This window comes from Hydrogenophaga sp. T2 (genome assembly GCF_049843535.1).
Taxonomy (GTDB): domain Bacteria; phylum Pseudomonadota; class Gammaproteobacteria; order Burkholderiales; family Burkholderiaceae_C; genus Hydrogenophaga; species Hydrogenophaga crocea.
Genome location: NZ_JBBHZJ010000001.1, coordinates 501710 through 556201, shown reverse-complemented (window position 1 = coordinate 556201; position 54492 = coordinate 501710). Strand labels below are relative to the sequence as shown.

The window sequence follows — 54492 nt, the reverse complement described above, 5'->3', positions numbered from 1 at the left end:
GGTTGCGCGTCAGGGATTGCACTGCCCGCAATGCGCCGGCTCCGCGGTGAGGCGGTCGGTGCGCGGGTGTTCGGTGCGGTGGCCGCAAGCCGGGCAGGCGCGCACCTCGCTGCGGTAGCTGCTGGTGGGGCTGCCGCAGTCGGCGCAGGGCAGGCCGGGTTCGCGGTGGCTCACGCCGAAGCCCGGCGCGCCGCAGGCCGGACAGACCGAACGCAGGCGCTGCAGCAGGTCTTGCGCGGCCTGGCCGATGCGCGCCATGCGCTCGGGGTGCGCGAAGGCGCGCAGGTCGTGCTCCACGAACACGCGGCCCTGCCGCGATTGCGCCAGCGCCTCGTCGAAGCCGCGGCGCAGCAGCGCCCAGTCGGCCACGCCCTTGTGCAGCGGCGGGCCGTCTTCGTCGTCGGGGCGGATCACGAGCTGCTGCCGCGGAAAACCCTCGCGCTGCGCGAAGGCCTCGATGTCGGCCCAGGCGTTGCTGTGCACATGCCCGTTGCGCGCCGGGCCCTGGGCCACGCCCACCACCTCCAGGCCCTGCTCGTCGTCGATCCACACCAGCACCTCCACGTTCCAGGGAAACATGCCGGTGAACGGGTCGGGGCCGAAGCCGCCTTCGCTCGCCAGGCCCAGGGGCAGGCCCGACAGCGCCATGCCCTGGCGCGCCTTGCGCCGCGCGGCCTCCACCTGCGTGCCCTCGCGCGGGATCTCGCGCGTGAAGGTGCCGAGCAGGTCGGTGTCGAAGCCGCTCACGAGCTGCACGGTGCAACCCAGGCCGGGGTCGAGCACGGGCGCGATCACGCGTTCCTTGCCGTGCTGGGTGAGCAGGGCCACGCGGCGGCCCGCGTACGGTCCGGGCCGACTCATGCGCGCACGGCCCCGGCATTCGCCACCGCCAGCCAGCCGCCGTGCGCACGGCGCTCGAATCCCGAGTCCGCGAAGCGCCACAGGTGCAGCCAGCCGTTGTCGATCAGTTGCCGCACCACCGCGTGCTGGCCGATCACCTTGTCGATCGCTGCCTGCGGGGCGTCGATCACCACCGTGAGGCGCAGCGGCTCGTGCACCCAGCGCTCGCCGTCGTGCAGCGACTGCCTGGACAAGCCGACGCGCAGGTCGCCGCCGTTGCCCTCGAACACGCCCAGGTGACCGCCCACCACGTTGTGCAGCACCTTGTTGCCGCTGCCCAGGTGCCGCGGGTCGCAGGTGGACGCGTGGTACTGCCAGTTGATCCAGTGCGTGACCAGCATGGGTGCGGTCATCAGCAGTTCGAGCACGCTGCCGTCGCGGTCGTGCGCGGCGTCGTAGTCGTGCAGGAAGCTGCGGCCCTGGAGCACGCTGCCCAGGCTGCGCCAGCGCGGCGCGATCACGAACGCGGCGTTGCCCGCCAGGCCCCATTCGGGGCGGGTCTGCGCGCCGTCGTTGGCGCGGCGGCGCAGCTGGTCGAGCAGCTCGGTGTGCGGCGCGCGCGGGTCGAGCCCGAGCGAGGGCGCTCGCTCGCGGCGCACGCGGTCGCAGGCGTGGTCGAGCACGCGCTGCAGGCGCTCCCAGCGCGCGAGCGCGGCCGGTGGCAGCAGGTCGAGGTCAAAGCCCTCGATCTCGTCGGTGGTGGTGTTGTGCAGCGCGGCCATGAACACCGTGTCCTCGGGCAAGGCCACCCCTTGCGCGCGCAGGCCTTCGCGCACCGCGGCCTCGTTGAGCAGTTGCGCCAGGCTGCGCGCGTTCACCTCGCCGGTCTGGCCGCAGCAGGCGCCGCAGTCGAGCGCGGCCGCGTGGGCGTTGTTGGCGGACTGGCTGCCGTGGCCCACCAGCAGCACCAGCGGCGCCACCTGCGAGCCCGCCGCGCCCAGGCCCATGGCGTGCAGCACGCGCGCGGCCAGCGCCACCTTGGCCGCGGTGTCCAGGCCCATCAGGGCCGGACGGCACACGGGGCGGTAGCGCGCGGGCAGGCCTTCGAGGTCGTCGCGCGCGCGCGCCCGCCGGCCCGGCACCAGCCAGCCGCCGAGCTTGCCGAGGTAGCCCAGGCCCGCGGCCTCGACGAAAGAAAACGCCGCGCCGGGCCAGCGGCTGGCGGCCTGCCACTGGTCCTTGAGCGCCAGACGCGTCTGGCGCGAGCGCTCGGCCGCGGCCTGCAGCAGCGCGTCGGTGGCGCGGTGCGCGGCGTCGGCGCTCACCACGCGGTCGGTCACTTCCATGGCGGGCGCGAGCAGGCCCGGCAGCTGCGGCCGGCGCGCGGCCGTGGCCAGCGGCGTGTAGGCCACGGGCAAGCCGAAGAAGCCGGCGAAGCCCAGCGTCTGCACGGCCGGCCACTCGGCCTCGATCGCGCGGCGCAGCGGCTCGCTGCGCACGTCGATGCAGAAGGCGGCCTGCACCTCGGTCACGGGCGGCACCAGCGGCGGCGCGGCCGTGGCGAGCAGGCGTTGCGCGAGCTGGCGCTGGTAGCCGACCTCCAGCGCGAGCTGCCACACCTCGTCCACGAGCAGCGCCCGCTCTGCTTTTTGCAGCACCTGGGGCGCGTCGGCCCAGGCCTGCTGCAGCTCGGCGAAGGCCCGTTCGGCGTCGTCGTCGTGTTTGCCTTCGAGCAGCAGCACCCCCCAGGCGAGGCGGATCGCGAGCAGCTCGCGCAGGTGCGCGTCGTGCCCGCCCTGCTGCGCGGCCTGCCAGCCCAGGTAGGCGCACCACGAGGCCCAGCCGTTCACCGACAGCAGCACCGATTCGAGGTAGTCGGCCCACACCGCGGGCGGCAGGCCCAGGCGCGCGATCACCCAGCGCTCGGCGTCCTGGGCGGTGGCGGGCAGTGCGCCGATCGCCTGGCCCAGGTCGGGCAGGCCCATCAGCAGGCCGATGCCGTGGTCGTGCGTGAGGGTGTCGCGCCAGAAGGCGTACAGGCCCTCGCGGTGCTCGGGCTGCCAGTCGGCCTGGTGGGCGTCGAAGTAGGCCGCGCAGGTCTGGCTCACCTGGTGCGTGACGGCCTGGCGCCAGCCCAGCCGGTTGCCGCGCCGCGGGTCGGTGTCGAGCACGTCGATCAGCAGCGGCAGCTGGGCGCTGGGCGCGGGTTCGTGGAGCGCCTGCACGCAGCACTCGGCGCTCAGGCCCGCGCTCTGGGCCGCCGGCAGTTGCTGCAGCGCCTGCGCCAGATCGGCCGGGCGGATGCGGCCCTGTTGCCAGGCCTCGCGCTGGCGCTCGCGCGGCGGGAACACCTGCACGTTGCCCAGCGCTGCCATGCGCGCGGCCACGCGGCGCAGCGGCAGGCCGATGCGCTGCCAGTGCGGGTTCACCGCGATCGCGCGGTCCAGCGGCCAGCTGGGTGCGATGGCGCGGCAGGCCTGCGCGCAGGCCTCGTCGATCGCGCGGTGCAGCGCGTCGTCCACGGTCGGCGCGGCCTGGGCCGCGGCGGGGCTCGAATCGTTGAGCGAGTACATGGCGGGTTCTCCGGAAGTCGGTCGGGCGGTCAGGCGCGGGGCGTGGCGGTCTCGGGCGTCCAGCGTGTGGGCCACAGGCGCAGCGCCAGGCGGGTGTAGGCCTCGTCCACGTAGAAGCCGGCGTAGCTCCAGCGCCGCCAGCCCGAGAGCAGGCCGGGCCGGCGCTGCAGCAGCGCCAGGCCCGCGTACAGCGCGCCCATGCCCGCGAGCGTGATCAGGCCCAGGGCGTGTTGCGGCGCGTCGTTGAGACCGAAGGGCAGGGCGTGGGCGAACAGCGCGGCCAGCGTGAGCCCGGCCACCATCAGCGCGCCGCACACCGTCTGCCGCGCGCGCAGGCCCGCCGGCGCCGGGGCCGAGGGCAGCCACAGCAGCGGCGCCCAGGCCAGCGCGAGCACGGCGCTCCACCACCAGGGCCAGGGGGCCACATCGGGCGCGGCGCTGAGACCCAGCACCACCGCCACGCTCAGGACCGGCGCGAACAGCAGGCTCGCGCCCGTGGCCGGGGAGGGCGCCGACAGCGCCTGCAGCCGCGTGCTGCGCACCGCCTCGGAGGCCGACAGGAAGGCGTGCGCCTTGTAGAGCGAGTGGCCCAGCAGGTGCAGCGCGGCCAGCGTGTACAGGCCCAGCGCGCACTCCACCAGCATGAAGCCCATCTGCGCCACGGTGGACCAGGCCAGCCGCACCTTGATGCTGATGCGCGTGAGCATGACCATGCCCGCCAGCACCGCGGTGGCCAGGCCGAAGGCCAGCAGCAGCGCGCGCGCGGGCATGGCTTGCTCCAGCAGCGGTGCGAAGCGGATCAGCACGAAGCCGCCCAGGTTGACCACGCCCGCGTGCAGCAGCGCCGACACCGGCGTGGGCGCTTCCATCACCTGGATCAGCCAGCCGTGCACCGGCAGCAGCGCGGTGCGCAGCACCACCGCGAGCACCAGCGCCACCGCGCTCAGGTGCAGCGCGGGATTCAGGCCGTGCTGGGCCACGTGGTCCCACAGGGCCGGCAGCGAACCGCTGCCCACCGTGCCCCAGGCCAGCGCGGCGGCCAGCAGCAGCAGCGCGTCGGCCACGCGGTCGGCCAGGCGCTTCTTGTGCGCGGCCAGGCGGGCGAAGGCGCGCTCGGGGTAGAAGCACAGCAGCCGCTGCAGCGCCACGCCCACCAGGGCCCAGGCGCCGATCAGCACCAGCCAGTGCTGGGCCAGCAGTAGCCCGTGCACCGCGGCCAGCACCACCGCCAGCATGGCCACGTAACGCGGCTGGCCGCGCTCGCCCTGCAGGTAGCGCGCCGAGAAGGCGCCGATGACCGTGCCCAGCAGCTGCACCAGCAGCGCCAGCACACCGGCGAAGGGGGACGGCGCCAGCCAGGCGCCCAGGCCGTTGGCGGGCGCAGCGTCGGGCCGGGCCAGGAAGGGCAGCGCCAGCGCCAGCGCCGCCGCCGCCAGCGCCGCCAGCGACAAGCCCTGGAAGCCTCGCCACAGCGTGGGCGGCGGCACGGTGGGGCCCGGGGTGGGCGTGCGCCCGGCCAGCGCGGCATGGGCCGCGGCCAGGGCCATCAGCACCGCGGGCGTGAGCGCGCTGATCGTCGGCACAAGGTCGGTGAGGGGCATGGCGGGGGCCTCGGTATTGCGTTGCCCGCGATCTTCCCGGCTTGCGACCGTTCAGTAAAATACATTGATCAGAACAAAAACATTCTGAAAAACGAACGATGCGCCTCGATCAGCTCAATTTCCACCACCTGTTCTACTTCTGGCGGGTGGCGCGGCTCGGCCACCTCACCCGGGCCGCCGAAGAGCTCAACACCTCGCAATCGGCGGTGTCGGCGCAGATCCGCCAGCTCGAAGACCGCCTGGGCGAGCCGCTGTTCGCGCGCGAAGGGCGGCGGCTGCAACTGACCGACACCGGCCAACTCGTGCTGGCCTATGCCGAGAACATCTTCGGCCTGGGCCAGGAAATGCTGGGCCGTCTGCAGGGCCGCATGGCCGGCGTCACGCGGCTGCGCGTGGGCAGCGTGGCCACGCTCTCGCGCAACTACCAGGAGAACTGGATCCGCCCGCTGCTCAGCGATGCGAGCGTGGTGCTCACGCTCGAGTCCGGCCTGCTGCAAGGCCTGATCGAGCGGCTGGTGCAGCACCAGCTCGACGTGGTGCTGGCCAACGAAACCGTGCCCGCCGACCCCGACCGCCCGCTGCACTGCCGCTTCCTCGGCAGCCAGGCGGTGTCGCTCGTGGGCCCCGCGGGCCGCTGGGCCGCGCAGGCCCTGCGCGTGCCCGAAGACCTCGACGGACTGGACGTGGTGCTGCCCGGCCCGCGGCATGCGCTGCGCGCGCAGTTCGACGCGCTCTGCCTCTCGGCCAACGTGACGCCGCGCCTGCGCGCCGAGGTCGACGACATGGCCATGCTGCGCCTGATCGCGCGCGACAGCGGCTGGCTCACCGTGCTGCCCGAGGTGGTGGTGCAGGACGAACTGCGCACCGGGGCGCTGGTGGCGGTGGGGCGGTTCACCGATCTGCAGGAGCGCTTCTATGCGATCACCACGCCGCACCGGCACCGCATCGAGGTGCTGGAGACCCTGATCGCGGGCACGGGCTGAGCCGCGCTATGAGCCGCGCTACAGCACCCGCCGCACCCCGGGCAGCGCGCGCAGGCCCCGAGCCAGCGCGAACGACAGCACCACGCTGGCCGCGCCCACCAGCGCGAACTTGAGCAACGCCGGCGCCCCCCAGCCCGCGAGCGCCACCGACACGCCCACCAGCACCGGCGCGTGCAGCACGAACGCGCCATAGGCCTGCTCGCTCCAGCGCTGCCACCGCGGGCTGGGGGTGTTGAAGCGGCGCTGGAACAGCACCAGCAGCGAGGCGATCAGGCCCCAGGCCACGAAGGGCTCCCAGAAGGCGTACACCACCGCCGCCAGCCCGAGCCCGCCGTTGACATTCACCGGCCGGCCCGCGAGCGCGCCCGACAGCGCTGCCACCACGAACAACAGCGGCAGGGTCAGCCACGTCACGCGCCGCCAGCGCCGGGCCTGCGCGGGCGGCACGCGTTCGAGCCAGCCGTGGCGCGCCGCCGCGCAACCCAGCGCAAACAAAAAAGCGTACGACGCGAAGTAGCCGAGCTGCAGGCCCCACACGCTCTGCCCCACCGGCACCCACTGCCGCAGCGCCAGCGCCACCGCGCCCACCGCCAGCGCCGACACCAGCCACCACGGCGAACCCGGCACCGGCCGATCGGGCGCGGGCGCGGGCGCGGGCTCGGGCCGCCACCACCGCCAGAGCATGAACGCCGCGGTGAACAGCAGCAGCGCCCACGCGAACCACAGCGGCCCGATCACGAAGCGCGCCTGCTGCACTTGCGCCCACCACGCCGACGCCCAGGGCCGCCCCGCCGGCACGCCCGCCAGCGCCACGGCCAGCGGCCCCAGCACAAAGCCGAACACCAGCAGCGGCAGCCCCAGGCGCAGCAGGCGCTCTTGCGCGAACGCGCGCGCGCCCTTGCGTGCCAGCGAGCCCGGCGTGAAGCGACCGGCGATCAGAAAGAAAAAGCCCATGAAGAAGGCCTGGTTCACGGCGCAGAACACGCTGAGCAACAGGCTCGACGGCGCACCGCCGTCGCGCACCTCGCGGTAGAACCAGTCGCCGCTGCCGCCATAGGTGATGGCCGTGTGGTGCAGCACCACCAGCGCGGTGAGCACCACGCGCAGCCGGTCCAGGAAGACCGTGCGCGGCGGTGTCACACCGAGCCTTCCTTTTCCACCACCAGAATGCGCGCCTCGCCGATCGGGTGCGCCACGTTGGCGATGTCGAGTGCACCCCAGGCGCGCTCGGCGCGGAAGGTCTTGCTGCGGACGATCTTCATGCGGGCTCTCCCATGCTGCGGGCACAAACGTGGGTGCGATCATTGCACCCCGCCACCCGCCCCGCCAACACGCCCCGCCCATGCCCGCCCCCCACCGCTCCCCGCAGGTTGCCGCGCGCATCGGCGCGTTCGTGGTGCAGGCGGCCGCCGCGCGCGGGGTGGACGCCGGACGGCTCATGGCCGAGGCCGGCCTGGCCGCCGCGGCGCTGGCCGATCCCGAGGCCCGCATGCCGCTGGCGGTGGAAGAGCGCTTGTGGACCCTGGCCGCCGAACGCTGCGGCGACCCGCTGTTCGGCCTGCGCGCGGCGCAGGCCATCCGCCCCGGCACCTTCGACGTGCTCGATTACGCCGTGCGCACCGCGCCCGACCTGCGCAGCGCCCTGCAGCGGCTGGCCCGCTACAACCGCCTGGTGCACGACCTCGCGAGCTTCGTGCTCGTGCCGGTCGAGGGCGGGCTGCGCGTCGAGCACCGCTTCGATGCCGCGGGCGCCATGCCTTGCCGCCAGGCGGCCGAGTTCACGCTGGCCTCGCTGTTGGTGGTGGCCACGCAGATCGGCGGCGCGCCCGTGCGTGCGCAGGCCGTGGCGTTCGCCCACAGCGCCGGGGGCGATGCCGCGGCCTACCAGGCGGTGTTCGGCGTGGCCCCGCACTTCGACGCGCCGGTGTCGTGCCTGGTGCTGGCCGACGCGGTGCTGGACCGCGGCGTGCCCGCGGCCGACCCGGGCCTCTCGCGCATCGTCACCGCGCACGCCGAGCAACTGCTGGCCGCGCACGCGCCGCTGCACGAACCCACGGCCGCCCAGGTGCGCCGCCTGCTGGCCGAGGCCATGCCCAACGGCCCGCCCACGCTGCGGCAGGTGGCCGCGCGGTTGCACCTGAGCGAGCGCAGCCTGCAGCGCCGGCTGGACGAAGAGGGCACGCGCTTCGCGGCGCTGGTGGACGGCGTGCGCCGCGAGCTCGCGCTGCGCTACGTGGCCGACCCGCGCCTGGCCCTGGGCGAGGTGGCCTACCTGCTCGGCTTTGCCGAACCCAGCCCCTTCCACCGCGCCTTCAAGCGCTGGACCGGCACCACGCCCACGGCCGCGCGCCGCGCCGCGCGCTGACCCCGGGATCGCGCGCCTCACCGCAGGCTCGCGATGAAGGCGAGCACCGCGGGCGCGACCTGCTCGGGCGCTTCCAGGTGCGGGTAGTGGCCCGCGCCCGGCACGATCAGCGGCTCGGTGCGCAGGGCCTGGCCCAGCCAGTGCGCTTCGGCCGTGGCGTCGGGAAAGTCGGGGTCGCGCGAGCCCATCACCACCAGCGCGGGCACGCGGCTGCGCGCCACCAGGGCCTCGGTGTCGGCCTTGCTCAGCGACACCATGTGGCGCAGCGCCGCCATGCGCCCCGCCTCGCGCAGGTTGGCCGCCAGCGCGGCCCGGGCCTGCGCGTGGTCGGCCGGCTTGCGCAGGGGGAACAGGCTGTTCCAGTAGGCCATCCAGAACGCCACGCGCCAGGGCCCGGCAAAGCCCAGGGCGAGCGCGGCCTTGGCGTACCAGGGGGCGGGCACGTCGCGCACGATGGGACCGAGCAGCACCACGCCGCGCACCTGGGCGGGCGCTTCGTGCGCCGCCCACAGCGCCGAGCCCGCCGCGAACGAATTGCCCAGCACCACCGCCGGGCCGGCGCCCAGGTGCTCGATCAGTGTCAGCGCGTCGCGCCCCACGTCGCGCGCCGAGTAGCCCGGCCACTGCGCCGAGCTTTCGCCGTGCCCGCGCACGTCCAGCGTGACCACGCGGTGGCCGGCCTGCTGCAGCAGCGGGCGCAGCGCGCGGTATTCGCTGCGCAGATCGCCCATGCCGGGCATGCAGACCAGCAGCGGGCCCGTGCCGCCGGTGTCGTCGTAGGCGAGCCGGGACTGGCCCAGGGTGAGTTGGCGGGTGGGAAGGTTCATGGCCGTGCGGGGATGCGGTGCGGATGGCGGCACTGTGCCGCAGCGCGCCCCCGCCGGCCATGACGGCGCACGCCAGTTGCTTGACCGGCGCCGCCACCGAGGCCACGCCTCAGGCGTGAAACCGGGTCTGCATCTCGGGTGCTGAACGCAGCGTGTGCGCCACCACGCAGCAGCGCTGCGCCGCCACGCGCAATTGCTCGATCACCTCGGCGGGCGTGCCTTCGCGCGCCTGCAGGTGGATGTCGGTGCTGAACGACTGGAAGCCCACCGGCAGGTCGCGCCCCATGCCCATGGCCCCGCGCATGTCGACCTTGGCCTGCACGTGCACCTCGAGCGCCGTGAGTTCGATGCCCATGGCCTGCGCCACCATGCGCACCGACGCGTCGTAGCAGGCCGCGAGCGCGGCGCACAGCAGGTCGCCGGGGCAGGGTGCGTCGTAGGGGCCGCCGACCGAGCCGTGCACGCCCACCGGCACCGCCGCCTCGTCGCGCAGCGCTGGCACCACCTGCAGGTGGAAGGGGTCGGCGGGGTTGTCGCTGCGGGTGCGCGCCTGCGCGGTGACGAGCGCGAGTTCGGGCGCTTGCTTGTAGCGCGCGCGCAGGGCGGACTGGGTTTCGAAGAGGCGGCTGTTCATCACGAGGCTCCACAAGGGTTGAAGGACGGGCACCGGGCTGCACCCGGCCATCGCAGCGCAGCATTGCAAGGGGGCCGTGGAGCCCTGTACAACGCGGCGTGTCCGGACCTTATCGAGCGCGCGCCGCGCCGGCCTTTAACGCGCTCAAGCCCGGGCTAAACGTTCCTAAACATGCCGCCCCGGAGAAGGTGCATGCCCGACCGCTACCAGTTCGACCGCTTCGAAGTGCGCCCCGCCGAACGCGCCTTGCTCGTCGACGGCGTGCCCGCCAGCGTGGGCGCGCGCGCCTTCGACCTGCTGCTGTGCCTGCTGGCGCGCCACGACCGCGTGGTGGGCAAGGACGAGATCCTCGACGCCGTGTGGCCCGGCCTGGTGGTGGAGGACAACAACCTCTCGGTGCAGGTGGCCGCGCTGCGCAAGCTGCTGGGACCGGACAGCATCGCCACCGTGGCGGGCCGCGGCTACCAGTGGGCCCTGCCGCTGCGCGCCGCGGCCGCAGCGCCGGCCGCGGGCCTGGCCAGCGGGCCCACCATCGCGGTGCTGCCGTTCAACGTGCTGTGCGACGAGCCGCAGATCCGCTACCTCGCCGACGGCCTGGCCGAAGACACGATTGCGCTGCTGGCGCGCGTGCCGGGCTTTCGGCTGGTGTCGCGCGCCTCGTCGTTCGCGTTCCGCGGGCAGGGCACGACGGTACCCGAGATCGCGCGCGAGCTCGGCGTGCGTTTCGTGGTCGAGGGCAGCGTGCGCCCCGCGGGCGAGGGCGTGCGCGTGGGCACGCAACTGATCGACGCGAGCAGCGGTCACGTGCTGTGGAGCGGCCGCTTCGAGCGCCGCCGCGACGCGGCCGTGGACCTGCAGGAAGACATCGCGCGCGGGATCATGTCGGAGCTCGAGCCCGAGCTCACGCGCGCCGAAATCGCCCACATCCGCCGCCAGCGGCCCGAGCACCAGGGCGTTTGGGCCCACTACCACCAGGCCATCGGCGCCATCGCCCTGCAGGGCTGGGGCCCCGACGCGATCGCCGAAGCGCGTGCGCTGCTGCTCAAGAGCACCGCGCTGGACCCGGCCTTCGGGCTGGGCCACGCGCACTACGCGCTGCTGACGGCCCTCTCCACCAACCTCACGCAGCTGCCCGACGCGCCCCGCCTCGCGGCCGATGCCTTGCGCACGGCCGATCGCGCGATCGCGCTCGACGACGGCAGCTCCGAGGTGCTGGGTTACGCGGGCTGCGCGCTGTGCGACCTGGGGCAGCACCAGCGCGGCGTGGAGGTGCTGCAGCGCGCGCTCGCCATCGACCCGAGCAATGCGCAGGCGCACGTGGCGCTGGGCGCCTCGCTGGCGCTCACGGGCCGGCTCGAAGCCGGCATCGAGCAGATGCGCCACGGCATGGCCATCAGCCCGCGCGACCGCCGCCAGGGCTTCTGGCGCTGGGCGCTGGGCACCTTCCTGCTGCGCGTGGGGCGCGAGGCCGAGGCCCTGGCCGAGGCGCGCGAAGCGGCCCGGCGCGACCCGCGCTTTCACCTCGCGCGCGTGCTCGAAGCCGCCTTGCTGGACCGCCAGGGCCAGCCGGCCGAAGCGGCCGCGGCCCTGGCCGAGGCGCGCCGCCTGTGCGCGGGCATGGCCCTGGCCGACATCGCGCTCACCCACGGCCGGCGCGTGGGCGAGCGGCTGGCGCTGCTGTGGCCGCAGAGCCCGCCGGCGCCCGCCTGAAGGCGGCGAGGCTCAGCTGCGGTACGAAGGATCGATGCGGTCGAGCAGCCGGATGAGCGCGAGCCAGTCGCGCCCCTGGATGTACGACGGCGAGTCCGCGAACTGCGCGATGGCGCGCGACTGCACCTCGGCCGAGGGAAACACCAGCTTCTGCGGCCCCGAGGTGGCCGCGATCTGGATCTGGCAGGCGCGCTCCAGGTAGAACATGAGCTCGAAGGCCTCGGGCACGGTGCGGCCCGCGGTGAGCAGGCCGTGGTTGCGCAGGATCAGGATGTTGTTGGACCCCATGTCGGCCACCAGGCGCTGCTGCTCGGCGTTGTCCAGCGCAATGCCCTCGAAGTCGTGGTAGCCGATCTGGCCGTACACGCGCATGGCGTGCTGCGAAATCGGCAGCAGGCCATCGGCCTGCGCGGCCACCGCCACGCCCGCGGCGGTGTGCGTGTGCAGAACGCAGCCCACGTCGGGCCGCGCGGTGTGGATCGCGCCGTGGATCACGAAGGCCGCGGGGTTCACCTCCAGCGGCACGTCTTCCGCCAGCCGGCCGTGCACGTCCACCTTCACCAGGTTCGACGCCGACACCTCTTCGTACAGCAGGCCGAAGGGGTTGATGAGGTAGTGCTCGTGCGAGCCCGGCACGCGCGACGAAATGTGGTTGTAGATCCAGTCCGTCATGCGGAAGTGCGCGATGAGCCGGTAGCAGGCCGCGAGCTCGACGCGCGCGGCCCATTCCTCGGGCGACACCTGGGTGCGCAGTTGCTGGCGCTGCTGCAGCACGCGCTGGAGTTCTTCGTTGGTGAGCATGGGTTGTGTCTTGGGGGGTGGAGGGGGCGACGCAGTCTAGGCACGGCCTGCCGCGCGCGGGCATGACGAATCGGCCCCAAGGCATACCGATGCGGTGCGGCCCGCGCGCGCCCGCCCGTAAGATGCCGCCGAACTTTTCGGGCCCACCATGCTGCTGAACCTGCGCGAGATCCACGCCTTTCAGACCATCGTCGACTGCGGTTCGCTGGGCAAGGCGGCCGAGGTGCTGCACGTGACGCAGCCGGCCCTGAGCCGCATCGTGAAGCGGCTGGAAGAGCAGTTGGGCGTGCCCTTGTTCGAGCGCCACCAGCGCGGCGCCACGCTCACCGAATACGGCGCGCAACTCGCGCCCCATGCGCGGCTGCTGCTGAACGAATCGGCGCGCGCGGTGCAGGCCATCGAGGCGCTGCGCGGCATGGGCCGCGGCCGCGTGCGCGTGGGCGCGGTGGCCAGCGCGCTGGAGAGCTTTGTGCCCGCCACGGTGGAGCGCCTGCTGCAGAAGTGGCCCGGGCTGCAGGCCAGCGTGGAAGAGGGTCTCACCGAAGACCTGCTGGCGCAGCTCGCGCGCGGCGAGATCGACCTGGCCCTGACCTTCGACGTGCCCACCGCGCCCGGGCTGAAGCGCATCACCGAAGGCGCGTGGCAGGAAGGCTGCTACGTGGTGCTGGGCGAAACCCACCCGCTGTGCGGCCGCACCGACATGCGCCTGGCCGACCTGGCCGAGCAGCGCTGGGCCCTGGTGCCGCGCGGCCTGCAGCCGCGCGAAGACTGGCAGCAACTGTTTGCCGAGCGCCAACTGCCGGTGCCCGCCGCGAGCGTGGAATCGAAGTCCATCAACCTGCTGCGCCGGCTGGTGGCGGGCGGCGGCTACCTGGGCTGGATGCCGCGCGCCCTGTTCGAACCACCGGCCCCCAACCCGGGCCAAGCCATCCGCATCCTGCCGCTGCGCGACGTGCAGACCACGCGGCGGTATGCGCTGTACCGGCGGCAGGAGAGCCATTTGTCGCCGGCGACGGGGGCGTTGGTGGAGGAGTTGTTGGTGGGGATTCGGGGGGTGATTGGCTGATGGGGGTCGAGGGCGGCTTCTGATTGGGTGCGGACCCTCGTGGTCGGGTCATCCCTGGACATCCCCCCGGGTAAACAGCTTTTGACGTGTATGACATCCAGCGCGAAGCTATATACCCGCCGCTTGCAGCGCCCCGCTTAAGCGTTCTGTCATACGCACGCTCAATCTATTAATCGTCTCCTCTGACATTGCCTCATATCTTGCGCAGCCACGATAAATCTCAAGCATTTCTATGCAATTGAAGCTTTGCATTTCCGTGCAAATCGTACGAATCTGGCGCCAATCAGCAAGCTCGGCAACTTTTCTTAACCCTTTGCGTCCCTTGATGTTTGACTTAAATCGTTTGAACTCAGAGTCACCAAAGGTTTGAGTTCCCCAGCGAGAATGAACAAGCGAATTTCTGTACTCCTCATATTTCGACATCTGTAATATTATTCTTTTGAAAATTTCGCATTGCTTGGGCTGTTCACGGTATCTCTTGAGGTAAAGAGCTGAAAGCAGATCAAGCTTTTGTCCAAAGCTAAGCGCTGCAGTCATAATTGCGATGTTTTCGAAATGTTCTTCTTGGTTTTTTCGTTTCAGGAAGACTCCAAGGAATTCACCAAGGTCGTACTCTAGCCTGTTGAACTGGATAACAAGAAGACCAATAGAGGTTGCGGTCCGTACCCTTTGGACATGCAGTGCCTTGGAGCTCTCGATGAATTCTTCGGGAAGTTTGAATTCGCTCATGTGCTTGGTCTAGCTTTGATTTGTGGAGGCAGCCTTGACGGACTTCGGGACCTGTCCCCCTAACTGTAGACTGTCATCTAGCCGAAGCAGGTACAGTTGCAGGCTATCGAAAATCTAGGCGCGGGAAGTATGGCAATTAAAAGGGCATAAGATTCGGCATATTTGTACGCTAGCATAAATAGTTTGCGGTCGTCCGCTTTGGCGGACTATAGGCACGGGCTGCTGCCGGCCGATAGCCGCCATCGGAATCAGATAGTCGAACGCAGACAACCGCTGCAACTGAGACACCCAGCCGCACGGCAGCCCCCGCCCCGCCGGCCCAACCTACTTGCTCAGCAGCCCTTCAACCGACAAATCCAGCGCCGCCGCAAGCCGCGCCAGCGTTTGCAGCGATGGGTTGCGCGCCTGGCGTTCGATGTGCGCGATCACGGGCCTGCTGATACCGGATCGCTGAGCCAGGGCTTCCTGGGTCATCTGCCGTTCTTTCCTCGCCGATTGGAGGTTCGATGCCAGAACCTGCTCGATCGAGGTCGCGCTGGCTTGCCGGGCCGCAGGCCGTTTCCCCAGCAGTGAACCCGTGGTGACGCCAAGGGCCCGCGCCAGCTTGTCCACCGTGCCCAATGAGACGTTGACCTTGCCCATCTCCAGCAGTTGAAGCATGCGCCGGCTCACATGCGCCTGATCCGCCAGTGCGCTGGACGTCCAGTTGCTCTCCGCTCGAAGCGCGCGGAGGTTGGCCGCCAACCGGGCGAGGCAAGGCAGAAGTTCGGGGGCTGGTTCAGACACCAAAAAAGGTTGGCACCGAACACGGCGGGATTGCTACTTAGAGGCACATTTTTGTGTTCGAATTTTTGGAGCCCAACTGTGTTCATCACCGCCCCCGGCCTCGTGCAGTACCTCCACCCTTCGCAGGTCGCCCCGCGCCAGACGCACTGGCCCGCCGTCACGCTCGCGCTGGAGCGGCCCTGGTACCTGCTGGTGCACGACGTGTGCTGCCACGGCCGGCGGCGGTCGCAGACCACCCTGGTGGGTTGGGACGCGAGCCTGCTGGATCTGCTGGCCCAGATTCCCGTGGCGGACTTGAGCGGCATTGCGCGGCTGGCACCGCGGCGCGGCGCGGGCCCGCGCCGGGCCCTGGACTGGATGGGCGCGCTGTGGGCGCCCGCGCCGGGCGAGTCGCCCGCCGTGGGCCCGCTGCTGTTTCGGCTGAGCGGCGACCTGCAGTTGCGCACCACCAATGGTTCGCCCGTGGGCGATGCCCCGGGCCGGCGCCTGCTGTTTGAGGCGCCCGAGGCCTGAGGTGTCTGGCGCCTACGCCGACGGTCCAGGCCGGCGGCCGCGTCAGCCCTGGGCGACCGGGTGCTGGGCCATGAGCTCCAGCGCCTGCACCAGCGCCGAGTGGTCCAGATCGGCCAGGCCGTTGGCGGCGCAGGCCTGCATCAACTGCGCCGCGCCCGCCGTCTGCGGCAGCGCCACGCCCAGCTCACGCGCGCCCTGCAGCGCCAGCCCCAGGTCCTTCTGGTGCAGCTTGATGCGAAAACCCGGGTTGAAGCTGCGCTTGATCATGCGCTCGCCGTGCACTTCCAGGATGCGGCTGGACGCGAAGCCGCCCATGAGGGCCTGGCGCACCTTGGCCGGGTCGGCGCCGGCCTTGCTCGCGAACACCAGGGCCTCGCTCACGGCCGCGATGTTCAGCGCCACGATGATCTGGTTGGCCACCTTGGTGGTCTGGCCGTCGCCGTTGCCGCCCACGAGCGTGATGTTCTTGCCCATCAGCTCCAGCAGGGGCTTCACGCGGTGGAACACGGCTTCGTCGCCGCCGCACATGATGGTGAGCGACGCGGCCTTGGCGCCCACTTCGCCGCCCGACACGGGCGCGTCGATGTAGTCGGCGCCGAGCGCGTTGATGCGCTGCGCGAAGGCCTTGGTGGCCATGGGCGAGATGGAGCTCATGTCCACCACCACCTTGCGCGCGCCGCCCGCGCCCTGCAGGCCTTCGGCCACGCCGCCGGGGCCGAACAGCACGGCCTCCACGTCGGGCGTGTCGGGCACCATGGTGAAGATCACCTCGGCCTCGCGCGCCACGGCGGCCGCGTTCTCGGCGCGCACGCCGCCCGCGGCGGTGATGGCCTCGGGCACGCTGCGGCGCGTGTGCACAAACAGTGGGTGGCCCGCGTTGGCGAGGTGCAGCGCCATGGGCGTGCCCATGATGCCGAGGCCGATGAATCCAAGTTTCATGCTGCTAAGGGGAGTGGAGGGTTGGGTGGTCATTTGCGTGCGCCGGCGCGCATGGTGTTCACCACCTGCTGCGCGCCCGCGGCCATCAGGCGCGCGTCGGAGCTGATGGTGACGAACTGGAAGCCCATGGCGATGCGCTTGAGCGCGGCCTCGGGTGTGCCGTTGTGGCAGCCGGCCACCACGCCGTGCGCCTTGGCGCGGTTGAGGATGTGTTGCACCGCCTCGGCGGCCTTGGGGTCGAGGTCGTCGAAGGCGGGCTTGCAGCCGAGCGCGAGCGAGAGGTCCGAGGGGCCGATGTAGATCGCGTCGAGGCCGGGCGTGGCCAGGATGTCGTCGAGGTTCTCGAGCGCCTGCGCGGTCTCGATCATGGCGAAGGCCACGATGGTGTCGTTGGCGTGCTGCGGGTAGTCGGCGCCGCCGTAGAGCAGGGCGCGCACCGGGCCGAAGCTGCGTGTGCCTTGGGGCGCGTAGTGGGTGTAGGCCACGAGCTTCTCGGCGTCGGCCCGCGTGTTCACCATGGGGCAGATCACGCCGTAGGCGCCCGCGTCGAGCGTTTTCATGATGATGCCGGGCTCGAGCCAGGGCACGCGCACCACGGGCACGGTGTTCGTGGTGGAGATGGCCTGCAGCATGGGCACCATGCCCGCGTAGTCCACCACGCCGTGCTGCAGGTCGATGGTGAGCGAGTCCCAGCCCTGGTGGGCCATGGTTTCGGCGGAGAAGCTGTTGGCAATGGCCAGCCAGCCGTTGATCACGGCGCCGCCTTGGGCCCAGATTTCGCGCAGTCGGTTCGGTCGCATGGGTTCGTGTGGGGTGAAGGGATCGGGTTCAGCGGACCATGCAGGGGCGCTTCGGGTCAAAGCGCCAGTTGGGGATCAGGCACTGCATGGCGATCGCGTCGTCGCGCGCGCCCAGGCCGTGTTGCTGGTACAGGCGGTTGGCCTTTTCCACCTCGGCCATGTCGAGCGTCACGCCCAGTCCGGGCTTGCGGGGCACTTGCACATGGCCGTTCACGATCTGCAGCGGTTCCTGGGTCAGGCGCTGCCCATCCTGCCATATCCAGTGGGTGTCGATGGCGGTGACCTTGCCCGGGGCCGCCGCGCCCACGTGGGTGAACATGGCCAGCGACACGTCGAAGTGGTTGTTGGAGTGCGAGCCCCAGGTCAGGCCCCAGTCGCGGCAGGTCTGGGCCACGCGCACGCTGCCGGCCATGGTCCAGAAGTGCGGGTCGGCCAGGGGAATGTCCACGCTTTGCAGCGCGAGCGCGTGGCTCAGTTGGCGCCAGTCGGTGGCGACCATGTTGGTGGCCGTGGGCAGGCCGGTGGCGCGGCGGAACTCGGCCATCACCTCGCGACCCGAAAAGCCGTCTTCGGCGCCGCAGGGGTCTTCGGCATAGGCCACCACGCCGCGCATGCGCTGGCCCAGGCGAATCGCGTCTTTCAGCAGCCAGCCGCCGTTGGGGTCGAGCGTCACGCGCGCGTCGGGAAAGCGCTCGTGCAGCGCGATCACGGCGTCGACCTCCTCGTCGCCGCGCAGCACGCCGCCCTTGAGCTTGAAGTCGTTGAAGCCGTAGCGCTCGCGCGCGGCTTCGGCCAGGCGCACGATGGCCTCGGGCGTCATGGCTTTCTCGTGGCGCAGGCGGCACCAGGCGTCGGGGTGGTCGGGCTCGCTCGCATAGGGCAGGTCGGTCAGCGTGCGGTCGCCCACGAAGAACAGGTAGCCCAGCATCTCCACCGATTCGCGCTGCTGGCCTTCGCCGAGCAGCGCGGCCACCGGCACGTTCAGGTGCTGGCCCAGCAGATCGAGCAGCGCCGATTCCACGGCCGTCACGGCGTGGATGGTGGTGCGCAGGTCGAAGGTCTGCAGGCCGCGGCCGCCGCGGTCGCGGTCAGCGAAGCGGGCCTGCATGTCGCGCAGCACGCGCTGGTGGTCGCCGATGGCGCGGCCCACCACCAGCTCGCGCGCGTCTTCCAGGGTCTGGCGGATCTTCTCGCCCCCGGGCACCTCGCCCACGCCGGTGCGGCCGGCGCTGTCGCGCAGGATCAGCAGGTTGCGGGTGAAGAAGGGCGCGTGCGCCCCGCTTAGGTTGAGCAGCATGCCGTCGCGGCCCGCGACGGGAATGGCGATGAGCTCGGTGATGCGGGGCGTGGCGCCGACGGGGACGGGGTTCAGCATGAAAGGCTCGGTCGGAAAAGCTCAGTCGGCTTTGATGTTGCGGCTCTCGATCAGCTTCTTCCAGCGCGCGAATTCCGCGGCCTGGAAGGCAGTGAACTGCTCGGGCGTGTTGGCCACGATCTCGAAGCCGAGGTCGAGCAGCTTGGGCTTGATGGCCGGGTCGTTGAGCGCGTCCTTGATGGCGGCCTGCAGCTTGGCCTTCACGTCGGCCGGAATGCCCTTGGGCGCGGCCACGGCCTGCCACGAGTAGACGTTGGCGTCCTTGATGCCGAGTTCTTCGAGCGTGGGCACGTTGGGCAGCAGCGGCGAGCGCGTGGCGCTGGTGATGGAGAGCGCGCGCAGCTTGCCGGCCTGGATCTGCGGCATGGCGGTGTTGATGTTCATGAACGAGGAGTCGACCTGGTTGCCCAGCAGGTCGGTCATCACGGGGCCGCCGCCCTTGTAGGGCACGTGCACGCCGCTGGTGCCGGTCTGCTGCCAGTAGAGCTCGGCGGTGAGGTGGTCGCTGCTGCCGTTGCCCGAGGAGGCGAAGGTCATCTTGCCGGGGTTGGCCTTTTGCCAGGCGATCACGTCGGCCATGGTCTTGTGCGGCGAGGCGGCGGGCACCACGAGCACGTTGGGGGCCTGTACGGCCACGGTGATGTAGTCGAAATCCTTGGTGGCGTCGTAGGTGACCTTGGTGAGGTGCGGCGCGATCACGTAGGGGCCGAGCGAGGCCACGAGCAGGGTGTGGCCGTCGGGGGCCGAGCGCACCACCTGGGCCGCGCCGATGGTGCCGGTGGCGCCGGGCTTGTTGTCCACCACGAAGGTGCCGCCGAATTTCTCGGCCAGCTTGGGCTGCAGCGTGCGCGCAATCAGGTCGGTGGAGCCGCCGGGCGGGAAGGGCACCACGAGGGTGACGGTCTTGGTGGGCCAGGCCATGGCCGAGGTCAGGGTCATGGCGGTGCCCAGCGCGAGCAGCAGCTTCTTCATGGTTTGTCTCCGTGTAGGGGTCTGAAGGGGCTTGAAATGGTACCGGTACCAAATCAAAACGTCGGGCATGGTACCGGTACCAAAGCGGGGCGTCAACCGGGCATGCCCCGAGGCCGGGGCCTCAGGTGGTTTCGCGTTCGACGATGGAAAAGCCCATGTCGCGCACCGGCTGCGCCACGGGCCGGCCTTCGGCGCGGTCGATCAGCCAGCGCGCGGCCAGGCGGCCGATCTCGGCGCCGTTGATGCGCACCGTGCTCAGGCCGGGCGCCATGTCGGCGGCGAAGGGCACGTCGCCGAAGCCCATGAGCGCGATGCGGCCGGGCACGTCGAGGCCGCGCACGCGCGCCTCGGTGGCCACGCCGAGCGCGAGCAGGTCGGAGCTGCAGAACACGGCGTCGGTGTCGGGCGCGGTGTCGAGCAGGCGGCCCAGGGCCTCGCGGCCGCTGCGCAGCGAGCGCGAGGCGCCCACGTTCACCACCGCCACCGGGCCGTGGCCGGCGCGCTCCACCGCGTCGATGAAGGCGGCGGCGCGGCGCTCGGCGCGCTCGTCGTCGGCGCGGATCAGCGCCAGCCGCCGCCGCCCCTTGGCCAGCAGGAAGCGCGCGACCTCGCGGCCGATGTCGGCGTGCGAGAAGCCCACCAGCATGTCCACCGGTGTGGGCGTGAGGTCCCAGGTTTCCACCACCGGAATGCCCGAGGCCAGCAGCCGCGTGCGGCCTGGGCTGGGGCCGAGGATGCCGGTGAGCAGGATGCCGTCGGGCCGGCGGCCCACGATGGCTTCGAGCAGCGCCTCTTCGCGCTCGGGCGAGTAGTCGGACTGGCCCAGCATGAGCTGGTAGCCGGCGCCGAACAGGGTGTCGTTGAGGGCCTCGATGGTGGGCATGAACACCGACATCACGGTGCTCGGCACCACCGCGGCGATCAGCCGGCTGCGCGACGAGGCCAGGCCGCCCGCGAGGCGGTTGGGCACGTAGCCGGTCTTCTGCACCACCTCGAGCACCTTCTGGCGCACGTCGGGCGAGACCTGGGCGGGCGTGTTGAGCACGCGCGAGACCGTGATGGGCGCGACGCCCGCGAGCCGGGCCACGTCGCGCACGGTGATGGCGCCGCTGCCGCGGCGGGCACGCCGGTTGTTGTCGGAGTCTTTCATTTGCGGCGTAGAATGGTACCGGTACCAAGCGCCTTGCGGAAGCCCCCGGCCAGGGGGCCGGACCGCCGAAGGCGCGCCGCATCATAGGAGACGCCGAATGGCCGAAACCCTTGCGCCGGGGGCCGCCCGCGCGCCGTTGACCATCCGCATGCACCCCGAGGACAACGTGGCCATCGTGGCCAACGAGGGCGGCCTGCCCGCGGGCACGGCGCTGCCCGGCGGGCCGGTGCTGGTGGAGAAGGTGCCGCAGGGCCACAAGGTGGCGCTGGTGGCGCTGCCACGCGGCGCGGCGGTGCTGCGCTACGGCGTGCCCATCGGCTTCGCGCTGGAGGACATCGCCGCGGGCGCCTGGGTGCACGAGCGCCGGCTGCAGATGCCCGAGGCACGCGGCCTCGACGACCTGCCCATGGCCACGCGGCGGCGCGAGCCGCTGCCGCCGCTGGAAGGCTTCACCTTCGAGGGCTACCGCAACCCCGACGGCTCGGTGGGCACGCGCAACATCCTGGCCATCACGCAGACGGTGCAGTGCGTGGCCGGCGTCACCGACTTCGCGGTGCAGCGCATCAAGGCCGAGCTGCTGCCCAAGTACCCGAACGTGGACGACGTGGTCGCCCTCGAACACGGCTATGGCTGCGGCGTGGCGATCGATGCGCCCGACGCGGTGATCCCCATCCGCACGCTGCGCCACATCAGCCAGAACCCCAACTTCGGTGGCGAGGTGATGGTGGTGAGCCTGGGCTGCGAGAAGCTGCAGCCCGAGCGGCTGCTGCCGCCGGGCAGCATCCCCATTGCCGACCTGCGCGATGAAGCCGACGGACTGGACGTCGTCTGTTTGCAGGACGATGCGCACGTCGGTTTCATGTCCATGGTGGACTCGATCGTGCGTCAGGCGGAGGTGCATTTGAAGCGCCTGAACGCGCGCCGCCGCGAGACCGTGCCCGCGAGCGAGCTCGTGGTGGGCGTGCAGTGCGGCGGCAGCGACGCCTTCAGCGGCGTCACCGCGAACCCGGCCGTGGGCTTCTGCACCGACCTGCTGGTGCGCGCGGGCGCGAGCGTGATGTTCTCGGAAACCACCGAGGTGCGTGACGGCATCGCCCAGCTCACCGCGCGCGCCGCCACGCCCGAGGTGGCGAAGGCCATGGTGCGCGAGATGGCCTGGTACGACGACTACCTGAAACGCGGCAGCGTGGACCGCAGCGCCAACACCACGCCGGGCAACAAGAAGGGCGGGCTCTCCAACATCGTCGAGAAGGCCATGGGCTCGATCGTGAAATCGGGCAGCGCGCCGATCGCCCACGTGCTCTCACCGGGCGAGAAGCTCAGGGCCCGCGGCCTGACCTACGCGGCCACGCCCGCGAGCGATTTCATCTGCGGCACGCTGCAACTGGCCGCGGGCATGAACCTGCACGTGTTCACCACCGGCCGCGGCACGCCTTATGGCCTGGCCGCGGTGCCGGTGATCAAGGTGGCCACGCGCACCGAGCTCGCGCGCCGCTGGCACGACCTCATGGACATCAACGCCGGCACCATCGCCGACGGCGAGGCCACGATCGAAGACGTGGGTTGGCAGCTGTTCCGCTACATGCTCGACGTGGCCAGCGGCCGCCAGAAAACCTGGGCCGAGCGCTGGAAGCTGCACAACCAGCTGGTGCTGTTCAACCCCGCGCCGGTCACCTGAGGGCGCGCAGGCGGAACATGCTCACCGCCTCGGCCAGGCGCGCCGACTGCTCGCGCAGGCTGCCCGCGGCCGCGGCCGATTCTTCCACCAGCGCGGCGTTCTGCTGCGTCATGGTTTCGAGCTGCACCACGGCGTCGTTGACGTGGCCGATGCCCGTGCTCTGCTCGGCCGACGCGGCGGAGATCTCGCCGATGATGTCGGTGACGCCGCGCACGCTGCCCACGATGTCCTGCATGGTGGTGCCCGCATGGCCCACGAGCTGGCTGCCGGTTTCGACGCGGCTCACGCTGTTGCCGATCAGCACCTTGATCTCCTTGGCCGCCTCGGCGCTGCGCTGCGCGAGGTTGCGCACCTCGCCGGCCACCACGGCGAAACCCCGGCCCTGTTCACCGGCGCGCGCGGCTTCCACCGCCGCGTTGAGCGCGAGGATGTTGGTCTGGAAGGCGATGCCGTCGATGGTGCCGATGATGTCGCCGATCTTGCGGCTGGCGGCGTGGATGTCTTCCATGGTGGTCACCACCTGCTGCACCACCTCGCCGCCGCGGCGCGCCACCTCGGAGGCCGAGCGCGCCATCTCGTCGGCCTTGGTCGCCGCGCTGCTCGACTGGCGCACCGCGCCGGTGAGCTGGTCCATGGCGCTGGCGGTTTCCTGTAGGTTGCCCACGGTCTGCTCGGTGCGCTGGCTCAGGTCGATGCTGCCCTGGGCGATCTCGCTCGACGCGTTGGCGATCGAATCGGTGCTGGCGCGCACCGTGGCGATGGCGTCTTCGATGCGGCCCAGCACCTCGAGCATGCGGGCGGCGGCCGGCGCGGGGCGTTCGAGCTGCGCGGCGCCGAAGTCGATCGCGCCGTCGGGCGTGACCAGGCGGGTGGCGATGTCGGAGAGCTGTTCATTGGCCGCGAAGTCGGCGCGCGAGCGCGCGGCCAGCATCATGAGGATGGCGGCTTCGCCCACCACGTAGGCGGCGTGCTCGACCACGATCAGCAGGCTGGGCTCGGTGAAGCAGATCGGTCCCCAGCCCCATTGCTGCAGGTAGTTGAAGCTCAGGTGGTGCACCGCGATGGTGGCCGCGCCGGCCAGCACCGGCAGCCAGTGGCGGTAGACGGTGGTCACGGCCAGGAAGGCGAAGACCGCGAAGTGCGCCTCGGTGTGGCCGCGGGCCACGTGGATGGCCAGCGCCACCATGGCCATGCCGATCGCGGGCAGGCCGATGCGGCTGCCCAGGCCGCCCTGCGAGACCAGGGCCACGCCGGTGGCCGCGCCGAGCAGCAGCGCGCCCACCCCGAGCGCCAGACCCAGCCCGTCGTAGACGATGCCGTAGGCGGCCGCGGCTGCGGCCACCACGCCGATGGCGATCAGGATCAGGGTGTCGTTCGGGTCGAGGCGGGAGGGCATGGTGGGGCGCAATCGGTGAGGGGCGGTGGCCGCCCAGGGGGTTCGCGGCCCTTCGAGGCCGTGGTTCGATTTCGGCCTTCTGCACCGGCGACTTGAGGCCGTCGGGCGGCTGCCCGACGGCGCCTTGATCTGGATCAAACGCGCGGCGCGAGCCCCCCCGCGGGCGCCGCGCTGTCCTCAGCGGGTCATGGGCTCTTCGAGGGTTTCGAGCGAGCGCAGCTGGCCGCCGCCGCTCACCGAGCCCGACACCTCGCCTTCGCCGCGCACCATGCGTTCGCAGATGGCGCGTTGCTCGGTGTCCTTGTGCACGGTGCAGCGCTGCAGCGCGTTCTGCTGCAGTTGTTCGGCCGAGGGCGCGGGCGCGCGGCCCTGGCGCTGCGCCTGCTGGCGCGCCGCGCCCAGGTCGCGCAGGCAGCTCGTGCGTGCGTCGGCGTCGGTCATGGCGGCGCAGGCCGCGCGTTCCTGGCGGTAGGTGGGGTCGGTGCCGGTGCGGGCGCCGGTGCCCGCGGCCCAGGCGGGCAGCGTGAGGGCGATGGCCGCGGCCGCGATCAGCGGGCGGGCGGCAGAGGTCTTGCGAAGCGTCATGGCGTGTCCTTTGCGGGGGCGGCGCACCGGGGCGGCGCCGCATGCGGCCATGCTAGGAGGACCCGCAAACGGCCGCTGTAGGACCGCTCCGATCGGCCTGTCCGACAGCAGCGCCGCGGGGTCAGGGGGTCAACGGCCGCGCGCAGCGAACGGGGAGCAAGGTGATCTTGTTGACCGTGAACGCCGTGCCGCTCACGGTGTCCTGGGCGAAGGCCGCTGACGGCGACAGCTGCGTGGACGACCAGTAGATGCCCGCGAGTCCGCCGATGCCGCTGTTCACCAGGCTCTGCACGTTGTTCGAGGCCACCGGGCAAATGCCGCCCGCGCCCTGCAACTCGCAAATCGCCGGCAGGTACCAGTCGCTGTACCCCTGTGCGCTCGATCCGGCACAGAGGCCGGCCGCGTGGAAGGCCACGCCGGCCGGCACGGCTGCGACGATGGCGCTGGTGTTGGCGCTGCCGTCCGTGAGGCTGCCCGCGCCCACGACGTCGACCGCCAGGGCCACGCCGCCGGCATCGGCGCTCCAGGGGGCGGTCGCGCTGACATCGCCGAGCCCGGCCACCTTGCCGCCGATGCTGCCGGTGTTGGGCGTGCTGTCGTCGATGGCGAACACATAGCCGCCCTGGTGAACGCTGCCCTGGCCGATCACCTGCACATCGACGCTCAGGTTGTTGGTGTTGCTGCCGGCAATGGCCAGGCGCGCGGGCGTGGGGTTCAGATCACCCGGTGCGGCCGAGGGCACGGCGCCGGGCGTGACCGTGATGGTGCAGCTGGCCCCCGGGGCCAGCGTGCCGCAGGTGCTCACGACCGTGGTGCCGACCGGCAGGGCCTGGCTCACGGTGGCCGCGACATTCAGCGCGGACTGGGTGCCGGTGTTGGTCACGGTGAGCAACCTCGGCGTGCCGGTCATCGCCAGCGCCAGCGCGCCGGCGCTCACGGACAGGGTGGTCGGCGCGGTGGGCGCGGGCGCCCCTGGGCTGGCGGGGTCGCCGCCGCAGGCGATCAGCACCGCCGCCGGAGGCACCAGGGTCAACCAGCGAAAGGGCGTTTGGCGTGGGCTCATGGGGGTCGGGGCGGGTGGGGGAGGGTTCACCTTATCACGCGAGCCGCTGCGTGAGCGTCGCGCTCAGCCCGCGCCGCGTTCAGCCGCCGCTGCGCTCCATGGCGCGCGCCATGGACTTGCCCAGCTCCACGCCCCACTGGTCGAAGGCGTTGATGCGCCAGATCGCGGCCTGCGTGAACACCTTGTGTTCGTAGAGCGCGATCAGCGCGCCCAGGCGCTCGGGGTCGAGCCGGTCGAGCCAGAGGATGTGGCTGGGCACGTTGCCCGGGAATTCGCGGTGCGGCGCCAGGGCGCGCGCGGTGGCGGCGTCGGCGCCGTCTTTCAACAGCTGCGCCTCGGTCTCGGCGCGCGTGCGGCCGAGCGCGAAGGCCTGGGCCTGCGCGCGCAGGTTCACGTTCACCACGCCGTGGTGCGTGGCGGCCTGCGGCAGCGGCGTGTCTTCGCTCTGCACGCCGATGAAATCCACCGGCACCTGGTGGCGGCCCTGGTGCAGCAGCTGGAAGTAGGCGTGCTGGCCGTCGATGCCCAGGCCGCCCCAGACGATGGGGCCGGTGTCCACCGTGGCCTCGCTGCCGTCGAGGTGCACGCGCTTGCCGTTGGACTCCATGTCCATCTGCTGCACGAAGGGAACGAAGCGCACCAGCCGCGAGGCGTAGCTCACGATGAGCTGGGTGGGCCGCTGCAGGAAGTTGCGGTTCCAGATGCCGTGCAGCGCGAGCCGCACCGGCAGGTTCTGCGCCAGCGGCGCGTGGCGGAAGTGATCGTCCATGGCGCGGCCGCCCGCGAGCAAGCGCTTGAAGGCCGCACCGCCGATGCCCAGCGCCAGCGGCAGGCCCAGCGCCGACCACAGCGAGTAACGCCCGCCCACCCAGTCCCAGAACAGGAAGGTGTGGTCAGCGGGGTAGCCGAGTTCGGCGGCCTTGGCCGGCGAGGCGGTGATGGCCACGAGGTGCCGGGCGATCGCGTCGGCGGGCACGCCCTGGTCGGTGAGCCACTGGCGCGCGCTCGCGGCGTTGGTGAGCGTTTCCTGCGTGGTGAAGGTCTTGCTCGACACGATCAGCAGCGTGCGTTTCGCATCGAGCCCGCGCAGCACGCTGTAGAGCGCCCAGGCGTCGGGGTTGGACACGTAGTGCACACGCAGCGTGGGGCTGGCCAGGTGGGCCAGCGCGTCGGCGGCCATGCGCGGGCCGAGGTCGGAGCCGCCGATGCCGATGTTGACCACGTCGGTGAAGGCCTGGCCCGAGGCGCTGCGCACGATGCCTTCGCGCACCTCGTCGGCGAAGCGGCAGACGCGGTCGAGCTCGCGCTGCACCAGGGCCTGCACCTCGAGGCCCCAGGGGCCGCCCGCGGCGTCGCCGCGCAGGGCCACGTGCAGCACGGGGCGCTGTTCGGTGGTGTTGATGGGGTCGCCGCGGAACATGGCCTCGCGCTGGCCCGCGAGGTCGCTCTGCGCCGCGAGCTGCAGCAGCGCCTGCTCGATCTCGCTGCCGATGGCCTGGCGGCTGGCATCGAGCGTGATGCCCGCGGCCGACCAGGTGAGGCGTTCGGCGCGGTCGGGCTCGGTGAGGCGCTCGCGCAGCGGTACCTGCTGCTCGCTCGCGAGCGCGGCCAGGTGCTGCCAGGCGGGCAGGGTGACGGGCAGGGGCCAGGGGGTGGGCGGGGTCTGCGGCATGGGGCTCATTGTCCGCGAGCGATGGCGGCCGCCTCGCGCGCCAGCGCCGTGATGCGCGGCCAGTCGCCGGCCTGCAGCGCGTCGGCCGGCGTGAGCCACGAGCCGCCGGCCATGGCCACGTTGGGCAGGGCCAGCACCTCGCGCAGGTTGTCGGGGCCCACGCCGCCCGTGGGGCAGAAGCGCACGTCGGGCAGCGGCGCGCCCAGCGCCTTGAGCATGGCGATGCCGCCGGCCTGCTGCGCGGGAAAGAGCTTCATGAGCGTGAAGCCGTGGTCGCGCGCGCGCATGACCTCGCCGGGCGTCATCACGCCCGGGATGAAGGGCAGGCCGGTGGCGCGCATGGCGTCGACCAGCGCGTCGGTGCAGCCGGGCGAGAGCGCGAAGCGCGCCCCGGCGTCGATGATGCGCGGCACGTCGCTGGCGCGCGTGACCGTGCCCGCGCCCAGGTGCATCTCGGGCACGGCCTTGGCCACCGCCTCGATGGCGTCGAGCGCGGCGTCCGAACGCAGGGTGATCTCCATCACGTCGATGCCGCCTTCGAGCAGCGCGTGCGCGAGCGGCACCGCGTGCTGCGGCTCGTTGAGCACGATGACGGGAACCACGCGCGAGCGAAAGCGCGGGTGCTGGAGGTGGGCGGGGGCGTTGGGGGGGGTGGGGGTGTCGGTCATCTCGGGGTCTCCGGGCATCAGCCGAACAGCGGCGAAGCGCCTTGTTCGGCGCCGCTCACCTGGGCGCGGAACAGGCCGAACAGCTCGCGGCCGCTGCCGTGGCGGTGGGCGTCGAGGTCGGGCGTGGGCGCGCTGCGCGCGGCCAGGGTGGCTTCGTCCACCTCGAGCTGCAGCACGCCGCGCTCGGCGTCGAGCGTGATCATGTCGCCGTCGCGCACGCGCGCGATCGGGCCGTCGGCCAGCGCCTCGGGCGTGACGTGGATGGCCGCGGGCACCTTGCCCGAGGCGCCGGACATGCGGCCGTCGGTGACCAGCGCCACCTGGAAGCCCTTGTCCTGCAGCACCGCCAGCGGCGGCGTGAGCTTGTGCAGCTCGGGCATGCCGTTGGCGCGCGGGCCCTGGTAGCGCACCACGGCGATCAGGTCTTTGTCGAGCTCGCCGGCCTGGAACTTGGCGAGCAGTTCCTGCTGGTCGTGCACCACCACGGCGGGCGCGCGCACCACGCGGTGCTGCGGCTTCACGGCCGAGACCTTGATGACGCTGCGGCCCAGGTTGCCTGTGAGCAGGCGCAGGCCGCCGTCGGCGCTGAAGGGCTCGCTCACCGGGCGCAGCACGTGGGTGTCGGCGCTGCGCTCGGCGATCGGCCGCCAGGCCAGGCGTTCGCCGTCGAGCCAGGGCTCGAAGGCGTAGGCGTCCAGGCCCGGGCCCATCACGGTGTTCACGTCGCTGTGCAGCAGGCCGGCCGTGCGCAGCTCGCGCATCAGAAAGCCCAGGCCGCCCGCGGCGTGGAAGTGGTTCACGTCGGCGCTGCCGTTGGGGTACACGCGCGCCAGCAGCGGCACCACGGCCGAAAGCTCGGCGAAGTCGTCCCAGTCGATCAGGATGCCCGCGGCGCGCGCCATGGCCACCAGGTGCAGCGTGTGGTTGGTGGAGCCGCCGGTGGCGTGCAGGCCCACGATGCCGTTGACGATGGCGCGCTCGTCGATGATGTGCGCCAGCGGCAGGTAGGGCTGGCCGGTGCGGCCGCTGTTGGCCACGGCGCGCTCCACCGCGGCCTTGGTGAGCGCCTCGCGCAGCGGCGTGCCCGGGTTCACGAACGAGCTGCCCGGCAGGTGCAGGCCCATGATCTCCATGAGCATCTGGTTGCTGTTGGCGGTGCCATAGAAGGTGCAGGTGCCGGGGCTGTGGTACGCCTGCGCTTCGCTTTCCAGCAGCGCCTCGCGGCCCACCAGGCCTTGTGCGAACTGCTGGCGCACCTTGGCCTTGTCGTCGTTCGACAGGCCCGAGGTCATGGGGCCGGCGGGCACGAACACCGTGGACAGGTGGCCGAACTGCAGCGCGCCCATGAACAGGCCGGGCACGATCTTGTCGCACACGCCGAGCATGAGCGCGGCGTCGAACACGTTGTGCGAGAGCGCCACCGCGGTGGCCAGCGCGATGGTGTCGCGCGAGAACAGCGAAAGCTCCATGCCGGCCTCGCCCTGGGTGATGCCGTCGCACATGGCGGGCACGCCGCCGGCCACCTGGGCGCTGGCGCCGATCTGCTGCGCGTGCCAGCGGATCAGGCTCGGGTAGGCCTCGAACGGCTGGTGGGCCGAGAGCATGTCGTTGTAGGCGGTGACGATGCCGATGTGCGGCGCACGCTCGGCGTGGATGCGCAGCTTGTCTTCCCGGGGCAGCGCGGCCGTGGTGTGGGCCATGTTGGCGCAGCCCAGGCCGGCGCGCTGCGTGCCGCGCGTGCGCTGCGCGGCCATGTGGTCGAGGTAGGCGCGGCGCGTGGGCGCGCTGCGTTCGGTGATGCGGCGCGTGACGCGCTCGAGGACGGGGTTCAGCGGGTTCATGGTCGTGGGGTGTTCAGGCCAGCCAGACGTGGACCGGCGTGTGGTGCTGGTGCAGCAGGTGCGAGACCGGCAGCGCTTCGTCTTGCGCCAGCCGGGCCCGCTGGAACACGCGCAGCTTGGTGGGGCCGATCAGGGGCAAGACCAGTTCCCGCGTGGCGAGCAGCGCGGGCAGGGTGAGGGTGAGGCGCGCGTGCGGCGCGGTGGCGGGGCGCGTCCAGGCCACGGGGCCGCTGGCGTGCAGCGCGTGGGCCAGGCCGTCGGCGCCGGGAAAGAGCGAGGCGGTGTGGCCGTCTTCGCCCATGCCGAGCACGGCGAGGTCCCAGGGCCAGGGCTGGTGGGCCAGGCGCGCGTTCGCGCCGTCGGCCAGGCGCTGCAGGGCGGCGTCGTCGGCGGGGTCGAAGGCCGTGGGCAGGGCGTCGAACCAGGGCACGAACGTGGCCGCGGCGGCCGGGCCCTGCAGCAGGTGGGTGCGCACCAGCGCGGTGTTGCTGTCGGCGTGCCCGGGCGGCACGCAGCGCTCGTCCACCAGGGTGATGCGCACGCGCGACCAGTCGAGTGGCTGCGTGCGCAGGGCCTCGAACAGCGGCACCGGCGACTTGCCACCCGACACCGCGAGCACCGCGTGGCCGCGCGCGGCGATGGCCTCGCGCAGCCGCTCGGCGATCCACGCGGCCAGGCCGTGCGCGAGCGCGGCCGGCGAGGGGCAGGGGTGCAGGCGCGAGGGCTCGTTCACGCTTCTTCCGACCAGCTCGTGTCTTCGCGCGCCATCAGCGCCGACGAGGCCGCGGGCCCCCAGCTGCCGGCCGCATAGGGCCGGGGCTTCTCGGCCAGCGCCTGCCAGCCCGCGAGGATGGGCTCGGCCCAGGCCCAGGCGGCCTCGAGCTCGTCGCGGCGCATGAAGTGGGTGAGGCGGCCCTTGATGACGTCGATCAGCAGCCGCTCGTAGGCCTCGGCGCGGCGGCCGGTCATGGCCGATTGCAGGTCGAGGTCGAGCGAGACGGGCCGCAGCTTCATGCCGCTGCCGGGCTGCTTGGCCATCATCTGCAGCTGCACGTGCTCTTCGGGCTGCAGGCGGATCAGCAGCCGGTTGACGGGCTGGCGCGGCGTGTCGGGAAACAGCGAGTAGGGCAGGGGCGCGAACTCGATGACGATCTCGCTGCGGCGCTCGGCCATGCGCTTGCCGGTGCGCAGAAAAATGGGCACGTTGGCCCAGCGCCAGTTGTTGATGTGTGCGCGCAGCGCCACGAAGGTTTCGGTCTCGCTGCCTTCGGGCACGTTGGCTTCCTGCAGATAGCCCACGGCGCGCTCGCCGCCCACGTTGCCCGCGGTGTACTGGCCGCGCACGGTGTCGCGCGCCACGTCGGCCACGCCCATGGGGCGCAGCGAGCGCAGCACCTTGAGCTTCTCGTCGCGCACGGCGTCGGGGTCGAGCGAGACGGGCGGCTCCATGGCCACGATGCACAGCAGCTGCAGCAGGTGGTTCTGCACCATGTCGCGCAGCGCGCCGGTGCCGTCGTAGAAGCCCGCGCGGCTGCCCACGCCCACCGACTCGGCCACGGTGATCTGCACGCTCTTGATGCTGGGGCTGCGCCACAGCGGCTCGAAGATGGCGTTGCCAAAGCGCAGCACCATGAGGTTCTGCACCGTTTCCTTGCCCAGGTAGTGGTCGATGCGGAAGGTCTGGGCCTCGGTGAAGTACCTGGCCACCTCGTCGTTGATGGTGCGCGCGGAGGCGAGGTCGTGGCCCAGGGGTTTTTCGAGCACCACGCGCGATTGCGGGTTGACCAGCCCCGCGCCGTGCAGGTGGGCGCAGATGGTGGTGAACAGCGTGGGCGCGGTGGCGAGGTAGAACACGCGGTCGGCGCCGGGCCGCAGCGCGTGGGCGAGCGCGGCGAAGTCGTCGGCGCGCGTGGCGTCCAGGCCCACGTACACGAGGCGCTGAATGAAGCCGGCCCAGGCGGTGGCGTCGAACTCGGCGGCGGCGATGAAGCCGCGCACCTGCGCGTCGATGAAGGCCGTGAACGCCGCGCGGTCCCAGGCCTGGCGGCCCAGTGCCACGATGCGCGTGTCGTCGGGCAGGGTCTTGTGCAGGTGCGCCATGTAGAGCGCGGGCAGCAGCTTGCGCACCGAGAGATCGCCCGCGCCACCGAAGATGACGAGATCGAGGGCGCTCGGGCTGGGGGCGGGGGTCTCCATGGCGTGCGGCTTGTTCTGGGTTACACGATGGGGCGATGATATTGAAATTAAGTTACATGCGGGTAACGGCTTCTTTGTGAGGAGCTTGTTTCGATCATTTACCTCGCGAGGCCGGGTGGCGGGGTTCGTGTGCTCTGGCGTGCTCGCGGGCGGCTGTGTCTGGCGTGCGGGCACCGTTTCGTCAACAACGTGATGGGCGCTCTGGCTCTGTGGCAACCGCGAATGGCGCCTGCGCACACGAACCCCGCCACCCGACCAAGAATGGACCTGGGCACACCACGCGTTGGCGTACCTGCACATCGCTGGGGCCGGGGGAGCGGGTGTCCGTGCGCAGGCGCCATTCGCGGTTGCCACAGAGTTTGCGTACAAGCCAAGACGTTGACGAGGCACTGTATGCGTGCCCGGGCAGCCGCCCGCGAGCACGCCGAAGCACGGGCACCCGCTCCATCGGCCCTGAAGAAGCGGGTGCGCGAAGCCACCCCTCTCTCCTCAGGACGATTGCAGACCCTCGCGCGTCAACCGCAACACCCGATCCGCCCGCGCCGCCGCCGCGTCCGAATGCGTCACCAGCAGCAGCGAGCTGCCGTGCTCGCGCGTCTGTGCCTGCAGCAGGTCCATCACGCGGGCCGCGGTGTCGGGGTCGAGGTTGCCGGTGGGCTCGTCGGCCAGCACGATGGCGGGGCGGTGCACCAGCGCGCGGGCGATCGCCACGCGCTGCAGCTGTCCGCCCGAGAGCGAGGCCGGCAGCCGTGCGCCCATGCCCTGCAGGCCCACGGCGTCGAGCATGGCAGCCACGCGCGCGTCGTCGGCCTGGTTCAGCAGCAGCAGGGGCAGGGCCACGTTCTGCGCCACGTCCAGGTGCGGCAGCACGTGGAAGGCCTGGAACACGAAGCCCAGGTGGCGGCGGCGCCAGTGCGCGCGCTGCGCTTCGTCGAGCGCGCCGAGGTCGGTGCCGTCGTGGGTGATGCGGCCTTCGCTCCAGGTGTCGAGCGCGGCCAGGCAGTTGAGCAGGCTCGATTTGCCCACACCCGATTCGCCCACCACGGCCACGAACTCGCCGGGTTCGAGGCGAAGGTGCACGTTGCCGAACACCGGCGTGTCGCCGTAGCGCTTGGCCAGGTCTTGCACGAGCAAGGTCATGCGGGTTCTCCCAGCCAGTGCTGCACGGCGGCCATCACCTGCGCAAGCGCGTCGGGCGCGTCGGCCGCGATCACGCGGCGCTGCGGCAGCGAACGCAGCCAGGTGAGCTGGCGCTTGGCGAGCTGGCGCGTGGCGAAGATGCCGCGCTCGCGCAGTTCGGCGAGCGCGGCGGCGTCGGGCAGCGGCGCGGCGTCGAGCGCGGCCCAGGCCTGGCGGTAGCCCACGCAGCGCATCGCCGGCAGTTCGGGGTGCAGGTCGCCGCGCGCGCGCAGGGCGCGCACCTCGTCGACGAAGCCGGCCGCGAGCATGGCGTCGAAGCGCTCGGCGATGCGCGCGTGCAGCCAGGCGCGGTCGGCGGGTTCGAGCGCGATCAGGTGTTCTTCGCGCAGCGGGCTGTGCGGGTCGTGCGCGCGGCCGGTGTGAAAGGCCGACAGCGGCCGGCCGGAGACCTCGAACACCTCGAGCGCGCGCTGGATGCGCTGCGCGTCGTTGGGAAACAGGCGCGCGGCGCTCACCGGGTCCACGCGCTGCAGCTCGGCGTGCAGCGCGGGCCAGCCCTCGGCGCGGGCGCGCGCTTCCAGGCGTTCGCGCACCGCGGCGTCGGCCGCGGGCAGGTCGTCGAGCCCCGTGAGCAGGGCCTTGAAGTACAGCATGGTGCCGCCCACGAGCAGCGCGGTGCGCCCGCGCGCGGCGATCTCACCGACCAGGCGCGTGGCGTCGCGCACGAAGTCGGCCGCGCTGTAGGCCTGCGTGGGCTCGAGGATGTCGATCAGGTGGTGCGGCACGGCGGCGCGTTCGGCCGCGCTGGGCTTGGCCGTGCCGATGTCCATGCCGCGGTAGACCAGGGCCGAATCGACGCTCACGATCTCCACCGGCCAGCGCGCTGCGATCGCCAGCGCCGCGGCGGTCTTGCCGCTGGCCGTGGGGCCGGCCAGCGCGATGCAACGCGGTGGCGCGGGGGCGTTCATGGCGTGGCGACGCCCTGGCGCTGCGGCGGGGTGTGGGCTTCGCCGTGGCGCTGCACCAGGGTCCAGGCGGTGACCGCGATCAGCGTGCTCCAGAACCACACACCGTCGGTGAGCGGGCGCACGGTGCCGGCGCCGAGCTCGGGCCGCGCCAGCGCGAGACCGAGCCAGCCGCCCACGCCGAAGGCCACCACCATCATGATGAAGCCCGCGAGCGCCGAGGCCGCGCCCGCGGCCTGCGGGAACGGCGCCACCGCGCCGCTCTGGCCGCAGGGCTGGTGCACGCCGTGGCCCAGCATGAACAGGTAGAAGGGCAGCACCACGCTCCACAGGGTTTGCACGCCGAGCAGCGGCAGCACGCCCATGACCGTGCCGCCCGTGACCGTGACCACGGCCGCCGTGGCCACGGTGCGGCGCACGCCCAGGCGCGGCAGCAGGCGGCGGCAGATGAAGGTGCCCACGATGTAGCTCAGGGACATGGTGAACATCATCACGCCGTACTGCGTTTTGCTCAGGCCGAGCACGCCGATCAGCACGAAGGACGACGAGGCGAGGAAGGTGAACAGCCCCGCGTAGGAGCCGGTGGCCAGCACCGTCCAGGTCAGGAAGGTGGGGTGGCGAGCGATCTGCAGCCAGGTCTTGAGCAGGCGCGCGGGCTGCAGGGCCTGCGGGTTGCGTTGCGGCACGGTTTCCTGAAAGCGCCAGACCAGCAGCGCCAGCGTGGCCGCGCCGAACGCGGCCACCGCGAGCAGCGCCACGCGCCAGCCGAACAGGTCCGACAGCAGGCCCCCGAGCGGCGCACTGCAGCAGGCGATCACGCCCAGGCCGGTGAGGCCCTTGCTCATCACGCGCGCGCCCTCCGCCGGCGCGTACAGGTCGCGCACCACGGCCCGCGCGCACATCACCGCCGCGCCCATGCCCACGCCCTGCACGACGCGCCAGGCAATGAGCTGGCCCATGGACGTGGAAGACGCCGCGCCCACCGCCGCCACCACGAACAGGCCCATGCCCGCGATCAGCACCGGCTTGCGGCCGAAGCGGTCGGACAGCGGGCCCCACACGAGCTGCGAGGTGCCGAAGGCGAGCAGCAGCGCGGTGAGCGTGAGCTGGGCCTGCGCCACCGCGGCGCCGAAGCCCGCGGTGAGGGTGGGCAGCGCGGGCAGGTACAGGTCGGTGGTGACGGGCTGTATGCCCAGCAGCAGCGTGAGCACCAGCACCACCAGGCCCGCGGACATGGGGGTTGGCGAGGGAGAGGCAGACATCCGGTCGAGGGTAGCAGATGGCATAGTCGCCCGACCCCCGCGCCGCCCGAACCACCGCCCCATGACGCCCTTTGCCCCCGCCGATGCCATCGCCCGCGCCGTGCTGCCGAAGAAGCGCAAGCAGCCGCCGATGGTCAACCGGTGGTATCTCACGCTCTACCTGCGCCACCAGCCGCGCTGGACGCTGTGGCTCGGCGCGGCCGCGATCGGCTTCTCGCTGGTGAGCTCGGCGCTCGATCTGTTCGAGCAGCGCCGGCAATTGAGCCTGTGGATCTTCGCGGGCCTGGTCGGCTGGACGCTGGCGTCGCTGCTCAAGGACGTGATCGCCACCCGCCGCAGCATCGAAGAGGCCAGCGGCGGCCGGTTGCAGCCGCTGCCGGCCGAGGACATGGCGCACTTCCTCGAAGCGGTGGCGCTGCCGCCCGAACTGCTCGAGGCGGGCTACCGCAAATGTTTCGGCGGCCACGCGGTCGACGTGCTCAAGCGCACGCGCTTTGCGGGCTGCTCGGTGTACAGCCCCGAGGTGTCGCGCCTGCTGCGCGATCGCTCGGCCCGCGGGCTGCCGGTGGCGCGCTTCGAGCCGGCGCCGGGCGCGCAGCGCTGGCCCGCACTCGGGCGCTGGGTGGGGCGCTGGTCGCCCGCCCTCGCGCGGGGCGCCTGGAATTTTCCGCTCTGGGCCGTGCCCGAGCTGTCGCGGCGCCTGCAGATCCCGGTGGTCAGCGCGTTGCCGGCCTACACCAGCGGCCGCCTGGCCAACGAGCAGAAGCTGCGGCTGTGCGACGACCTGACGCCGGCCGGCCTGCGGAGCGACCCGGTGCTGCGCGTGCAGCGCACCGATTACCTGTCGGACCTGGTCACGGGCCACATCACCGGCATCGAGGTGCTCGACGCCGCGGGGCACCCGATGTTCGATGGCGTGTCCACCGGTTTCAAGCGCAGTGCGCGCAGCGACGAACTGCGGCCCCTGGCCCAGTCGTCGACCTCGGGCCAGCTGGGGGTGTCGGTGATGGCGCTGGGCGTGTCGCGCACCGCGGCGGGCGAAGCGCAGGGGCACCTGTACTTCGTGGGCCAGTCGCTGCTCAGCATGGCCTCGGGCGGCATGCTCGCGCCTTCGGGCTCGGGCTCGCTCGACTGGTCCGACTACACCGAGGCCGGCGACCGCTTCATCGAGATGGGCATGCTGCGCGAGATGCTCGAAGAAACCTGGGTGGGGGACTGGTCCTCGCTGACCGGGCGCCGCGGCCTGAGCATCGTGGTGACGGGCCACGCCCGCATGCTGCACCGGGGCGGCAAGCCCGAGTTCTACGGCCTGGCGGTGATGCCGCGCGGCGGCGACGAGCACGGCGTGGACGACAGCGAACACGACTACTCGACCGAGACCAGCGCGGTGCGCCTGCCCGCGCTGTCGGCGCAGGGCCTGCGCGACGCGGTGAGCACCGTCATGGCGCGGCACGCGTCGAACCTCTCGCACCCGCTGTTCATGGCCCTGCATTTCCTCGACGCCCTGGCCGCCGAAGACCCCGGGCTGTTCGAAGGCATGGTGGCGCACGCGCTCGCGGCCGCGCCCGGTTCCGCGCCCGCTAGCGCGTTGCGTTGACCACGCGCACCGCGTCGCCCAGCCCGTAGAGCTCGGCCAGCGCCTCGCGGTACTGCCCCTGGCCCACCGAATTGGTGTTGTGGTGCGAGCCGCCTTCCACCAGCACGAAGCGCTTGGGGCCTTTGGCGGCTTCGTAGAGCTGGCGCCCCAGTTCGGGGCGGATCAGCTGGTCGTCGCTGCCGTGCACCACCAGCAGCGGCGAGCCGATGTCGGCCACGCGCTTGGCCGATTCGAAGCGCTGCGTGATCAGCGGCGAGATCGGCAACCAGCCCCACTTGAAGGTGCGCACCACGTCCGGGATGGAGGTGAAGGTGCCTTCGACCAGGGTGCCTTTTTCGTCGGCCACCTCGGCCGCGAGGTTGATCGCGATCGCGCCGCCCAGCGAGTGGCCGAAGACGTAGCGGGGCCGCTGCGGGTACTTCTGCGCCAGCCAGTCCCAGGCGGCGCGCGCGTCTTCCGTGGCCATCTTCTCGGACGGCAGGCCCGCGCTGCTGCGGCCGAAGCCGCGGTAGTCGATGCCCAGCACCGAAAAGCCCAGCTCCTGCATGCGGCGGATGCGCATGGCCGAACCGGTGACGTTCCAGCGCGCGCCATGCAGGTACAGCAGCACGGGCGCGTCGCTGCGCGTGGCCAGGTTCTCGTGCGGCGCCCACAAACCGTGCAGGCGCACCGGTTCGTCGGTGATGGACGACGTGTAATCGATCCACACGTCGTCCATGCTTTCGGCGGCGTAACTGCCGCCGCTCCAGGTGCGGTCGGAGGGCTGGAAGATCCAGACCCGTTGCTTTTCGTCCAGTGTGGCGCAGCCGGCCAGCAAGGCCAGGGCGGCAAAGAGGGCAAGGAGCAGGCGCGTCATGCCCGCAAAGGATGCAAACACCGCGCCAAAAGTTCACCCGGGCTTGCCCTGAGGCCCCGTGAACCGCGTCACGGGGGTGTCAGCGCCCGCGCAGGAACAGGGCGTCGAGCTCGCGCAGCCCCAGCTGCCGCCAGGTGGGCCGGCCGTGGTTGCACTGGTCGCTGCGCTCGGTGACCTCCATCTGCCGCAGCAGGGCGTTCATTTCGTCGAGCGTGAGGCGGCGGTTGGCGCGCACCGCGCCGTGGCAGGCCATGGTGGCCAGCAGTTCGTGTTCGGCGCGCTGCAGCACCTGGGTGGCCTCGTGCTGGGCCAGCTCACCCAGCACGCTGCGCGCCAGGGCCACCGGGTCGCCCTGCGCCAGCGTGGTGGGCACGGCGCGCACCGCCAAGGTGCGCGGCGACAGCGGCGTGACCTCCAGGCCCAGGGCCGCGAGCGTGGCGGCCGCGGTGTCGGCGGTGGCCACTTCTTCGGGCGTGGCGCTGAAGGTGGCCGGGATCAGCAGCGGCTGGCTTTGCACCGCGCGCGCGTCGAGCTGGCGCTTGAGCCGCTCGTAGACGATGCGCTCGTGCGCCGCGTGCATGTCCACGATCACCAGCCCGTGCGCGTTTTCGGCCAGCACGTACACGCCCTGCAGCTGCGCGATGGCGCGGCCCAGCGGCCAGTCGCCCTCGGGGAGCGGCGCCGCGGCGGGTGCAGCGCCCGTGAAAGCGGGGGCTGCCGTGGCGGTGTCGGCCGCGGGCGCCCACAGCGCCGCCACGTCGCTCACACGCTGGCCGGCCTCGGGCTCGCGCGGCGCGAAGCTGAAACCGGCCTGGCGCACCGGCGGGGCCCATGCGGGCTCGGCGGGTGCACCGGGTGCAGTGGATGCAACAGGCACCGCAGCCGCAGCGGGCAGGGCGGCCAGGGCCTGCCCCGCGCGCGGCACCGCGAGCGCGCTCTGCACGGCCTGCTGCACCGCCTGGTGCACCTCGCGGCTGTCGCGAAAGCGCACCTCGATCTTGGTGGGGTGCACGTTCACATCGACCCGGGCGGGGTCGATGTCGATGTAGAGCGCGTACACCGGCTGGCGGTGGCCGTGCAGCACGTCTTCGTAGGCCGCACGCGCCGCGTGGCCGATGACCTTGTCGCGCACGTAGCGGCCGTTCACGTAGGCGAACTGCTGGTCGGCGCGCGAGCGCGCGGCATCGGGCACGCCCGCGAAGCCGCGCACGCGCAGGCCGCGCGCGAGCGAACCGTCGGCCGGCCACTGCAGCGTCACGGCCCCGGTGACGAAGTCGTCGCCGAGCACGTCGGCCAGGCGCGCGCGCGTGGCTTCCAGGGCGTCTTCGCCGCGGGCCACGAGCGAGGCGCGCCACTGAGCCACCAGCCGGCCTTCGTGCCAGATGGCAAAGCCCACATCGGGCCGCGCGAGCGCGTGGCGGCGCACGGCCTCGATGCAATGCGCGAGTTCGGTGGTGTCGCTCTTGAGGAACTTGCGCCGCGCGGGCGTGGCGTAGAACAGCTCGCGCACCTCCACCGTGGTGCCGCGCTGGCGCGCGCCGGGCGAGAGCTCGCCGCTGCGCGCGTCGAGCAGCCAGGCGTGCGGCGCGTCGCCGGTGCGCGAGAGCAGCGAGACCTCGGCCACCGAGGCGATGGCCGCGAGCGCCTCGCCCCGAAAGCCCATGGTGCCCACGGCCTCGAGCTCGGCGAGGCTGCTGATCTTGCTCGTGGCGTGGCGCTTGAGCGCCTGCGCGAGTTCGTCCTTGGGAATGCCGATGCCGTCGTCTTCCACCGCGATCAGCCGCACGCCACCCCCGAGCAGGCGCACGGTGATCTGGGTCGAGCCGGCGTCGAGCGCGTTGTCCACCAGCTCGCGCACCACCGAGGCCGGCCGCTCCACCACCTCGCCCGCGGCGATCTGGCTGATCAGCTCGTCGGGCAGTTCGCGGATGGGGCGGCGGGGGGGCGAATCGGTCATTCCAGGGATTGTAGGAAGGGGCGCGGATAATCCGCCGCCATGGAATTGATCACCTTCCTCATCGACTTCATCCTGCACGTGGACCAGCACCTGCAGGCCTTCGTGCAGGCCTACGGGCCCTGGGTGTATGCCCTGCTGTTCCTCATCATCTTCACCGAGACGGGTGTGGTGGTCATGCCGTTTCTGCCCGGCGACTCGCTGCTGTTCGTGGTGGGCACGCTGTGCGGGGCGGGCCTCATGAGCCTGCCGCTGGCCATGGTGCTGCTGGTGATCGCCGCCATCCTCGGCGACCAGACCAACTACAGCATCGGCCGCTACTTCGGGCCCAAGGTGTTCCAGTGGGAGAACTCGCGGCTGTTCAACAAGAACGCCTTCAACCAGGCCCACGCGTTCTACGAGCGCTACGGCGGCATCACCATCATCCTCGCGCGCTTCATGCCCTTCATCCGCACCTTCGCGCCCTTCGTGGCGGGCGTGGCCGAGATGACGCGCGCCAAGTTCACCGCCTACAACGTGATCGGCGCGCTGATCTGGGTCATCGGCCTGGTGGGCGCGGGCTACCTGTTCGGCAACCTGCCCTGGGTGCAGGCCAACCTGAGCAAGATCATCTGGGCGCTGATCATCGTCCCCGGCCTCATCGCCCTCTTCGGGGCCTGGAAGGCCCGCCGCCAACAACAGGAGACCGCATGAACGCGCCCGAAGCGCCGCTGCACTGGCACGGCGGCGGCACCAGCCGCGTGCCCTTCGGGGCCTATACCGACCCGGCGCTCTACCAGCGCGAACTCGACCGCCTGTTCCACGGCCCGCACTGGTGCTACGTGGGCCTGGCGGTCGAGATCCCCAACACCGGCGACTACAAGCTCAGCTGGGTGGGCGAGCGCCAGGTCATCATGGTGCGCGACCGCGTGGCCCCCAAGGACCGCGGCAGCGACCCCGGCATCCGCGTGGTGGAGAACCGCTGCGCCCACCGCGGCGTGCGCTTCTGCCAGCCGCCCATGGACGGCCAGGTGGGCAACGCGCGCAGTTTCGTGTGCCCCTACCACCAGTGGACGTACAAGCTCAACGGCGACCTCGCGGGCCTGCCCTTCAAGGACGGCGTGAAGGACGGCGACTGCGTCAACGGCGGCATGCCGGCCGACTTCGACCTCTCGAAGAACGGCCTCACCAAGTTGCGGGTGGCCGTGCTGCACGGCCTGGTGTTCGCCACCTTCAGCGACGAGGCCGAGCCGCTCGAGGACTACCTGGGCGAGGCGCTCAAGCCCTGGCTCGACCGCATCTTCGCGGGCCGCGAGCTCAGGCTGCTGGGCTACAACCGCCAGCGCATTCCGGGCAACTGGAAGCTGATGCAGGAGAACATCAAGGACCCGTACCACCCGGGCCTGCTGCACACCTGGTTCGTCACCTTCGGCCTGTGGCGCGCCGACCAGAAGAGCCGCATGGTGATGGACGCGCACGGCCGCCACGCGGTGATGATCAGCCGCCGCAACGACGGCGGCGAGAACAAGACCGTGACCCAGGGCGTGACCAGCTTCAAGGCCGACATGAAGCTCAACGACCCGCGCCTGCTCGACGTGGTGCCCGAGCCGTGGTGGACCATCGCCGACCCGCAGCAGCCGGGCCAGACCATCACCCCCACGGTGACCATGATCACGCTGTTCCCGAGCGTCATCATCCAGCAGCAGGTCAACTCGCTGTCCACGCGCCACATCGTGCCGCGTGGCCCGGGCGAGTTCGATTTCGTGTGGACGCACTTCGGCTTCGCCGACGACACCGAGGAGATGACCACGCGCCGCCTGCGCCAGGCCAACCTGTTCGGCCCCGCGGGTTTCGTGAGCGCCGACGACGGCGAGGTCATCGAATTCAGCCAGGACGGCTTCCGGCAATGGGGCGCCGACGGCAGCACCCTGTGCGAGCTCGGCGGCCAGGCCGACGGCGTGGGCCAGCCGCCCACCGAGCACATGGTCACCGAGACGCTGATCCGCTCGATGTATGCCTACTGGCGCAAGGCGATGGGGCTGTGATGGACAACCACAACACCGAACTGCGATCGCTGCAACGCCACCACGCGATCGACCGCTTCAACGCCGCCTACGCCGACGTGCTCGACCAGCGCCGCTTCGCCGAATGGCCCGAGCTGTTCATGGCCGACGCTTGCTACCGCGTGCAGGCGCGCGAGAACGCCGAGCGCGGTCTGCCGCTGTGCCTGTTGCGCCTGGAGAGCCAGGCCATGATGCGCGACCGCATCGTGGGCGCCACGCAGACCATCTACCACGCGCCGTACTACACGCGCCACGTGATCGGCCCTGCGCGCATCACGCACGACGGCGCCGGCACGGCCGACGACCCGGTGCGCGCCGAAGCGAACTACGCGGTGTTCCGCACCAAGCCGGGCAATCCCAGCGAGGTCTACCAGGTGGGCCGTTACGTGGACGCGTTCGTGGTCACCGAGGCGGGCTGGAAGCTGCTCGATCGCCACTGCGTGTACGACAGCGAGATGGTGCTGAACTCGCTGATCTACCCGGTGTGAGTGCGGTGGGCCTCAGCCCACCACCAGCCGCTTGCGCCGCCCCGACGCGCCGGTCTTGATGCTCACCGCGGCCTTGGCGCAGCCGAAGTGCTGCGCCACCAGCGCGATCAGCTCCTGATTGGCCTTGCCATCCACGGGCGCGGCCTTGAGCCGCGCGGTCCAGGTGCCGTCGCCGTTGTCGCTGAGTTCGCTGCTGCGGGCGTTGGGCTTGACCAGCACCTCGATGACCTGGGCCACGGGCCGGTGTCCTCAGATCTGCCGCGTGCGCGCCAGCGGCGGGTTGGCCTCGAAGTACTTCACGATGCCGCGCACCAGCGCATCGGCGAGGTCGTTCTGGTACTTCGGGTCGTTGAGGCGGCGCTCTTCGTCGGGGTTGCTGATGAAGGCGGTCTCCACCAGCACGCTCGGGATGTCGGGCGCGCGCAGCACCGCGAAGTTGGCCTGTTCCACGCGCGGCTTGTGCAGCTTGCCCACGCGCTCGACCTCGCCCAGCAGCTTGCTGCCGATCTTCAGGCTGTCGTTGATCTGCGCGGTGGTGCTCATGTCGAGCATGGCGCGTTGCACGGTGGCGTCTTTCACCTTCACGTTGGCGCCGCCCACGAGGTCGGAAGCGTTTTCCTTGTCGGCCATCCAGCGCGCCGCGGCCGAGCTCGCGCCGCGCGTGCTCAGCGCGTACACGCTCGCGCCCGCGGGCTTGGGGCTCATGAAGGCATCGGCGTGGATGCTGATGAACAGGTCGGCGCGCACGCGCTGGGCCTTGCTCACGCGTGTGCCCAGCGGCACGAAGAAGTCTTGGTCGCGCGTCATGTAGGCGCGCATGGGGCTGCCGTTGACGGTGGTGGCGTTGATGCGGTCGCGCAGCTTGCGCGCGATCTGCAGCACCACCACCTTTTCCTGCGTGCCGCGCGGGCCGATGGCGCCGGGGTCTTCGCCGCCGTGGCCCGGGTCGAGCGCGACCACGATCAGGCGCTCGGTCTTGCGCGCTGGGGCCGTGCCCGTGCCGGGCCGGCGCTTGGACGCGATGCCCGCGGGCGGCGTGGGCTCGATCACCGGGCTGTCGTCGTGCGGGCCGGGCGGCTTCAGGTCGGCGCCGGGGCGGTTGGCGCGCGCGATCAGCTCGCCCAGCGGGTCGGCCGCGGGGCCGCCCAGGGGCGTGGCCGGCGCCGGCGTGGACTGGGCCAGCGGGCCGGTTTCGCGCGCCATGGCGTCGGCCGCGCGCTGGCTCGCGGCGTCGCGCTCCTTGAGGCGCTGCGCGATGAGCTGCTCGAGCGGGTCGGGCGCCTGCGTGGGGTAGAGGTCGAACACCAGCCGGTGCCGGTAGGCCGCGACCGGCTCGAGGTTGAAGATCTGCGGCTTGATGGTGTGCTTGAGGTCGATCACCAGCCGCACCACGTTGGGCGCGTTCTGGCCCACGCGCAGGCCCGCGATGTTGGGGTCGTCGGCCCGCAGCTGCGCCACCAGTTCGCGCAGGCCGGGCAGCAGGTCGACGCCTTCGATGTCCACCGCCAGCCGCGGCGGCTCGTCGACCAGGAACGAGCGCGCCTTGAGCGGCATGTCGCTTTCGATGGTCACGCGCGTGTAGTCCTCGGCGGGCCACAGGCGCACCGCGAGCACGCTGGCGCCGCGCGCCAGGTGGGCCGCGCCCAGCAGCAGCACCAGCGAGCCCGCGCGCAGCAGCGAGCGCCGGGGCAGGGTGAAGCCGCGGCCTTCGGTCATGCCAGGCTGGCCAGCAGGGTCTGGCCGAGGGGGGTGCGGGCCTGGGCGCGCACCGTGCGGGCGTCGTCGTGCTCGGGGTCTGTGGGCATCGGGTCGGGGTCGATGTGCAGGTCGAGGTCGATGGGAGGCAGGAAGCCCTCGGCGCGCTCGGGCCATTCGACCAGCTTGAGGCCGGGGCTGGCGAACAGTTCCCGAAAGCCCGCTTCCTCCCATTCGCGCGGGTCGCTGAAGCGGTAGAAGTCGAAGTGCCAGATGGACAGCGGCTCGCCCGGCGGCATCAGCGGGCAGTCGATCGCGCTGTGGGGCTCGACCACCGCGTAGGTGGGGCTCTTGATGCGCCCGCGCACGCCGAGCGCACGCAGCAGGTGGCGCACGAAGGTGGTCTTGCCCGCGCCGAGGTCGCCGTGCAGCGCGAGCGTGGCGCGCGCCAGTGCCGGGCACAGGGCGAGGCGCTGGGCGAAGGCCTGGGTGTCGGCCTCGTGCGCCCAGCGGCCCTGCCAGGTGTCGGGCTGGGGGTCGGGCCGGGCGGGGGCCGCCGTTGTTACGATCGGCGCCCCATGAAGGCTGTTGTGGATGCTGCTCAACTCGTCTCGCAGTTGCGTGCTTGGGGACGACAGCTCGGATTCTCCCAAATCGGGGTGGCCGGGGTGGATTTGAGCGCCGCCGAACCGGGCTTGATGGCCTGGTTGTCGGCTGGATGCCACGGTGAGATGGCCTACATGGCCGCACACGGCCTCAAACGCGCGCGCCCGGCCGAGCTGGTGCCGGGCACGCTGAGCGTGATCACCGCGCGCATGGACTACCTGCCGCGCGACACGCCCGAGGGCTGGGTGGCCGCCGAATGGCAGCGCCAGCAGCGCCCGCACGAGGCCGTGGTGTCGGTGTACGCGCGGGGGCGTGACTACCACAAGGTGCTGCGCGCGCGGCTGCAGCAACTGGCCGACCGCATCGCCGCCGCCGTGGGCCCGTTCGGCCACCGCGTGTTCACCGATTCGGCGCCGGTGCTCGAGGTGGAATTGGCCGCGCGCAGCGGCATCGGCTGGCGCGGCAAGCACACGCTCGCGCTGCACCGCGAGGCCGGCTCGATGTTCTTCCTGGGCGAGATCTACGTCGACCTGGCCCTGCCCCTGAGCGAGCCCGTGAGCGCGCACTGCGGCCACTGCAGCGCCTGCATGGACCTGTGCCCCACGCAGGCCATCACCGCACCGTACCGAGTGGACGCGCGGCGCTGCATCAGCTACCTCACCATCGAGCACGCGGGCCCCATTCCCGAAGACCTGCGCGCGCCCCTGGGCAACCGCGTGTACGGCTGCGACGACTGCCAGCTCGCCTGCCCCTGGAACAAGTTCGCGCGGCGGGCCACGCTGCCCGACTTCGACGCCCGCGAGGGCTTCGCGGGCGCTTCGCTCATCGAGCTGTTCGGCTGGAGCGAAGCCGAGTTCCTGCGCCGCACCGAGGGCAGCGCCATCCGCCGCATCGGCCACGAGCGCTGGCTGCGCAACCTGGCCGTGGGCCTGGGCAACGCCTGGCGCACCACCGGCGACCCGGCGCTGGCCCAGGCGCTGCAGGCCCGCGCCGAGCACCCGAGCGCGCTGGTGCGCGAGCACGTGGCCTGGGCGCTGGCGCAGCGCTGAGTCGGGCTCAGCCCTGTTGCGCGTGCCGCAGCCGCAGCTCGCGCTTGAGCAGCTTGCCGCTCGGGTTCTTGGGCAGGGCCTCGGTGAAGACCACGCGCTTGGGGGCCTTGAAGCCGGCCATGTGGGCGTTGCAGTGCGCGATCACCTCGTCTTCGGTCAGCGTGTGGCCTGCCTTCACCACGATCACCGCGGTCACGGCCTCGACCCACTTCGGGTCGGGCAGGCCGATCACCGCCACCTCGCTCACGGCCGTCAGGCGGTAGATCATTTCTTCGACCTCGCGGCTGGCCACGTTCTCGCCGCCGGTCTTGATCATGTCCTTCTTGCGGTCGACGATGGTGATGTAGCCCTCGTCGTCGAGCGTGGCGAGGTCGCCGCTGTGGAACCAGTCGCCCGAGAAGGCCGCGGCGGTTTTCTCGGGGTCGTTGAAGTAGCCCAGCATCAGGTGTGGCGAGCGGTGCACCACCTCGCCCACCTCGCCGGGCAGCACGTCTTCCATGGCCTCGTTGACCACGCGCGTTTCCACGTTGAGCACGGCCTTGCCGCACGAGCCGGGTTTGCGCAACTGGTCGTCGGGGCCGAGCAGGGTGGCCAGCGGGGCGATCTCGGTCTGGCCGTAGAGGTTCCACAGCCGCACCGCGGGCAGGCGCGCGGCGAGTTCTTTCAACACCTCCACCGGCATGATGGACGCGCCGTAGTAGCCCTTGGCCAGGTGCTTCAGGCGCGCGGCGTCAAAGGCCGGTGAGCGCAGCAGCGCGATCCACACCGTGGGCGGCGCGAAGAAGCTGGTGATGCGGTGCTGCTCGAGCAGGTTCAGCAGGTGGTCGGGCACGGGCTTGCCCGTGATCACGTTGCTGCTGCCGATGTAGATCGCGGGGCCGAAGAACACGTCGAGCTGGGCGCAGTGGTACAGCGGCAGCGCGTGCAGCGCCACGTCGGCCTCGGCGATCTCGGCGTTGATCACGCAGCTCACGTACTGCCACAGCACCGCGTCGTGCGTGAGCATGGCGCCTTTGGGCATGGACTCGGTGCCGCTGGTGTAGACGATCTGCGCCACGTCGGTGCTCTGCAGCGACACCTCGGGCAGCGGGTCGGCGCAGGCGGCGAGGTGGTCGAAGCGGTGCATGGCCGGATCGGGCTCGGTGGGGTCTTCGCTGGGCAGCCAGATGAAGCGCTCCACCGCGGTGTCGAGCGCGGCGGCCGCGCGCGCGAGTTCGGTGAGGCCGCTGTCGGTGGCCAGGGTCTTGGCGCCCGCGTGGCGCAGGATGTAGGCGACCTCGTCGGCCTTGAGCATGAAGTTGATCGGCACCAGCACCGCGCCGCGCCGCGCGATGGCAAAGCGCAGCGCCGCGAAGCCGTGCGAGTTGCGGGCCAGCACGGCCACCTTGTCGCCCTCGGCCACGCCCAGTTGCGCCAGGCCCGCTGCCAGGCGCGTCACCAGGGCGTTGAAGTCGGCATAGCTCCAGCGCGTGTCGCCGCAGGCGATGGCGAGCTTGTCGGGCAGGCGCAGGGCGGTGCGGTGCAGCGCATCGGCGATGGTCTGGCGGCGCACGGCGGGCGCGAGGGCTGTGGTCATCTCGGGTGTCTCCTGCGTTTTCTTGCCTTGAGGGACGAAAGCGTGGCACAAGCGCTGGCTATCATGCGTCGCATGCGTGCCATCGCCGACATCGACAGCAGCCTGCTGCGCCAGGTGCGGCGCCGGCGCGCCCAGGTGCGGGCCTGGTGGCACACGCTGCAGATGGCGGCGCAGATCGTGGTGCTCATGCTCTCGCCCTCGAGTTATACCGGGCCGCGCGCGCGCCAGGTGCTGTCGCACCTGGTGGTGGCGGTGTGGCCCATGCTGCCCTGGTTCCTGGTGCTGTCGGCGCTGATCAGCCTGGTCATCATCCGCATCGTCACGGCCACGGCCGCGAGCTACGGCCTGTCGCAGTACGCGCTCGAGGTGCTGGTGCGGACCCTGGTGCTCGAACTCATCCCGCTGTTCGCCGCGCTGTTCGTGGCCCTGCGCCACGCCATGCCGGGGGCCGAGCAACTGCGCCAGCAGCTCGATGCGCGCCAGCGCGCGGGCCGGCACATCCCGGGCATCGCCGGGCTCGTGGGCACGCTGCTGCCGCGCGCACTGGCCAGCGGCCACGCGGTGGTGCTGTTGGCCTCGCTCTCGGGCGTGGTGGCGCTGGTGCTCACCTACCTGCTCGTGCACGGCTTCTCGCCCTGGGCCCTGCCGTCCTACACCCACGACGTGGGGCGCGTGTTCAGCCCCGTGGTCTCGCTGATCTTCGTGCTCAAGACCGCCTTCTTCAGCCTTGCGGTGGCGGTGGTGCCGCTGGCCGGCGCGGCCGAACCCGACGAGCACGGCCGCTACCGCGCGCACAGCGACATGACCGCCTTCGCGCGGCTGTTCTCGGTGCTGCTGATGGTCGAGGTCGCGTCGCTGGCGGGCAATTACTACTGACCATGCAACCCACCGAACGCGCCCCCGAGCCCGACGAGCCCCTGGTGCCCGAACCGCCGCCGGTGCGCGCGCTCGAATTCAAGGCCGCGCTGCTGATGGCGCTCACGCTGCTGCTGGTGCTGGGCTCCACGCTCTACGTGCTGTTCGCGCGCGGCGCCTTCGATCCCACGCAGCGCCTGGTGCTGATCGCCGACGACGCCGAGGGCGTGAACGTGGGCCTGGACATGACCTTCGCGGGCTTTCCCATCGGCCGCGTCACGCGCGTGGAGCTCGGGGCCGACGGCAATGCGCGCATCCTGATCGACGTGGCGGAAAAAGACGCCAAGTGGCTGCGCACCTCGAGCATCTTCACCATGGAGCGCGGCCTGGTGGGCGGCACGCGCATCCGCGCCTTCAGCGGCGTGCTCGACGACCCGCCGCTGCCCCCGGGCGCCGAGCGCACCGTGCTGCGCGGCGACGTGGCGGCCGAGATCCCGCAGCTCACGGCCTCGGTGCGCGCGCTGCTCGACAACCTCAACGCCATGACGCGCGAGGGCGCGGCCATCAACCGCACGCTGGCCAACCTGCAGGCCACCACCGACAAGCTCAACGGCCCGCACGGCGCGCTCGGGGTGCTGGTGGGCAACGAGGCCGACGCCAAACAGCTCGGTGAAGCGCTGGCGCGCAGCAACGCGCTGATCGCGCGCGCCGACGCGCTCGCCGCGCGGCTCGACGGCCTGGTGGCCAATGCCAACCGGCAGGTCTTCGGCCAGGGCGCGGCACCCGGCGAAGGCAGCGTGGTGGGCGATGTGCGCGCGAGTGTGTCGCAGCTCAACGGCTTGTTGCAGGAGGCGCGCGGCAGCCTGCAAAAGCTCGACGCGGTGCTGGTCGAGGCCCAGGGCGTGGCCAGCAACACGCGCGCCGCCACCACCGACCTGGGCACGCTGCGTGCCGATGTGGAAAGCAGCCTGCGCAAGATCGACGGCTTGATCGACGAGGTGAACCGCAAGTGGCCGTTCGCCCGCGATCCGCGCGGCTCGGAGATCCGCCTGCCATGAAACGCCTGAGCCTGTCCCTGCCCGCGTGCGCCCTGTCGCTGGCCCTCGCGGCCTGTTCGTCGAACCCGCCGCCGCCCGCGTGGCAGAGCACCGCGCGCACCGGCCTCGACGCCGCGGCCATCGCCTGGCTCGAAGGCCGCGACGCGGTGGAGGCCGCCGAATTCGGCCGCGCCCGCGCCGCGCTCGCGCGCACCGGCCAGCCCGCGCTGGTGGCGCGCGCCGAGCTGCACCGCTGCGCGCTGCGCGTGGCCACGCTCGATTTCAGCCCCTGCACGGGCTTCAGCGCCCTGGCGGTGGACGCCGCGCCCGATGACGCGGCCTACGCGCGCTACCTCACGAACGCGCCGCTGCCCGGCGACGCCGAGCGGCTGCCGGCCGCGCACCGCGCAGCGCTGCTCGCGGCCGACGCCGCCACCGCGCTGCAGCACGTGGACGATCCCGTGACGCGCCTGGTGGCCGCGGGTGCGGCCCTGCAGCGCGGTCAGGCGAGCCCGGCGCTGCAGCGGCTGGCCGTGGACACCGCCAGCGAGCAGGGCTGGCCGCGCCCCTTGCTCGCCTGGCTCATGGTGCAGCAGCGCGGCGCGCTGGCCGCCGGCGACACCGCCACGGTCGAGCGCCTGCAGCGGCGCATCGACACCGTGGCCCCGCGCCGTCGCTGAACGAGCGCGCTGAGCGCGCGCGCTCAGTTCACCTTGCCGATGCGCTGCACCACCGCCTTCATGGCGGCGGCGTCGGCCTTCACGAAGGCGTCGAACTCGGCCGCGTCCTGGTACTGGAACTGCGTGCCCGCGTTGGTCATGGTCTGGATGGTGCGTTCGTCGCGCACCGCGGCGCGCGCGGCCTCGCGCAGCTTGTCCACCACCGCGGGCGGCGTGCCCGCGGGCGCGAACAGGCCGGCCCACTGCGAATAGCCGATGTTCACGCCGAGCTCCTTGAAGCTCGGCACGTCCGGCAGCAGCGCGAGCCGGCCCTCGCCCCAGTGCGCGAGCGCGCGCAGCCGTCCGCCCTTGATGTGCTGCACCGCGCTCGCCGGCCCGGTGGCGATGGCATCCACCTGGCCGCCGAGCAGGCCCACGATGGCCGGCCCCGCGCCGGTGTAGGGCACGTGCAGCATGAAGGTGTTGGTGGCCGCCTTGAGCTGCTCCATGGGCACGTGCATGGTGCCGTAGTTGCCCGAGGAGCCGAAGGTCACGCGGCCCGGGTTGGCGCGCGCGTGGGCCACGAAGTCGGCATAGGTCTTCCAGGGGCTGTCGGCGCGCACCACCAGCACCGTGGGGTCGGCCGTCATGCGCGCGATCGGGATCAGCTGGTTGATCTCGAACATGGGCGCGCGCTGCAGGATGCGGTCGGCCTCGGGCAGCACCACCAGCGACGACAGCGCCATCAGCACGGTGTAGCCGTCGGGCGCGGCCTTGGCCACCTGGGCCATGCCGATGCCGCCGCCCGCACCCGCGCGGTTGACCACCACCACGGACTGGTTGAGGTGGCGCGCCATGGCCTCGGCCACGGGGCGGCCCACCACGTCGGCCACGCCGCCGGGCGGGAAGGGCACCACCATGTTCACGGGCTTGCTCGGGTAGGCGTCTTGCGCCCAGGCGCTGCCCAGCGTGGCCAGGCCCAGCAGGGCCGCGGCGGCGGCGCGGTGGAACTGTTGTCGGTTCATGCGTGTTGTCTCCTCTGGGGGGGTGCCGCGGCTCAGGCCACGAAGCGGTTTTCGATCTGTCCGATGCCGTCGATCTCGATGCGCACCACGTCGCCGTTGCGCAGGAACTGCGGCGGGTTCAGGCCCAGCCCCACGCCTGCCGGCGTGCCGGTGGCGATCACGTCGCCCGGGTACAGCGTGATGCCGCGCGACACGGTTTCGATCAGCGTCGGGATGTCGAAGATCAGGTCTTCGGTGCGGCCGTCCTGGCGCAGCTCGCCGTTGACCCAGCAGCGCACGCGCGTGTGCTGGCCGTCGAGTTCGTCGGCGGTCACGATCCACGGGCCCATGGGGCAGAAGGTGTCGAAGCTCTTGCCCATGTCCCACTGCTGGTGGCGCATCTGCACGTCGCGCGCGGTCACGTCGTTGACCACGGTGTAGCCCCACACGTGGCGCATGGCGTCGGCCTTGGCGATGTTCTTGCCGCCGGTGCCGATGACCACCGCGAGCTCGGCCTCGTAGTCGATCTGGGCCGACACCGCCTCGCCGGGCAGTTGCACGGGGTCGGTCGGGCCCACCACGCACTCGGGCACCTTGGTGAACACGATGGGCCAGGCCGCGGGGTTGGCGTTGTTGTTCTTGAACACCGAGCCCTGCAGCTCCTTGGCGTGCTCGTGGTAGTTGCGGCCCACGCACCAGATGTTGCGGCGCGGCCGAGGGATGGGCGCTTCGAGCCGCACCGACGACAGCGCGATCGCCGCGCCCTCGGTGGCGGGCGTGGCCGCGCCGATCAGCGCGAGCGCGCCGAGCGCGGCCTGCTCGGGCGGCAGCGCGAACGCGGTGACGGACAGGCCATCGGCCGAAACCTGGCCAACGCGGCGTTGGCCCTGGTGGATGAAGGTGGCGATGCGCAAAACGGCTCCTCGGTGTTGTGGTTTCAGTGAAATACCAAAAAGTACCAATTGGTACCAGAGCGCCCATCGTAGTCGAAGACCGCGGCGCAGCGCTACGGGTAAGCCCCGGATCGGGCTCGGGCTTGGTGAATTGGTCTGGTTTGGTACAGTCGCGCGCATGAGCCTGGCCAACCCCCTGCGCGACGCGATCCTCGACAAGCTGCACAGCGGTCAGTGGCGCGCCGGCGACCGCTTGCCCACCGAACGGGAGCTCTCGGAACAGCACGGCGTGAGCCGCACCACGGTGCGCAAGGCCTTGCTCGAGCTCAAGCAGCAGGGCCTGATCGAGCAGACCGTGGGCAGCGGCACCTACGTGGCCGAACACGCGGTCCTGCGCCTTGGCCAGCGCGTGGTGCAGGACTCGTCACAGACCACCAGCCCGGCCGAACTCATGGAGGCGCGGCTCGCGCTCGAGCCCGCCATCATCGAGATGGCGATCCGCAACGCCAACGCGGCCGACCTGCGCCGCATGGAGCAGTGCTGCGACGAGGCCGAGCAGGCGCAGACGCTGGAGGCCTTCGAGCACTGGGACGCCGAGCTGCACCAGGCCATTGCCGACGCAGCCCACAACAGCTTCGTGGCCAATGTGTTCCAGCTCATGAAGGCGGTGCGCGCGCAGGGCGACTGGGGCCAGCTCAAGAAAAAGAGCGTCACGCCCGAGCGGCGCCTGGCCTACCAGGCCGAGCACCGTGCGATCGTGGACTCGCTGCGCGAGCGCGACGCCGCCCGCGCGCGCGAGCACACGCTGGCGCACCTGCTGCACGTGCGGCAGAACCTGCTCGGGGTTTAGGAGCAGCCCGGGGCCGGCCGCACTTGCTTCTGCAAGGGTCGGCCAAGGAACCAGGTGGCTGCGCCGCGCACTCAGGGCGCTGCGCGCCCGGTCCGGGCGTGTTTTTTGAAACAAGCCCCATGAACGTTCGCAGCAGCACATCCGGTCCACCGTCAAGCGCCCAGCCCCTGCCGTCCGCGCCGCCTACGCGCCCCGCGCCACTGACGCGCCGCGAGCGCGGCGATTTCCAGCGCGCGTGCGCCACGCTGAACGCACGGCTCGATCGCGCCGACCCGCTCGGGCGGGCCCCGGCCCGACCCGCCGATCCAGACGACATCGCGTCGGCGTTCGATCTGGTCCGGCAGGTCGACCATCAGCGCCTGACGGCGTACCTGGGCGAGCACCTGGTGGCCACGCTGTTCGCCCGGGCCTGCGAGGCGCTGATGCACACCGCCCACCACAACCCGTGGAACGCGTCCCTGCCTGTGGTGGAGGCGTTTTCCACGGTGCAAGCGCTCCTGGGCGATGTGCGTGGCCCGCTCTGCAAGCACCCGATCGCCCAGCGGGGGCTGTCGGACAGCCTGCCCTTTCTGCTGACGCTGCTGGGCAGCACCGATCTGCCGCTGTCCGCCACCGAGGTGGTCGGCGTTTTCCTGGGCGTGCGGCGGGTGCTGATCAACCGAGCGCTGCTGAGCGAGCTCTCTCACGCGGCGCCGCAACGGCTGCAATGGGCGCTGGACGACGCGCTGCCCTGTCTGCTGCAACGGCTGTCGCCACCCCTGCTGGCGGGGCTGCCTTCCGAGGCGGTCCAGGAACTGATCGTCACCGTTCAGATGTTGCTGGACGAGCGCCACGCCGGGGCGTTCTGCACCCGCGATTTCCATTGCGCGCTTGAGGTGTCGCTGGAGAACCTGCTGCACCGCGCGGGGCAGATCGAGCGCGGCCTCACGGGCCCGGCCGAGGTGAGCACGGCCTTTCGCTTTCTGGCGCGCATCGCCCGCAGCGGGTTCATGGCATGCCCGGACATCGAACGCGCGCTGCGCGCCGCGCGCAACGCCCTGGTCGAGCGCTTCGACCGCGCCGACTGGGAGCGGTGCGACTTCGCCTGCCTGCGCATCCTGAGCCTCGGGCTGTTGGAGTTGCGCGAGAGCCGGTGGCTGCTCGGCGTCGATTTCACCCGGATGCTGAATGCCATTGAGCGGCGCATGCCCCCGCCGCCGGACAGCCCTTGGCCGCACCCGCACCGGGTGGCGCTCACGGGTCTGCAGCTGACCTTGCTGGACACCGGCGCCACGGTGTGCGCGCCTCAGGCGATGCGCCTGCTGCTCGCGCGGCTGGCCGATGGGCTGCCCGACCAGGTCGCGTGGCTGGAGCGCATCCAGGCGCCGGCGGCGCAGGACATCGAAGCCCTGTGCGCCACGGCCATGCTGTGCCGCCTGGTGCTGCAATGGCCCGCATCGATGCCCCACGCCGTGCCCGGGCCCGTGCTGCAGCGGCTCGCCGATCTGGCCCAGCAGGACTGGGACGCCGTGTGCCACACCAAGGCCCAGAATCGGGCACTGGCGCGGTTCTGCATCGAGGTCATGCACCTGCGGTATCGGGGCCCCGACGATCAGGCCCCGCGGGCGGCCGGCGGCGCGCCCGTGCCCCTTTCACCGGAGCGCGCGGCGCTCGACACCGTTGGCCTGACGACGCCCGAACACGATCCCATGGATCTCATCGACCTCAACCAGGCGGTTCACGATCCCGCCCTCACCGCAGCGCGCCCAGCACACCGAGCGCAAACGGCAGGCTCAGCATGCCCAGCAGCGTGGACAGCGTGACCAGCCCCGCCACATACGGGCCGTTGTAGCCCATGCGCGCCGCGAGCACGTAGCAGCTCGAGGCCGTGGGCACGGCCGAGAAGGTGAGCAGCACCGCGGTCTGCACCGGGTTGAGCCCGAACAGGCGCGCGAGGCCGAAGGCCATGAGCGGCACCGCGAAGTGCTTCACCGCGAGCACCGCCGCCGCGAGCGCCTTGCCCGCGGACATGGAGCCGAACTGCATGCCCGCGCCCGCGGCCATCAGGCCCAGCGCCAGCGAGGCCTGGCCGATGCGGTTCACCGTGGGTTCGAGCCAGCCCGGCATGGAAAAGCCCAGCAGGTTGGCCACCAGACCCGAGGCCGTGGCCACGATCAGCGGGTTGCGCACCAGCTCGCGCGCGAAGCCCTTGTTGGCGTGGC

The 54492-nt window shown here is 71.7% G+C and carries 51 protein-coding genes (1 of these 51 running past the window's edge); 16 read left to right on the top strand and 35 right to left on the bottom strand.

Going from position 1 to position 54492, the window contains the following annotated elements; all coding sequences use genetic code 11:
- Positions 1-9 precede the first annotated feature (9 nt).
- The 3 genes from WDZ95_RS02645 to WDZ95_RS02635 are packed head-to-tail and all read right to left on the bottom strand — an operon-like array spanning position 10 to position 5014.
- Positions 10-861: a DUF6671 family protein gene (locus WDZ95_RS02645; RefSeq protein ID WP_425776075.1), complete on the bottom strand. Its 852-nt coding sequence runs from the start codon at positions 859-861 to the stop codon at positions 10-12.
- Positions 858-3413, bottom strand: a complete 2556-nt coding sequence (locus tag WDZ95_RS02640; RefSeq protein ID WP_425776074.1) for a YbcC family protein — start codon at positions 3411-3413, stop codon at positions 858-860. Before WDZ95_RS02640 ends, WDZ95_RS02645 begins: the two co-directional genes overlap by 4 nt.
- Before the next feature lie 29 nt (positions 3414-3442).
- On the bottom strand, positions 3443-5014 hold the full coding sequence (locus WDZ95_RS02635; RefSeq protein WP_425776073.1) for an NADH-quinone oxidoreductase subunit L: 1572 nt from the start codon (positions 5012-5014) through the stop codon (positions 3443-3445).
- 98 nt (positions 5015-5112) lie between these two features.
- Between WDZ95_RS02635 and WDZ95_RS02630 the strand changes: the two genes are divergently transcribed.
- Entirely contained in the window at positions 5113-5997 is an 885-nt protein-coding gene (locus WDZ95_RS02630) for a LysR family transcriptional regulator (RefSeq protein WP_166227124.1), read from the top strand.
- Positions 5998-6015: 18 nt separating this feature from the next.
- On the opposite strand, the gene WDZ95_RS02625 is transcribed toward WDZ95_RS02630, so the two are convergent.
- Together WDZ95_RS02625 and WDZ95_RS02620 are read right to left on the bottom strand one after the other, a co-directional pair.
- Positions 6016-7137 (bottom strand): acyltransferase family protein, encoded by a 1122-nt coding sequence (locus WDZ95_RS02625; protein ID WP_425776072.1) that lies wholly within the window; start codon positions 7135-7137, stop codon positions 6016-6018.
- Complete coding sequence (locus WDZ95_RS02620) at positions 7134-7259, bottom strand: hypothetical protein (RefSeq protein WP_277345042.1); 126 nt, start codon at positions 7257-7259, stop codon at positions 7134-7136. Before WDZ95_RS02620 ends, WDZ95_RS02625 begins: the two co-directional genes overlap by 4 nt.
- A gap of 80 nt (positions 7260-7339) precedes the next feature.
- Between WDZ95_RS02620 and WDZ95_RS02615 the strand changes: the two genes are divergently transcribed.
- On the top strand, positions 7340-8362 hold the full coding sequence (locus tag WDZ95_RS02615) for an AraC family transcriptional regulator (protein ID WP_425776071.1): 1023 nt from the start codon (positions 7340-7342) through the stop codon (positions 8360-8362).
- Positions 8363-8379: 17 nt separating this feature from the next.
- Here WDZ95_RS02615 and WDZ95_RS02610 read toward each other — a convergent pair whose 3' ends face one another.
- Positions 8380-9189 (bottom strand): alpha/beta fold hydrolase, encoded by an 810-nt coding sequence (locus WDZ95_RS02610; protein WP_425776070.1) that lies wholly within the window; start codon positions 9187-9189, stop codon positions 8380-8382.
- A 109-nt stretch (positions 9190-9298) separates the two neighbouring features.
- The gene (locus tag WDZ95_RS02605) at positions 9299-9823 is read right to left on the bottom strand and encodes an OsmC family protein (RefSeq protein WP_425776069.1); all 525 of its coding nucleotides are present in this window, start codon (positions 9821-9823) and stop codon (positions 9299-9301) included.
- 192 nt (positions 9824-10015) lie between these two features.
- Here WDZ95_RS02605 and WDZ95_RS02600 point away from each other — a divergent pair, with 192 nt between their 5' ends.
- The gene (locus WDZ95_RS02600) at positions 10016-11533 is read left to right on the top strand and encodes a winged helix-turn-helix domain-containing protein (protein WP_425776068.1); all 1518 of its coding nucleotides are present in this window, start codon (positions 10016-10018) and stop codon (positions 11531-11533) included.
- A gap of 12 nt (positions 11534-11545) precedes the next feature.
- Here the strand turns inward: WDZ95_RS02600 and WDZ95_RS02595 are convergent, their stop codons facing one another.
- On the bottom strand, positions 11546-12334 hold the full coding sequence (locus WDZ95_RS02595; RefSeq protein ID WP_166227118.1) for a class II aldolase/adducin family protein: 789 nt from the start codon (positions 12332-12334) through the stop codon (positions 11546-11548).
- 148 nt (positions 12335-12482) lie between these two features.
- On the opposite strand from WDZ95_RS02595, the gene WDZ95_RS02590 reads away from it, so the two are divergent.
- Positions 12483-13400 (top strand): LysR family transcriptional regulator, encoded by a 918-nt coding sequence (locus tag WDZ95_RS02590; protein ID WP_425776067.1) that lies wholly within the window; start codon positions 12483-12485, stop codon positions 13398-13400.
- 108 nt (positions 13401-13508) lie between these two features.
- Here the strand turns inward: WDZ95_RS02590 and WDZ95_RS02585 are convergent, their stop codons facing one another.
- Positions 13509-14129 carry a hypothetical protein gene (locus tag WDZ95_RS02585; RefSeq protein WP_425776066.1) on the bottom strand — a complete coding sequence of 207 codons (621 nt, stop codon included), beginning with the start codon at positions 14127-14129 and terminating at the stop codon, positions 13509-13511.
- A gap of 324 nt (positions 14130-14453) precedes the next feature.
- Positions 14454-14915, bottom strand: coding sequence for a helix-turn-helix domain-containing protein (locus WDZ95_RS02580; protein ID WP_425776065.1), 462 nt, complete (start codon positions 14913-14915; stop codon positions 14454-14456).
- 78 nt (positions 14916-14993) lie between these two features.
- Here WDZ95_RS02580 and WDZ95_RS02575 point away from each other — a divergent pair, with 78 nt between their 5' ends.
- Positions 14994-15428: a hypothetical protein gene (locus WDZ95_RS02575; RefSeq protein WP_425776064.1), complete on the top strand. Its 435-nt coding sequence runs from the start codon at positions 14994-14996 to the stop codon at positions 15426-15428.
- 42 nt (positions 15429-15470) lie between these two features.
- Here WDZ95_RS02575 and WDZ95_RS02570 read toward each other — a convergent pair whose 3' ends face one another.
- From WDZ95_RS02570 to WDZ95_RS02550, 5 genes are all read right to left on the bottom strand, one after another.
- On the bottom strand, positions 15471-16367 hold the full coding sequence (locus tag WDZ95_RS02570) for a 2-hydroxy-3-oxopropionate reductase (protein WP_425776063.1): 897 nt from the start codon (positions 16365-16367) through the stop codon (positions 15471-15473).
- 29 nt (positions 16368-16396) lie between these two features.
- The gene (locus WDZ95_RS02565) at positions 16397-17167 is read right to left on the bottom strand and encodes an HpcH/HpaI aldolase family protein (protein ID WP_425776062.1); all 771 of its coding nucleotides are present in this window, start codon (positions 17165-17167) and stop codon (positions 16397-16399) included.
- Between the two features lie 28 nt (positions 17168-17195).
- On the bottom strand, positions 17196-18542 hold the full coding sequence (gene gudD / locus WDZ95_RS02560) for a glucarate dehydratase (protein ID WP_425776061.1): 1347 nt from the start codon (positions 18540-18542) through the stop codon (positions 17196-17198).
- A 21-nt stretch (positions 18543-18563) separates the two neighbouring features.
- A complete protein-coding gene (locus WDZ95_RS02555) occupies positions 18564-19514 on the bottom strand; it encodes a Bug family tripartite tricarboxylate transporter substrate binding protein (RefSeq protein WP_425776060.1) in 951 nt (316 codons plus the stop codon).
- A 121-nt stretch (positions 19515-19635) separates the two neighbouring features.
- Positions 19636-20664 carry a LacI family DNA-binding transcriptional regulator gene (locus tag WDZ95_RS02550; RefSeq protein WP_425776059.1) on the bottom strand — a complete coding sequence of 343 codons (1029 nt, stop codon included), beginning with the start codon at positions 20662-20664 and terminating at the stop codon, positions 19636-19638.
- 97 nt (positions 20665-20761) lie between these two features.
- Here WDZ95_RS02550 and garD point away from each other — a divergent pair, with 97 nt between their 5' ends.
- The gene (gene garD / locus WDZ95_RS02545; RefSeq protein WP_425776058.1) at positions 20762-22342 is read left to right on the top strand and encodes a galactarate dehydratase; all 1581 of its coding nucleotides are present in this window, start codon (positions 20762-20764) and stop codon (positions 22340-22342) included.
- Here the strand turns inward: garD and WDZ95_RS02540 are convergent.
- The 11 genes from WDZ95_RS02540 to WDZ95_RS02490 all read right to left on the bottom strand — a co-directional run bounded on the left by WDZ95_RS02540 (position 22335) and on the right by WDZ95_RS02490 (position 35103).
- Positions 22335-23738, bottom strand: a complete 1404-nt coding sequence (locus WDZ95_RS02540) for a methyl-accepting chemotaxis protein (RefSeq protein ID WP_425776057.1) — start codon at positions 23736-23738, stop codon at positions 22335-22337. The genes garD and WDZ95_RS02540 overlap by 8 nt on opposite strands.
- A 177-nt stretch (positions 23739-23915) precedes the next feature.
- Positions 23916-24323, bottom strand: a complete 408-nt coding sequence (locus WDZ95_RS02535; protein WP_425776056.1) for a hypothetical protein — start codon at positions 24321-24323, stop codon at positions 23916-23918.
- Between the two features lie 121 nt (positions 24324-24444).
- A complete protein-coding gene (locus tag WDZ95_RS02530; RefSeq protein WP_425776055.1) occupies positions 24445-25386 on the bottom strand; it encodes a hypothetical protein in 942 nt (313 codons plus the stop codon).
- Positions 25387-25465: 79 nt separating this feature from the next.
- Entirely contained in the window at positions 25466-27058 is a 1593-nt protein-coding gene (gene pgi, locus WDZ95_RS02525; protein ID WP_425776054.1) for a glucose-6-phosphate isomerase, read from the bottom strand.
- 5 nt (positions 27059-27063) lie between these two features.
- Entirely contained in the window at positions 27064-27726 is a 663-nt protein-coding gene (gene eda / locus WDZ95_RS02520; RefSeq protein WP_425776053.1) for a bifunctional 4-hydroxy-2-oxoglutarate aldolase/2-dehydro-3-deoxy-phosphogluconate aldolase, read from the bottom strand.
- Between the two features lie 17 nt (positions 27727-27743).
- A complete protein-coding gene (gene edd / locus WDZ95_RS02515) occupies positions 27744-29567 on the bottom strand; it encodes a phosphogluconate dehydratase (RefSeq protein WP_425776052.1) in 1824 nt (607 codons plus the stop codon).
- A 13-nt stretch (positions 29568-29580) separates the two neighbouring features.
- Entirely contained in the window at positions 29581-30300 is a 720-nt protein-coding gene (pgl, locus tag WDZ95_RS02510) for a 6-phosphogluconolactonase (protein WP_425776051.1), read from the bottom strand.
- The gene (gene zwf, locus WDZ95_RS02505; RefSeq protein ID WP_425776050.1) at positions 30297-31763 is read right to left on the bottom strand and encodes a glucose-6-phosphate dehydrogenase; all 1467 of its coding nucleotides are present in this window, start codon (positions 31761-31763) and stop codon (positions 30297-30299) included. Before zwf ends, pgl begins: the two co-directional genes overlap by 4 nt.
- 489 nt (positions 31764-32252) lie before the next feature.
- A complete protein-coding gene (locus WDZ95_RS02500) occupies positions 32253-32903 on the bottom strand; it encodes an ABC transporter ATP-binding protein (protein ID WP_425776049.1) in 651 nt (216 codons plus the stop codon).
- Positions 32900-33871 (bottom strand): tRNA (adenosine(37)-N6)-dimethylallyltransferase MiaA, encoded by a 972-nt coding sequence (miaA, locus tag WDZ95_RS02495; protein WP_425776048.1) that lies wholly within the window; start codon positions 33869-33871, stop codon positions 32900-32902. The genes WDZ95_RS02500 and miaA overlap by 4 nt, the downstream gene beginning before the upstream one ends.
- Complete coding sequence (locus WDZ95_RS02490) at positions 33868-35103, bottom strand: Bcr/CflA family efflux MFS transporter (RefSeq protein ID WP_425776047.1); 1236 nt, start codon at positions 35101-35103, stop codon at positions 33868-33870. The genes miaA and WDZ95_RS02490 overlap by 4 nt, the downstream gene beginning before the upstream one ends.
- An 88-nt stretch (positions 35104-35191) precedes the next feature.
- On the opposite strand from WDZ95_RS02490, the gene WDZ95_RS02485 reads away from it, so the two are divergent.
- Positions 35192-36727, top strand: coding sequence for a hypothetical protein (locus tag WDZ95_RS02485; RefSeq protein WP_425776046.1), 1536 nt, complete (start codon positions 35192-35194; stop codon positions 36725-36727).
- Here the strand turns inward: WDZ95_RS02485 and WDZ95_RS02480 are convergent.
- Together WDZ95_RS02480 and mutL are read right to left on the bottom strand one after the other, a co-directional pair.
- A complete protein-coding gene (locus tag WDZ95_RS02480) occupies positions 36711-37583 on the bottom strand; it encodes an alpha/beta hydrolase (RefSeq protein ID WP_166227090.1) in 873 nt (290 codons plus the stop codon). The genes WDZ95_RS02485 and WDZ95_RS02480 overlap by 17 nt on opposite strands.
- A gap of 79 nt (positions 37584-37662) precedes the next feature.
- Positions 37663-39540 (bottom strand): DNA mismatch repair endonuclease MutL, encoded by a 1878-nt coding sequence (gene mutL, locus WDZ95_RS02475; RefSeq protein WP_425776045.1) that lies wholly within the window; start codon positions 39538-39540, stop codon positions 37663-37665.
- Positions 39541-39579: 39 nt separating this feature from the next.
- Here mutL and WDZ95_RS02470 point away from each other — a divergent pair, with 39 nt between their 5' ends.
- The 3 genes from WDZ95_RS02470 to WDZ95_RS02460 are packed head-to-tail and all read left to right on the top strand — an operon-like array spanning position 39580 to position 42067.
- Positions 39580-40230, top strand: coding sequence for a DedA family protein (locus WDZ95_RS02470; RefSeq protein WP_425776044.1), 651 nt, complete (start codon positions 39580-39582; stop codon positions 40228-40230).
- Positions 40227-41561 (top strand): aromatic ring-hydroxylating dioxygenase subunit alpha, encoded by a 1335-nt coding sequence (locus WDZ95_RS02465; protein WP_425776043.1) that lies wholly within the window; start codon positions 40227-40229, stop codon positions 41559-41561. The genes WDZ95_RS02470 and WDZ95_RS02465 overlap by 4 nt, the downstream gene beginning before the upstream one ends.
- Positions 41561-42067, top strand: coding sequence for an aromatic-ring-hydroxylating dioxygenase subunit beta (locus WDZ95_RS02460; RefSeq protein ID WP_425776042.1), 507 nt, complete (start codon positions 41561-41563; stop codon positions 42065-42067). Before WDZ95_RS02465 ends, WDZ95_RS02460 begins: the two co-directional genes overlap by 1 nt.
- A gap of 12 nt (positions 42068-42079) precedes the next feature.
- Here the strand turns inward: WDZ95_RS02460 and WDZ95_RS02455 are convergent, their stop codons facing one another.
- Genes WDZ95_RS02455 through tsaE form a run of 3 tightly spaced genes read right to left on the bottom strand, consistent with a single transcriptional unit; the run spans position 42080 to position 44331 of the window.
- Positions 42080-42304, bottom strand: coding sequence for a DUF167 domain-containing protein (locus WDZ95_RS02455; protein WP_425776041.1), 225 nt, complete (start codon positions 42302-42304; stop codon positions 42080-42082).
- A 12-nt stretch (positions 42305-42316) separates the two neighbouring features.
- Positions 42317-43783 carry an N-acetylmuramoyl-L-alanine amidase gene (locus WDZ95_RS02450; protein WP_425776040.1) on the bottom strand — a complete coding sequence of 489 codons (1467 nt, stop codon included), beginning with the start codon at positions 43781-43783 and terminating at the stop codon, positions 42317-42319.
- Complete coding sequence (tsaE, locus tag WDZ95_RS02445) at positions 43780-44331, bottom strand: tRNA (adenosine(37)-N6)-threonylcarbamoyltransferase complex ATPase subunit type 1 TsaE (RefSeq protein WP_166231166.1); 552 nt, start codon at positions 44329-44331, stop codon at positions 43780-43782. The genes WDZ95_RS02450 and tsaE overlap by 4 nt, the downstream gene beginning before the upstream one ends.
- 9 nt (positions 44332-44340) lie before the next feature.
- On the opposite strand from tsaE, the gene queG reads away from it, so the two are divergent.
- Positions 44341-45417, top strand: coding sequence for a tRNA epoxyqueuosine(34) reductase QueG (gene queG / locus WDZ95_RS02440; protein ID WP_425776039.1), 1077 nt, complete (start codon positions 44341-44343; stop codon positions 45415-45417).
- A gap of 7 nt (positions 45418-45424) precedes the next feature.
- Here the strand turns inward: queG and WDZ95_RS02435 are convergent, their stop codons facing one another.
- Positions 45425-46993: an acyl-CoA synthetase gene (locus tag WDZ95_RS02435; protein ID WP_425776038.1), complete on the bottom strand. Its 1569-nt coding sequence runs from the start codon at positions 46991-46993 to the stop codon at positions 45425-45427.
- Positions 46994-47065: 72 nt separating this feature from the next.
- On the opposite strand from WDZ95_RS02435, the gene WDZ95_RS02430 reads away from it, so the two are divergent.
- From WDZ95_RS02430 to WDZ95_RS02420, 3 genes are read left to right on the top strand one after another with little or no spacing between them, the layout of a single operon-like run.
- Positions 47066-47869 carry an MlaE family ABC transporter permease gene (locus WDZ95_RS02430; RefSeq protein ID WP_425776037.1) on the top strand — a complete coding sequence of 268 codons (804 nt, stop codon included), beginning with the start codon at positions 47066-47068 and terminating at the stop codon, positions 47867-47869.
- Positions 47870-47871: 2 nt separating this feature from the next.
- Entirely contained in the window at positions 47872-48906 is a 1035-nt protein-coding gene (locus tag WDZ95_RS02425) for an MlaD family protein (RefSeq protein WP_425776036.1), read from the top strand.
- Positions 48903-49565 carry a hypothetical protein gene (locus WDZ95_RS02420; protein ID WP_425776035.1) on the top strand — a complete coding sequence of 221 codons (663 nt, stop codon included), beginning with the start codon at positions 48903-48905 and terminating at the stop codon, positions 49563-49565. The genes WDZ95_RS02425 and WDZ95_RS02420 overlap by 4 nt, the downstream gene beginning before the upstream one ends.
- A gap of 23 nt (positions 49566-49588) precedes the next feature.
- On the opposite strand, the gene WDZ95_RS02415 is transcribed toward WDZ95_RS02420, so the two are convergent.
- Both WDZ95_RS02415 and WDZ95_RS02410 read right to left on the bottom strand, forming a co-directional pair.
- Complete coding sequence (locus WDZ95_RS02415; RefSeq protein ID WP_425776034.1) at positions 49589-50569, bottom strand: tripartite tricarboxylate transporter substrate binding protein; 981 nt, start codon at positions 50567-50569, stop codon at positions 49589-49591.
- 32 nt (positions 50570-50601) lie between these two features.
- Complete coding sequence (locus tag WDZ95_RS02410; protein WP_425776033.1) at positions 50602-51462, bottom strand: fumarylacetoacetate hydrolase family protein; 861 nt, start codon at positions 51460-51462, stop codon at positions 50602-50604.
- A 157-nt stretch (positions 51463-51619) separates the two neighbouring features.
- Between WDZ95_RS02410 and WDZ95_RS02405 the strand changes: the two genes are divergently transcribed.
- Positions 51620-52291: a FadR/GntR family transcriptional regulator gene (locus WDZ95_RS02405; RefSeq protein ID WP_425776032.1), complete on the top strand. Its 672-nt coding sequence runs from the start codon at positions 51620-51622 to the stop codon at positions 52289-52291.
- A 119-nt stretch (positions 52292-52410) separates the two neighbouring features.
- On the top strand, positions 52411-54093 hold the full coding sequence (locus WDZ95_RS02400) for a hypothetical protein (RefSeq protein WP_425776031.1): 1683 nt from the start codon (positions 52411-52413) through the stop codon (positions 54091-54093).
- Here the strand turns inward: WDZ95_RS02400 and WDZ95_RS02395 are convergent.
- Positions 54023-54492, bottom strand: partial view of an AEC family transporter gene (locus WDZ95_RS02395; protein WP_425776030.1) — the 3' portion only. It continues 445 nt past the right edge of the window; 470 of the gene's 915 nt are visible here — the last part of the coding sequence; its start codon lies beyond the right edge, outside the window; the stop codon is at positions 54023-54025. The two genes, WDZ95_RS02400 and WDZ95_RS02395, sit on opposite strands and share 71 nt — an antisense overlap.

What these genes read in the sequence shown, in the direction of transcription:
- WDZ95_RS02600 (WP_425776068.1), top strand. Translation starts at nt 10,016, where the DNA reads ATGCCCGACCGCTACCAGTTCGACCGCTTCGAAGTGCGCCCCGCCGAA.
- WDZ95_RS02640 (WP_425776074.1), bottom strand. Translation starts at nt 3,413, where the DNA reads ATGTACTCGCTCAACGATTCGAGCCCCGCCGCGGCCCAGGCCGCGCCG.
- WDZ95_RS02615 (WP_425776071.1), top strand. Translation starts at nt 7,340, where the DNA reads ATGCCCGCCCCCCACCGCTCCCCGCAGGTTGCCGCGCGCATCGGCGCG.
- WDZ95_RS02595 (WP_166227118.1), bottom strand. Translation starts at nt 12,334, where the DNA reads ATGCTCACCAACGAAGAACTCCAGCGCGTGCTGCAGCAGCGCCAGCAA.
- pgi (WP_425776054.1), bottom strand. Translation starts at nt 27,058, where the DNA reads ATGCCGCAGACCCCGCCCACCCCCTGGCCCCTGCCCGTCACCCTGCCC.
- mutL (WP_425776045.1), bottom strand. Translation starts at nt 39,540, where the DNA reads ATGACCGATTCGCCCCCCCGCCGCCCCATCCGCGAACTGCCCGACGAG.
- WDZ95_RS02590 (WP_425776067.1), top strand. Translation starts at nt 12,483, where the DNA reads ATGCTGCTGAACCTGCGCGAGATCCACGCCTTTCAGACCATCGTCGAC.
- garD (WP_425776058.1), top strand. Translation starts at nt 20,762, where the DNA reads ATGGCCGAAACCCTTGCGCCGGGGGCCGCCCGCGCGCCGTTGACCATC.
- WDZ95_RS02470 (WP_425776044.1), top strand. Translation starts at nt 39,580, where the DNA reads ATGGAATTGATCACCTTCCTCATCGACTTCATCCTGCACGTGGACCAG.
- edd (WP_425776052.1), bottom strand. Translation starts at nt 29,567, where the DNA reads ATGAACCCGCTGAACCCCGTCCTCGAGCGCGTCACGCGCCGCATCACC.
- WDZ95_RS02530 (WP_425776055.1), bottom strand. Translation starts at nt 25,386, where the DNA reads ATGAGCCCACGCCAAACGCCCTTTCGCTGGTTGACCCTGGTGCCTCCG.
- WDZ95_RS02465 (WP_425776043.1), top strand. Translation starts at nt 40,227, where the DNA reads ATGAACGCGCCCGAAGCGCCGCTGCACTGGCACGGCGGCGGCACCAGC.
- WDZ95_RS02570 (WP_425776063.1), bottom strand. Translation starts at nt 16,367, where the DNA reads ATGAAACTTGGATTCATCGGCCTCGGCATCATGGGCACGCCCATGGCG.
- miaA (WP_425776048.1), bottom strand. Translation starts at nt 33,871, where the DNA reads ATGAACGCCCCCGCGCCACCGCGTTGCATCGCGCTGGCCGGCCCCACG.
- WDZ95_RS02460 (WP_425776042.1), top strand. Translation starts at nt 41,561, where the DNA reads ATGGACAACCACAACACCGAACTGCGATCGCTGCAACGCCACCACGCG.
- WDZ95_RS02535 (WP_425776056.1), bottom strand. Translation starts at nt 24,323, where the DNA reads ATGACGCTTCGCAAGACCTCTGCCGCCCGCCCGCTGATCGCGGCCGCG.
- eda (WP_425776053.1), bottom strand. Translation starts at nt 27,726, where the DNA reads ATGACCGACACCCCCACCCCCCCCAACGCCCCCGCCCACCTCCAGCAC.
- WDZ95_RS02565 (WP_425776062.1), bottom strand. Translation starts at nt 17,167, where the DNA reads ATGCGACCGAACCGACTGCGCGAAATCTGGGCCCAAGGCGGCGCCGTG.
- WDZ95_RS02450 (WP_425776040.1), bottom strand. Translation starts at nt 43,783, where the DNA reads ATGACCGAAGGCCGCGGCTTCACCCTGCCCCGGCGCTCGCTGCTGCGC.
- WDZ95_RS02635 (WP_425776073.1), bottom strand. Translation starts at nt 5,014, where the DNA reads ATGCCCCTCACCGACCTTGTGCCGACGATCAGCGCGCTCACGCCCGCG.
- WDZ95_RS02630 (WP_166227124.1), top strand. Translation starts at nt 5,113, where the DNA reads ATGCGCCTCGATCAGCTCAATTTCCACCACCTGTTCTACTTCTGGCGG.
- WDZ95_RS02405 (WP_425776032.1), top strand. Translation starts at nt 51,620, where the DNA reads ATGAGCCTGGCCAACCCCCTGCGCGACGCGATCCTCGACAAGCTGCAC.
- WDZ95_RS02490 (WP_425776047.1), bottom strand. Translation starts at nt 35,103, where the DNA reads ATGTCCGCGGGCCTGGTGGTGCTGGTGCTCACGCTGCTGCTGGGCATA.
- WDZ95_RS02555 (WP_425776060.1), bottom strand. Translation starts at nt 19,514, where the DNA reads ATGAAGAAGCTGCTGCTCGCGCTGGGCACCGCCATGACCCTGACCTCG.
- WDZ95_RS02500 (WP_425776049.1), bottom strand. Translation starts at nt 32,903, where the DNA reads ATGACCTTGCTCGTGCAAGACCTGGCCAAGCGCTACGGCGACACGCCG.
- WDZ95_RS02400 (WP_425776031.1), top strand. Translation starts at nt 52,411, where the DNA reads ATGAACGTTCGCAGCAGCACATCCGGTCCACCGTCAAGCGCCCAGCCC.
- WDZ95_RS02430 (WP_425776037.1), top strand. Translation starts at nt 47,066, where the DNA reads ATGCGTGCCATCGCCGACATCGACAGCAGCCTGCTGCGCCAGGTGCGG.
- WDZ95_RS02425 (WP_425776036.1), top strand. Translation starts at nt 47,872, where the DNA reads ATGCAACCCACCGAACGCGCCCCCGAGCCCGACGAGCCCCTGGTGCCC.
- queG (WP_425776039.1), top strand. Translation starts at nt 44,341, where the DNA reads ATGAAGGCTGTTGTGGATGCTGCTCAACTCGTCTCGCAGTTGCGTGCT.
- WDZ95_RS02420 (WP_425776035.1), top strand. Translation starts at nt 48,903, where the DNA reads ATGAAACGCCTGAGCCTGTCCCTGCCCGCGTGCGCCCTGTCGCTGGCC.
- zwf (WP_425776050.1), bottom strand. Translation starts at nt 31,763, where the DNA reads ATGGAGACCCCCGCCCCCAGCCCGAGCGCCCTCGATCTCGTCATCTTC.
- WDZ95_RS02610 (WP_425776070.1), bottom strand. Translation starts at nt 9,189, where the DNA reads ATGAACCTTCCCACCCGCCAACTCACCCTGGGCCAGTCCCGGCTCGCC.
- WDZ95_RS02485 (WP_425776046.1), top strand. Translation starts at nt 35,192, where the DNA reads ATGACGCCCTTTGCCCCCGCCGATGCCATCGCCCGCGCCGTGCTGCCG.
- WDZ95_RS02435 (WP_425776038.1), bottom strand. Translation starts at nt 46,993, where the DNA reads ATGACCACAGCCCTCGCGCCCGCCGTGCGCCGCCAGACCATCGCCGAT.
- WDZ95_RS02540 (WP_425776057.1), bottom strand. Translation starts at nt 23,738, where the DNA reads ATGCCCTCCCGCCTCGACCCGAACGACACCCTGATCCTGATCGCCATC.
- WDZ95_RS02415 (WP_425776034.1), bottom strand. Translation starts at nt 50,569, where the DNA reads ATGAACCGACAACAGTTCCACCGCGCCGCCGCCGCGGCCCTGCTGGGC.
- WDZ95_RS02550 (WP_425776059.1), bottom strand. Translation starts at nt 20,664, where the DNA reads ATGAAAGACTCCGACAACAACCGGCGTGCCCGCCGCGGCAGCGGCGCC.
- WDZ95_RS02645 (WP_425776075.1), bottom strand. Translation starts at nt 861, where the DNA reads ATGAGTCGGCCCGGACCGTACGCGGGCCGCCGCGTGGCCCTGCTCACC.
- WDZ95_RS02605 (WP_425776069.1), bottom strand. Translation starts at nt 9,823, where the DNA reads ATGAACAGCCGCCTCTTCGAAACCCAGTCCGCCCTGCGCGCGCGCTAC.
- WDZ95_RS02480 (WP_166227090.1), bottom strand. Translation starts at nt 37,583, where the DNA reads ATGACGCGCCTGCTCCTTGCCCTCTTTGCCGCCCTGGCCTTGCTGGCC.
- WDZ95_RS02585 (WP_425776066.1), bottom strand. Translation starts at nt 14,129, where the DNA reads ATGAGCGAATTCAAACTTCCCGAAGAATTCATCGAGAGCTCCAAGGCA.
- gudD (WP_425776061.1), bottom strand. Translation starts at nt 18,542, where the DNA reads ATGCTGAACCCCGTCCCCGTCGGCGCCACGCCCCGCATCACCGAGCTC.
- WDZ95_RS02620 (WP_277345042.1), bottom strand. Translation starts at nt 7,259, where the DNA reads ATGAAGATCGTCCGCAGCAAGACCTTCCGCGCCGAGCGCGCCTGGGGT.